Here is a 41,258-nt window from a genome sequence, read left to right as displayed (position 1 = left end):
GGCCGAGTACCATAGGTCGCCCCCGAAGTGCACGATGCATCCGGGGCCCGGGCCGGGAAACCGCCGCAGGCGGGCCGCAAACGCCAGACACTCTCGCGGGTTGAAGATGCGTTCGAACACATCCGCCTGTCTGGCAAACGTGGCTTCTTGACCGCTCGCCCACTGACACGGCGGCAAAATGAGGGACACGGTCAGGGGCAGCCCCCTGGACGCCGCCCATCCCTTCGCGGCCCGGGCCATCGGGATCGCCAGGTACGAGACTTCGCCCGGGCTGTTCGCGACGAGGACGAGCTCGCGAGAATGCATGGAGCGATTATACACCGCCTGCGCGGTCATCGCACGATCCAGAATGCCTGCGACCACGCCGTGCGGCCGGCGGCCCCCACGCACTCCACGCGTACAAACCCTTCGGTTCCATCGGGGCCGTACGCGGCCTGGGGTCCCGGCCGCTCGTACCGGGTAGTCCCGTGCGCATCGAGGAATCGGATGCGCCGGGCGTCCGTCGCGCAGACGATCGTGCCGTCGTGGACGCCGAATTCGGCGTGGGGGCCCGTGGACGCCACGAGGGCGCGTGTACGGAGCGCGCCGAGGAATGCCTCCTGGGTCACGGCGGCGGTCTTGGCCATCACCCACCCCGTGTTAAAGTCCCTCTCCCGATGAAAGTCGTCCACCGCCACGCCCCCGACGGGAGCCGCCGGACCGCGCGCGGCCTGCACCGTGGCCCACCGCTCCACGTCCGTGCGGGAAGCACTGTGGTGGTTGCTGATCTCGATGAGGTGATACCCGCGGAGCGCGATCATCTCCGCGAGGATCCACCGGCCCGTCCAGAGATTCCCGGTCCACCCCGGATGGTGCAGGGAGACGACGCCGCCGGCGGCGATGGTCGCATCGATCGCAGCCTGGGCGCCGCGCACGTCAAGCCGCCCCGGCGCCCCGATCCGGCCCAGATGGGGCCCCAGCGGCCGGAATGGACGGCCGATGGCCGTCTCTGCGCCGGGGAGGGCCAGAAACGCGCCGTCGTTCAGATCGTCGCACGTGGTCACCCGTTCGTGGTCGGTGAACACGACAAAGGTGTACCCGGCGGTCCGGTAGCGCTCGAGCAGCCCGCGCGGAGCGAACGTCCCGTCGGAATTGGTCGTGTGGCAGTGGAGCTGCGCCTTGCGGTACTGACCAGGGGCCGCGTACGGATCGGCGATCCTGAGCGGCGTCACCCGCAGATCATTCGGGGACGGCGGGAGCTCCCCTGTCGCTCATTACCTGTCGCCGGAGACAGTAGAGTGGGGCGCCGTCTGGGCGGAGGACGGCTTCACCGCGGGCCCAGGGGCGGGCGCCGGGGCCTCGGGACCGGCCACTTGATAGCCCATCTGATGCAGCTGAGCCCGGAGCGCTTTGATCCGGTCGGGAGTGTCCGGGTGGTCTTCAAACGCATGCGCCAGGGCGGGCTGGGTTTTGTCCAGGCGCTGCAGGCGTTCAAAGAAGCTGATCGCCGCGGAGGAGTTGAAGCCGGCCTTCTGCGCATAAATTACGCCGTAGCGGTCGGCCTCGAACTCCTTGTCCCTTGAATACTTCGCGTCCACGAGACCGCGGGCGATCTGCGAAAGCTGGTAGGCGGTCCAGCTCCCGCCGAAGACGAATTGCGTCAGCAACACCGCGCCGAACTGAACCTCCAGGTCTCGCTGCGCGAGGTCCACGGCGTGGCGGTGCGCGACGTGCGTCGTTTCGTGCCCCAAGATGAACGCGAGCTCGTCTTCGGACTTCACAAACGTCAACAGCCCTTGATCGACAAACACGAATCCGCCGAGCACGGCGAAGGCATTCACGCTCTTGTCGCGGACGATGTGGTACGTCCAGGGAAGATTGGGCCGCTCCGAGACGTGGGCGAGGCGCAACCCGATTCCCGCCACATAACTGGTAAGGCCTGGGTCGTCGACGAACCCCGGCTTCTTGGCGACCTCGGCTTCGACTTGACGTCCAAGCTGGATCTCCTGCTGCTCGCTCATGCTGAAGAGCTGGGCGTGGGCGGTGGGCACCGGCATAGGCGGGACCATCGGGGTCAACGTCAGCGCAGTGACCGCGGAGGCGAGCATCAACCATTGGAATCGCATCTTCGTCATCACCTCGAACACACCGCCACGCCTCCTTACTACGGTCGGCGCCCGGCCAGGAGTTCCACGACATATATTACCCAGTTCGGCGCCGGCGCGCCCAGACCGTGGCCTAGCCTATGGTACAATCGGGGCTGTGAAAGTGCGGGTGCGGCTCTTTGCATCGTACCGCGAAGCGGTGGGCGCCTCCCAAATCGAGCTCGCCCTCGAGGGCGGAAGCCGGGGACAGGCGGTGTGGACGGCGCTCGTGAATCGCTATCCCGCCCTGGCGCGCCTGCCCGAACCGTCGGGGTACGCGGTCAACGACGAGTACGTGGACGGCGGTCGCCCCCTCCACGATGACGACGAGGTGGCGTTAATCCCGCCGGTGAGCGGCGGAGGCGGCGACGAACGACCGGCGCGCCCGCCCCTGATCGAGCTCACCGACGGGCCCATCGCGTTCGACCGCCTCGTGCGAGAGGTCGCCGATCCTCGCGCGGGCGCGGTCGTGCTATTTTTGGGCGTGGTCCGCGACAATGCGCGCGGCCGGCGGGTCGACCACCTCGAGTACGAGGCATATGAAGTCCTGGCGCGGCGGGAGATGGAGAAGATCGCGTCGACGATCATGTCCCGGTGGCCGGCGACCCGGGTGGCCATGATCCATCGGACGGGGCGGCTCAACGTCGGAGACACCAGCATCGCGATCAGCGTCTCGGCGCCCCACCGGGCCGAGGCATTTGACGCCGCACGGTTCGCCATCGATACGCTGAAGCTCACCGTCCCGATTTGGAAGAAGGAGATCTGGGTAGGTGGGGAGGCTTGGATTGGCGCCGAAGGATGACGGCGACGTGACGCTCGGGGCCGACGGGTCCGCCGGCGCGGGCGAGGCGCCGGCCCCCCGCGCCGTCCCCTTGTTTAGCGATCAGCTCCGACACCTCCCCCTCGTCGTTGGCGCGGCGACCGGCCTGTATTCGATGGCGCTCCTGTGGGGAGCCCACCAAGGGTGGAACGCCGCCGCCGCGGCCCTGTCAGGCCTCGTCGGCGGACTGGCGCTCGCGTACAAGATCTCCCCGATCGTCTCGTACGCGGGGTACCTGTTCGGTCTCTTGAGCGTGAGCCTTGCGGTTGGCGCCGTGGACCTGGGGGCCCTCGCGTACGGTCCGTGGATCGTGCTGGGTGGAGCCCTCTTCCCCACCTGGCCGGCGTGCGCCGGGCTCGCGGCCGCCGACGTGGTGAGCCTCTGGGTCGGACTCACGACCGGACGCCCGCCCGCGCCGGTGGCCCTGATCGCGTCGGCCGCTGCGCTCGTCCTCATTCAAGCGGCAACGGTCTTCGTCTCACGAGAGGGGCGGGCGCGAAGCCATCTTGCGCTCACGGACCCGTTGACCGGCCTCGCCAACCGGCGGCTGCTCGACTGGCGGCTTGCGGAGGAATTGTCGCAGGCGGAGCGCGCAGACGGCACCTTCGCCCTCGTCTACCTCGCCCTTCAGGGCTTCCGCGAGGTCACCGTGCGAGCGGGACGGCGTGTCAGCGACCGGATCCTCGTCCAGATCGCGCAGATCCTCAGGGACACGACGCGCGCCCACGACGTCGTCGCCCGGTTGGAAGGAGACGAGTTCGCGATTCTGGCCCCGGGTCTCGGCGAAGCCGGCGCGGCCGCCGTCGTCGAGCGGATTCGCGCCGCGGTCGCGCGCGCCACGAACTTCCCCTACCCGGTCCGGCTCGCGGCCGGGTGGGCGCTCGCGCCCAGCGACGGGGCGGACGCGACCGCGCTCGTCGAGACGGCGGCGGCGGGCGCATTCGAGCAAAAGCTGCACGCCCGCTCGGCCGGCCCCGCCCTCCCCGTGGAGCTGATGACGGCGCTCTGGAGCCTCCCCGAGGGCGCGCAGCAGTTGGTTCGGCTGCTGCACTCCGAAGGGATCGAGCTGGAAGAACACCTCAGCCGGGTGGGCCGGTGGAGCCTCGAGCTCGGCCAGATGGTCGCGCTCGACCCTGCCCGGCTGGCGGCCCTCGCCCAGGCGGCGCTGGTACACGACGTCGGGAAACTCGTGATCCCGCGGTCCCTGCTGCGTAAACCCGGTCCGCTCACCCCGGACGAGCACGCGATCCTCGTCCGGCACGTCACCGACGGCGTGGCGTTCCTGCGCGCCCTCGCGGTCGACGATGCTGTCGTCGCGATCGTGGCCGCCCACCACGAACGCTGGGACGGGACGGGGTATCCGGAGGGTCTGGCGGGAGGCCAGATCCCGCTGGAGGCCCGGATCCTAGCCATCGCCGATGGCTGCGATGCGATGACCGAGCGCCGCCCGTACCGAAAGCCGTGGACCGTCGATGAGGCGATCGCGGACGTGCAGCTCGAGGGGGGGCGGCAGTTCGACCCGGACCTGGTCAACCTGATCATCCCGGTCCTGTCGGCCCCGGAGTAACGAAGGCATCGCGTTCCGAGGAGGTCCACGATGACACGCGTCGTGGCGGCCATCGTCGCGGGCGTCTTTGCGCTGCTCACGCTGCCGCTCACGCCGGCCGGCGCCCAGCGCGCGGGGGAGAGCTGGCGGCCGCTGATCCCCGGCCTCAAGGCGCAGCTGGCCGCGAAACCGGACCCGGAGGCCGCGCTCCGGCTGGCGATGGTCTATGCGCATGAAGGGCTGCTGATCGATTGGTGGCACACACTGAAGCAGATTGACCGGATGATCGGCGGCGACACCCGCCGGGAAGCCTTCTCCCGCCAGATCATGGGTGGGGCCGCGGCGAACGTCAAGCGGGATCCGGGCAACCTCTTGGCTCGCTACGAGTTGGGGTTCGCATCGTGGTTCGTCGAACGCGATCACCACACGGCGTTGCAAGAGTTTCTGGAGATCACGCGGCAGGATCCGCGCAACGCCATGAACCACGGATATCTCGGGTATGTCTACGCGGACCGCGAGGACGCCAAGAACACGATCGCGCAATGGGAGAGCAGCGTGCGGCTCGATCCCGGCAACAGTGCGATCCGGTACTTGCTGGGGACCGCCTACAGCCGGACCGGCCGCACACGCGACGCGGCGGTGCAGTTTGCCCTCGCCTACAAGGATCGCACCGTGTACAACTACGTCACGCGCGGCGAACTGCCGTAGCGGCGTCTGCGGAGGACGAGCAGGACCGCGATCCCCCCGGCGAGCGCCATCCCCATCCACGGTACCCCGAAGACCGCGGCCACGACGACCTCCACCTCGAGCGAATGACGCACGCCGTGCATGAGGCCGATGGTCCGGTCCGTGCCGATGCGCGCCCACGCCGTAGCCGCCGAGGCCAAGAGCCGGGGGGCCGCGCCCCCGCCTGCCCACCAAGCCGCCATCGCACCGGCGACGACGGGAGACGCAAGGGTCACCCACGCCACGCCGCCGCCCATGGCGGCAAGCGCATCGAGCCCTTCAAAGACGACGACGGCGGCCGCAACCGCCGCCAACCAGCGGGTGACCAGCCCCATCCTATGGGGACGAGGAATCGTCTCGATCGCTGAAGGTCATGCGGGTCGCGCCCTCGGCGACGAATCGCTTCACCCGGTAATACACCGTCAACCGGTCGGCGAGCAGCCGTCCCTGCTGGCGGGAGACGGTGACGTGGCCGGTAAACACCGCTGTGGCCCGGGCGAGGTCGATCGTCGCGTCCGCCCCTGTCACCGAGGCATCGTAGATCTCCGCGTCGACGGGGCCGGTCACCAGCGCCTGCCCGCTCTTCCTAGACACATCGATCCGGGTTCCCCGGATCCGCCCGTCCCGGTTCTGGATCGTCGCCGGGGTCGCGCCCTCCCCGCGAACGACCGCGTGCTGCGGGTCGTCCTCATAGGTGATCAGCGCGCCGGTGACGATCAGGTCCGGCTGGGAGAACGCGGTCGCGTGCCCGGCGGCGGTCAGACGGTTGTGCTGCCGGTCGGCGACAATGCGGTCGGCCAGGAGCGCGTACGAGCGGGTCTCAACCGAGGCGCCGCCGGTGAGCACGATCTCGGTCACCCGTGACTCGTTGACCACCGTGATCATCGCCACCTGCGCCGAAGCCCGTCCCCTCTCGTCGGTGACGGCGACGTGCCCGGTAAACGTCGCGGTGCCCTTCGGCCGGTAGATCCGCAGGGCGTCGCTCGCGACGCGGAGGGTCCCGTAGACGACGGCCACGTGCCCGGTGGCCACAAGCGTGGTCCCGCTGTTGTCGATCCGCACGTCGTCGGCGTTCACGCTCGCGGGGGCCGAGGACGGCGGCGCGGCGACCGCACCGATCCCCAACCACCACATCCCGGCGAGCACGCCCAGGGTGGCGGCGAGCGCCCGCATCACATCAGCCGCCGGATGCGGAGGCGGGATCCACCCGCTTTATTAGAAGAACTCCCGCCGGAGCGCGTCCGCCTGCGCACGAGTGAGCGGCTGGAGGGTCCGCTTGGCGATAGGCCCGGCTTTGAGCTCCGAGACCTGTTCCTCGTAGGTTGGCTGGCCCTCGACCTGGTAGAGGATCCCGATCGGGATCTTCTCCCCCCACTCCTGCGCCTTGTGCCAGGCGGCGTCCCGGTCTGCGGGGTTATGCCCCGCCTCCTCGAGCTTGTACACGCGCTCTCGATAATAGTCATAGGTGTTGATCTTGTTGTAGATCACGCACGGCTGGAGCACGTCGACGAGCGCGTACCCCTTGTGCTGGATCGCCGCCATGATCAGCTTGGCCAGGTGCTTGGGATCGCCTGAGAACCCGCGCGCCACGAACAACGCGCCGCCGTTGATCGCGGTCGTGAGCGGGTTGAACGCGATCTCGATGCTCCCCTCGGGCGTGGTGCTGGTGATGAACCCCCGCTCGCTCGTGGGCGCGTACTGCCCTTTGGTCAGGCCGTAGACCATGTTGTTCTCGGCGATATGGACGATGTCGGGGTTCCGCCGCATGATGTTGAGGAAGTGATTCCCCCCGATGCCGTACCCGTCCCCGTCGCCGGTGATGCAGATCACGTTCAGGTCGTGGTTCGCGAGCTTGGTGCCCATGGCGACCGGGAGGGCCCGACCGTGGATCGTCGTGAACGCGTTCGCGTTCATGTAGTCCGGCAGCTTGCTCCCGCAGCCGATGCCCGAGAAGAACATCACCTCGTGCGGGTGGATCTCGAGCTGCGCCAGCGCGCTCTTAACGGCGTTCAGGATCCCGTAGTCCCCGCACCCCGGGCACCACGTGACCTTGATCGGGTTGTTGAAGGTCTTGACATCAAGCATGAACTTTGGCCTCCTCCAGCTTCTCGATGATGTACTCGGGGCTGAGCGGCCGGCCGTCCCACCTCAGGATCATGCGATCGGCCCGGCGGCCGGTCATCGCCCGCACCAGGTGGGCGAACTGGCCGCTTTGGTTGCCTTCCACGGCCACGAGCTGGCGCGCCGCCTCGATCAGCGGGGTCGCCTTCGCCTCCGGGAACGGCCAGATGTCGACGAAGTGCAGGAGGTTGGTTCGCGTTCCGCTGGCGTTCAGCAGATCGACGGCCTCCCGCATCGCCCCGTAGGTGCTCCCCCACCCCATCAGGGTGATCCCGGCCCCTTCGGGCCCGTAGAGCGTCGGTTCGTGGAGATCCTCGACGATGTTCTGGAACTTCCGCCACCGTTTCCCGGCCATCTTCAGCCGGTTCGCCGGATCCTCGTCCTCAAAATGGCCGTACTCGTCGTGCTCGTCGCTGCACGCCTGATGCACCGCTTTCGGATGGCCGGGGAGCGCGCGGGGCGAGATGCCGCTCGGCGTATCGCGGTATCTCAAGTAGGGTTCGCCGAGGCGGTCCAGTTGCTCAGCGGTGAGCAGCTCCCCTCGATCGATCTGCACGCGCTCGATCGGAAACTCGGTGGGCATCAGCGTCCGCATCATCGTGGTGAGGTAGAACTCGGTCATCACGATCACCGGACACTGCCACTTCTCCGCCAGGTTGAATGCCCGCACGGCGGTGTGGAAGCACTCCTCCTGGGTGCCCGGGGCCAGGACGATCCGCGGAAACTCGCCCTGACTCGCGAACAGGGCAAACAGCAGATCTCCCTGCTCGGTCTTCGTCGGCATCCCGGTCGACGGGCCGGGCCGCTGCGCCTCCACGATCACCACCGGAACCTCGGCCATGCCGGCCAGCCCGAGCGCCTCCACCATGAGCGAGAACCCGCCCCCGCTCGTGGCCGTCAGCGCGCGCGCGCCCGCATTGCCGGCGCCGATCGCGAACAAGATGGCGGCGATCTCGTCCTCGGTCTGCTTGACGACGATGTCGAACTTCTTGGCGTGGCTCGCGATGTACTCGAGGATTGAGCTCGCCGGAGTCATCGGATACCCCGACATGAACCGGCAGCCCGCAGCGACCGCCCCCATCCCGATGGCCTGGTTCCCGTTGAGCAGCATCCGGTCGGGGCGCTCCCCCAGCGGCGAGACCTTCCAGTCGAACGACCCGGCGTACTTGTCCCGGCCCACCTTGTACCCTTCCTCGGCGACTTTGAGGTTGCCCTGGACGACCGCATCACCCTTGCGCATGAAGTTCCGCCTGATCACGTCCGCCACGAACTCGAAGGGGTATTCGATAATCCCGGCGAGCGCCCCCAGACCGCAGGTATTGGCCATGATCTTGTTGCCGCCGAGGTCTTGAGCGATCTTCGTGAGCGGCATGCTGAACAGTTGCACGTTGCGGCGGGTCACGGCGTCGTGGTCGAACTTCAGGGTATCGTCGAACATCAGCGCGCCGCCCTCCACGATGTGCGGCCCGTAGTTGGTCACCGCCTCGGGGCTGAACGCGAGCAGGACATGGACACCCTCGGTGTGGGCCCACAATGGGTGATCGGCGACCCGGATCTGGAAGAAGTTGAGCCCGCCGCGGATCCGGGACATATACTCGGTGTAGGTATGGAGCCAGAGCCCCCCGTGGCTGAGCGCCTGCGCGAAACCCGCGCCGCCGGACTCCACGCCCTGCCCCGCTTCGCCTCCGAGCCTGATCGTCATGTCGTTGATCCGTTTTGCCACGCCCTTCTCACCCCCGCTTGAGGCCGGGCGTTCCGCGCGGATCTTCTGCGCCCTCGTGAGGCGCCATCCTCGCGGTTCACCCGATTCTATCGTGTCACTCTCTACGGCCTACTAACTTCCCCGCTTCTCCCGGGGAGCCCTGCGGCGATTCGGACACTGCGCCGCCGCCGCCCAACGGAAACGTCTGGGGCCGCACGAAGTTCTCGATCTCGCCGTTCACTGGGGCCGGGGTCATCGTACTCACGGCGTCCAAAATGCGGGGTTACGCGTGCCCTCTGAGGAGCGCATCCGCGATCTGCACGAACACCTGCGCCGACGGCGCGTCGGGGTCGGTGAGCACCACCGGCTGCCCACGGTCGCCTCCCTCGCGGATCGCCGGGTCGAGGGGGATCAATCCCAGCAGCGGAGCGCCGATCATCTCCGCGAGCCGCGCGCCCCCGCCCTGCCCAAAGATGTACGACGGCTCGGCGCCGGGAGCGCTCAGGTAGTAGGACATGTTCTCGACCACCCCGACGACCGGCATGTTGACCTTTTCCGCCATGCGGGCCGCCCGGTACGCGACGTTCGCCGCCGCCGGCTGCGGGGTGGTCACGATCAGCATCTCGGCCCTCGGCAACGTCTGCGCGATGGTCAACGAGACATCGCCGGTGCCCGGCGGAAGATCGATCAGCAGGTCCTGCGTGTCACTCCAGTACACCTCGCTCAGGAACGTGGTCACGGCCTTGTGGAGCATCGGCCCACGCCAGATCACCGCCTCGTTCTCGTCGACCATGAAGCCCATCGACATGACGCGAATGCCCTCGCGTTCCAGCGGGATGATCATCTGGTCGATGACCGTCGGCCGCCCCTTGACCCCCAGCATGTGCGGGATGCTGTAGCCGTAGACGTCGGCGTCGGCGATGCCCACAATCCGCTTTCGCCGCGCAAGCGCCGCCGCCAGATTCGTGGTCACCGTAGACTTGCCGACCCCACCCTTTCCGCTGGCGATGACGAGGATGCGCGTCGTGGAGGTCGGCGACAGCAAGGGAGACTGCTTCTGCGGCCCGGGCCGCAGCTGGCCGATCAGCGCCTGGCGCTGCTCCTGGGTCATCACCCCGAGATGCACATCCACCTGCGCCACGCCGGGTAGCGTCTGAACCTTGGTCTTGATGGACTCGATGATCGTCTCCCGCAGCGGGCACCCGCTGATCGTGAGCAGCGCGTCGACCCGGACCGTCCCGTCGTGGACTACGATGTCTTTGACCATATTGAGCTCCACGATGCTGCGGTGGAGCTCCGGGTCCATGACGTCGCGAAGGACGTCCATCACCGCTTCCTTGCTGACGGCCGACTTTCGGGCAAACACGGGCTCCTCCTCACACCGGGCGGGTGCAGAAAGCCTTGCACTGGGAACTGGGCCGTGGGCGTCCTGGCCGCGGGCGGTTGAGAGTAATTATCACTTTCATAAGTAGCGTAACACCGGCCCTCCGGGGGTGTCAAGGGAAGTGCCGCCTAGGGACCGGCGGCCGCCACCCGGTTGTGCCGCGACCATCCCGCGAGCAGCCCCAAGGATATCCAAAAACCCAGCGACCCGTTGAGACAGAGTTCGAATTGCTGTGCCAGGTTCGTCTTCATCGATGCGAGTTTTGACTGAAGATCCGCGTTTGCCGCATCGAGGGCGCGTACGGCCCCGGTCAATTCGCCCTTGCCCTGGGAGAGCCGTAGGAGCACCGCGGTATCGGGGGGCCGACGGGGTGGCGTTGGAACGGTCGTCGCGTCTGTCACGTCATTTGAGACTTCAGTTTTGACGCCTGCACTCCTCCCATCGAAGGTCCCCACTGAAGATGCTTGTGCGTGGATCGCGGCCTTCGCGGGGCTAACAAGCGGGAGAGGGTCCCTGCCCCGGCGATCCGGGCGCCCGTCCGCGACCGCGGCGCCGGCGCCGCCGGCGGCGCTTGCCGGACCGTGTGGGCTCGGTCGATGGTCTCGCATCAGACCCCGGAGGTGACGCAGGCGCCTCCGGCGGCGGCGCCGCCGGGGCAACCGCCGCCGGGGTCGGCTCCGCATCATCCTCCTCGGGTTCCAGTCCCGCGGGTGCGGCGGCAACCCGGTCGACCCGGCGGGCCGGCGCCTTGCGCTCTGCCGCCAACTTGATCCGGTCGAGCATCCGCTCCACAAACTGGGTGAGAAACTGCCGGGCCGCTTCGTCTGAAATCATGGGGATCCCCGGATCGACCTCGAGGCGGTAGCGCACCTCGGTCCCGTCCTCGACGCTGGCGAGCGCGAAGGACCCGCTGAGCCCCCGAAGCGTCCCGCGAACCTGTTTGAACTCCATGGCGTGGGGGGGGTGGAGGGCGATTCGGAGAACCGACTCAACCGGCAGGCCGATCAGGTAACCGGTCAGCGTGATGACGTGCGCGCTTCGATGCTTCTCGACCGGTTCCGCCAGCATCCAGAGCGGCGCACCATATCGGGGAAGATATTCCGCGCGGCCGATGTGTGCGAAAACCCGGTCGGGGGACGCGCGGACGACCCGCCGTGCCTCGACCGCGATGGCCGTGGGCGTCGCGGCTATCGGGCCAGCTCCTCCCGAACGCGCCGGGCGCCTTCCACCATGGAGGTGAGTTTCGCGACGGTCTCATCGATCGTCCTGGTCTTGAGGCCGCAGTCCGGCGTCACGTAGACTTGAGGCAGCGGGATCACCTTGAGCGTCCGGCGGATTCCGTCCACGACCTCTTCAGGCGTCTCCGTGCGATGACTGTGCGCGTCGAGGACGCCGAGCCCGATGTCCTTGGTGAACTTCGGAGACTTGAACGTGTCCAGCAGCGCGTACTCCTCGTTCTTGAGCGCGAGGTCCAGCTGGTCCACTGCGAGGCGCAGCATCGCCGGGTAGATGCGGGGGACATCCCCATAGCAGACGTGTGAGATCGTATACGCCTTCAGCCCCTTCGTGACGATCTCCATGGCTTCGACGGCCAGGTCGAAGTCCGCATCCGGCCTGGTGTGAATGGCGGGTTCGTCGATCTGGATGTACCGAGCCCCCGCGCGTTCGAGGTCGACGGCCTCATCGTGGATCGCGCGGGCGAGTTCGAGCACCAGTTCGCGGCGGGTGGGGTAATGCTCGTTGAACGACCACTCGGCGATCGTGTACGGCCCGGTCAGCATCCCCTTCACCGGCCGGGAGGTCAGGCTCTGCGAGTACGACCACCACTCCACGGTGATGGGCCCGCGCCGCCCGACCGGCGCCACGACCGCGGGCTTCGGGTAGTATCGATTCCCATACGACCGCACGATCCCGGGGATGGCGAACCCGTCCATCTGGTCCGCAAAGTAGGCCACCATGTCCCCGCGGTACATCTCGCCGTCCACGAGGATGTCGACCCCGATCTCCTCCTGGCGCCGGATCCACTCCTCCGTGGCCCGCCGCTCGAGGTCCCGAAACTCTCCCGCATCGATCTGCTTGCGCGCGTGCTTCCGCCGGGCTTCTACTAGATAGGGCGGTTTGGGGAAACTGCCTACCGTCGTGGTGAGTAGGATCTGCTCCGTCATGCGGCTCCCTCCCGGAACCGGCGGGCGCCCGCCGCCAGGACCTCTAGCTTCCGTTGGGCCACTTTTCGCGGCAGGAACTCGAGCCCCGCGCTCGGCCCCACGTGCAGGTGGTCCGCTGGGACGATCTCGGCGGCCCGGCGGCATGCGTCGGCGACCGCCTCGGGCGTCTCCATCTTGGTGTTCCGCGCATCCACGATGCCGAGGCCCAGCTGCTTGGTGAACTTCGCCTTCCGCAGCACGTCCCAGTTTTGGGCGCCAGCGACGAAGTCGAGACCGAGGATATCGACCGGGAGGTCGAGGATCGCCGGGTACAAACCGTCCACGGGCCCGAAATAAGTATACAGCGCCCGCTCCGCGGTCACCCCGTCCCACAACACGTCCATGGCGCGCCGGAAGAGAGGAAATCGGTCGCGATGAGTCAGCAGGCCGGGCTCGTCCACCTGAATCACCGGCGCGCCGGCGGCGGCCAGTGCCCGGAGTTCCTGGTTGAGAGAAGAAGCCAGGGCCATGACGAACTGGTCCTGGTTCCCGTAGAACTCATCCCGGCTCAGGACGGCCAGGGTGAACGGGCCGCTCACGACCGGCTTGACCGGCCGCTGGCTGCGGGCCGCGGCAAACGTGTAATCGGCGACGCTGATGGGCGCGCGCCACGCGGTCTCCCCGATCGCGATGGGCTGCCGGAAATACACGTTCGTGTCAAAGTACCGCTGCAGGCCGTTGATCGAGAACCCCGCGAGGCCGCGTGTGAAATAGGTCTGCCCGTCCTCCCACCGAATCTGCCCGTCCGTCACGATGTCGATCCCCGCGCGATCCATCTCCGCGAGCACTTCCGCCGTGACCTCTTCCTCCACGCGGCGCATGTCCTCCGCGGTGATCTCGCCCCGCTGGAGCTTCTCGACGCTTGTGCGCCACCGCCCCGGAGCCGGGGGATCAGGAATCTTCGGATAGCTTCCTACAACCGTCGTCTTCACGCGCTGCGCCTCCAACCCGCCTTAGACTAGGACCTCGCGCGCGATCAGCATCCGCTGCACCTCGGAGGTCCCCTCTCCGATTTCGCAGAGCTTCACGTCGCGGTAGATCCGCTCGACCACATAGTCCTTGATCAATCCATAGCCTCCGTGGATCTGCACGGCCTTGGAGGCCGCCCGAGAGGCCGCCTCCGACGCGTACAGTTTCGCCATCGAGCTGTGCTGCCGGTGGGGCAGCCCGGCCGCCGCTCGTGAGGCGGCTTCCATCACGAGCAGTTCGGCGGCGTCGAGCTCGGTGACCATGTCCGCCAGCATCCATTGAATCGCCTGGAACCCGGCGATCGTCCGGCCGAACGCCCGCCGCTCGCTGGCATAGGCGATCGATGCCTCCAGCGCGGCCCGACCGAGCCCGAGCGCCATCGCGCCGATCCCGATCCGGCCCCCCTCCAGCACGCGCAGCGCGTCCCGATAGCCGTCGCCCGGCGCGCCGAGCATCGCATCCGGGGCCGCCTCGCAATCCTCCAGAACGACCTCGGCGGTGTCGCTCGACCGGACCCCGAGTTTGTCCTCGTGCTTCCCGACGCGCAGCCCCGGGGTCCCGCGCTCTACGAGAAACGCCGAGATCCCCCGAGATCCGGCCTCCGGATCGGTCCGGGCCATGATCACATACACCCCGGCCAGGCTGCCCTGCGTCACGAACACCTTGGTGCCGTTCAGCACCCATCGGGTGCCGCGCCGCACCGCGCGTGTGGCGAGCGCTGCGGCATCGCTGCCCGAGCCCGGTTCGGTCAATGCCCACGCCCCCAGGGCCTGGCCGGACGCGAGGCGGGGCAGGTAGGTTCGCTTCTGCGCGTCGGTCCCCGCGAGCACGATGTGACCCGAGCAGAGCGAGTTGTGGGAGGCGACGGTGAGCGCGACGCCGCCGTCCCCCCACGCGATCGCCTCGATCGCCAGGGCCAGGCTGACCGTGTCGAGGCCCGAACCGCCGTACTCTTGGGGAATGGTCATCCCGAGGAAGCCGAGTTCCGCCAGTTTGGGGATCAGCGCGGTCGGAAATGTTCCCTCCGCGTCCCACGCGCGCGCATGGGGGCGTAACTCCCGGGCTGCGAACGCGCGTGCCGTATCCCAGATCAGGCGCTGTTCCTCGCTGTACTCGAAGCGCACGCCCGGTCGCCTCCCCGTCACATCCTCCGAAAGCAAAAGCCTCTCACGCGCTACATGTGAGAGGCTCAGGGTTCCTCTCGTGCGCCCGCGGTCGCGATAGCTAAAAGGGCGCCGACTCGACTGCCTTGATCTCGGGGACCTGCTCCTTGAGCATCCGCTCGACGCCGGCTTGGAGCGTCATCATCGAGTACATGCAGCCGACGCATGACCCGGCCAGCCGGATCTGCACGACCCCGTCGACGACGTCGATCAACTCGAGGTCGCCGCCGTCTTGCTGGACATAGGGCCGGATCTGGTCGAGGACCTTCTCGACCCGCGCGTGCAGGTCGGAGGTCTCCGCGGTCGCCTGGCTAGTCTGTTGATCCATGCTCGTGATCCTCCTCGCCGCAGGGGTCCGCCTGCCCGTGGTCGTCCGCGGTCTTGAACGAGTGGCCGCACCCGCAGGTGGACACGGCATTCGGGTTGCGAATCGCAAACCCTGTGGCTGTCACCGATGCGACGTAATCGATCTCCGCGCCCCGAAGAAGACGCGAACTGGTCTTGTCGACGAGGAGGCGCACTCCGCCTCGCTCAATGATCTCGTCGTCCGCATCGGGCGAATCGAACGCCATGCCGTACGAAAACCCATCGCATCCGCCCTGCTGGATAAACACGCGGAAGCAGAGATTGGGTTCGTTCTGCTCCGCGAGCATCTCCTTGAGCTTCGCAATCGCGCTGTCGGACACGGTCACGGTGGGTCGGCCCACCTCGATGGACACAGAGAATCACCTCGTCTCAATGGGGCAACGCTTTGCGCGGCCCAACCCTATTTTATCCGTCGCCGGCGGGCTTTGTCAAACGAAAATGCCCGTGGAACGCATCGGCATGTGATGGCCGGGAAGGGCATGCGCTTTTCGTTCATTTTCGTCCGATCCCGAAGGATCCCGCCTGCGGACGCACGCGATCGCGGACGCATGGGGGATCGACGGGTCTTTATCAAATCTGCACGCCCGCCTCATACGCTCGAGGGTGAGCACCTGATCAAACGAAGGAGGTGACGTGGATGAAAGCCGTCGCGCTGGGTGTCGTGATGATCGCCACTGCTGTCCTGGGGCCGGGGTGGGCGCAGGCCCAGCAAATGGTCCCGCATGACGTAGATGATGATGCACGGAAAGGCGCTCGAGGGCGTGGTGACTCGCGTGCGCTTCGTCTCCTGCGGGAGCACGCCGCAGACCTGCCAGGGGATTATCGAGATCACCCCGGCCGAGTCGGGGGCTATGATGCAGCATCCCGAGGCGGGCACGGCGATGCAGCATCCCGCGGCCGGCGATCATATGATGATGGCGCATCCGGTGACCGTGATCGTGATCCCGGGCGGAGGGCTCATCTGGCAGAACGGTGCCATCCCGCTCACGCGGCTGCACCCCGGAGACCTCGTGAAGCTGGAGTACACCGAACTGAGTAACATGAACGTCGTGACGACCCTGACGATGACCGGCATGGGAGCGCATATGTAGCCGGTCCACCCGCGAAACGTCATGAGGGGGAGTGGCCCACGGCCACTCCCCCTCGACACTCGGTACGGTATCCGAACCGGCCCGGCTATTCGGTAGGAAGCTGGGCGTTCATCCAGGCCAGGATCCCACCGCTGAGGTTGAGCGCCTTCGCATATCCCTGCTCACGAAGAAATGTCACCGCTTTGGCGCTCCGCCCTCCGGATTTGCAGTAGACCACAACCGGTGTCTCCCGGTCGATCTCTCCGTGCCGCACCGGCACGTCGCCCAACGGGATCAGCCGGCAGCCCGGGATGTGCGCCTCATCGTACTCCCAGGGCTCGCGGACGTCCACCAATTGCACCCCGCCGCGATCGAGCAAGGTCTTCGCCTCCTCGGGCGAGACCTGCGGGACCGGCGCCTGCGCCGGGGTCGCCGGGCGGTCGTGCGCCGGCATGCCGCAGAACTGCTCGTAGTCGATCAGCGCGCGAATCGTTGGCTGGTCGCCGCACACGGGGCACTGCGGGTTCCGGTTCCAGCGCACGACGCGCGTCTCCCCCTCGAGGGCGTCGAAGATCAGCAACCGGTTCGCCAGGGTCTCTCCGACGCCCAGCAGCACCTTCAACGTCTCGAGGGCCTGCCGGCTCCCCATGAAGCCGCACAGCGCCCCGAGAATGCCGCCTTCGGCGCAAGACGGCACCGCTCCCGGTGGGGGCGGGGTCGGGAACAGGCACCGGTAGCAGCCGCGGCCCGGCAGAAACGTCGTGGCCTGGCCTTCCCACTTGAGAATGCTGGCATCCACGAGCGGCTTGCCGAGCAGGACGCAGGCGTCGTTCACCAGGTAGCGCGTCGGAAAGTTGTCGCTGCCGTTGATCACGACGTCGTAGGGGGCAAGCACGTCCAGCGCGTTCGCGCTCGTGAGCACCGTTTGATACGGCACCACAGTCACGTCCGGGTTCAGTTCCCCCAGCGTCTTCCGCGCCGATTCGGTCTTGGGCCGGCCCAGGGCCGATGTAGCGTGCAGGATCTGCCGGTGCAGGTTCGTCAAGTCCACCTGATCGCCGTCCACGATCCCGATCGTCCCCACGCCCGCGGCCGCGAGGTACAGCGCCGTTGGGGACCCCAACCCGCCGGCCCCGATGATCAAGACCTTGCTCTCGAGGAGCCGAGCCTGCCCCTCGACGCCCATCTCCTCCAGAATGATCTGGCGCGAGTAGCGCTCCATCTGCGTCTCGGTGAGCCGCGGAGCCTGCGCCCGCGCCTCAGCTACTCTTGTCGTCGCCATCGATCTTCCTCCATCTTGGGATCCGGCCCGCGTGGTCCCAAGTCGTGTACGTCCCAACGATAGGGCCAGCCCCATACCCTGTCAAGAAAGGAGAACGCGCGGACGCCCCCCGGACTTCCCACGGCGTGGGGGGTCGGGCGGGGAGGCGCCCCGGCATCCCGAAAACGTGCCCGGCAGGGTGTATAATGTCCCGTGGCCCAATCTGACCGGGCCGCCCCGACGTAGGGCATAGTAGAAGTGGAAACGCGTACCGATGGGAACGCGTACCGAGCGGAGGATCTGAGAAATGCCAGCGGATGTGTTCGACGTCACCATCCTCGGCGGCGGGCCGGTGGGGCTCTACGCCGCGTACTACTCCGGGTTTCGCGCGCTCCGGACCAAGATCATTGAGAGCCTCGGCGCCCTGGGCGGCCAGGTCACCGCGCTCTACCCGGAAAAGTGGATCTACGATGTGGCGGGGTTCCCCAAGATCCTGGGCCGCGAGCTGGTCGACAACCTCGCGGAGCAGGCGATGCAGTACACGCCGACCGTGTGCCTCGGCGAGACGGTGGGGACGCTCACGGCGCAGCCCGATGGCACGATTCATCTCGCCTCGGAGGGAGCGATGCACGCGACGCGGACGGTCCTGATCACCGCGGGCATCGGGGCCTTTCACCCCAAGACGTTCAAGAATCCGCTGATCGATGGATTCGAAGGCAGGGGACTGTACTACTTCGTCCGCAGCTTTCAGGATTTCAAGGACAAGCGCGTCTTGATCGTCGGCGGTGGGGACTCCGCCGTCGACTGGGCGCTCGGGCTCATCGGAATCGCCCGGTCGATCACCTTGATCCACCGCCGCGACCAGTTCCGGGCGTTTGAGGACTCGGTGCAAAAGCTTCACACGTCGCCCGTGCAGGTGAAGACCTTCTACGAGCTGCGCCGTCTCGAGGGCGGAACGCAGGTCGAGCGGGCGGTCATCTACCAGAACAAGACCAACACTGAAGAGTCGCTCGAGGTGGATGCGGTGATCGCCTCGCTGGGGTTTTTGAGCACCCTCGGGCCGATCCAGGGATGGGGCCTCGAGCTGGAACACGACAGCATCCGGGTCAACACGCGGATGGAGACGAACGTGCGAGGCGTGTACGCCTCGGGGGATGTCGTCACCTACCCGGGCAAAGTCAAGCTGATCGCGACCGGGTTTGGCGAGGCCGCGACCGCGATCAACAACGCCACCGCGTACCTGAACCCGAAGGCGAGCGTCTTCCCGGGCCACAGCAGCTCACAGGACGTGCACACCAAGCAGAAGGCGCCGGTCGGAACCTAGCGTCTCGTCACGGCGCCGCAGGAATCGCGCCCGCCCCGACCGCCTGCTCATCGGCGTGGTAACTGCTGCGCACGAGCGGCCCGGACTCGACGTGGCGGAATCCCATCGAGACCCCCTCGTGTTTGAGCGCGGCGAACTCCTCGGGACGGTAATAACGGGCGATCGGATGGTAATCCTTTCCCGGGCTCAGGTACTGTCCGATCGTGAGGATCTCGCACTCGACATCCCGAAGGGCCCGCATCGTCGCCAGCACCTCGTCCCAGGTCTCCCCTAAGCCCACCATCATCCCGCTCTTCGTCACCCAACGCCCGGCCTGCGCCTTCGCCTGGGCGAGCAGATCGAGCGACCTGCGGAAGTTCCCGCCGGCGCGCACGGCCCGAAACAGCCGCGGGACGGTCTCGATGTTGTGGTTCAGAATGTCGGGGCCGGCGTCGAGCACGGTGCGCAGCGCGTCCGCATCCCCCTTGAAGTCCGGGATCAGCACCTCGACGGAGCACCGGGGGTGGCGTTCCCGGATCAGCCGGATCGTCCGGGCAAACATCGCGGCCCCTCCGTCCCGCAGATCGTCCCGGTCCACCGAGGTGATGACGACGTGGCGCAGGCCCATCGCGGATGTGGCCGCCGCCACGCGTTCCGGCTCCTGCACGTCCAACTCGGTGGGGAGGCCGTGAGCGATCGCGCAGTACGCGCAGTGCCGCGTGCAGACATTCCCGAGGATGAGGAACGTCGCCGTCCGCCGCTCCCAGCAGTCGCCGATGTTGGGACAGCGGGCCTCCTCGCAGACCGTGTGCAGCGCCTGGGTCCGCATGATGCCGACCAGCTCCCGAAAGTTGGGGCCCGTGGGGAGCCTTACCTTCAACCACTCCGGCCGTCGATCCAGACTCATTGTCGTCGCCGCCCTGTCTCCCGCCGAGGCTAAAACTCGGGAGACTCCCCCGCCGGGGCAAACCCCTCGAGCTGCTGCTTGATATGGTTGAGGAACCGCATCGCCACCGCCCCGTCGAAGACGCGGTGGTCGAACGCGATCCCGAGATGCATCACGTCGCGGATCGCGATCCCCTCGCCGACGACGACCGGCCGCCGGACGATCGCGTCCGCGGCCAGGATCGCCGCCTGTGGATAGTTGATGATCGGCATGGAGGTGATCGACCCGAACACGCCCGGGTTCGTCAGCGTGAATGTCCCGCCCGAGACGTCGTCGAGCGTGAGCTTTCCGTCGCGCGCGCGCTCGGCGAGTTGCGCGATCTCGGCGGCCAGGCCCACGACGCCCTTCTGGTCCGCATGCTTGATCACGGGCACGATCAACCCGTCGGGGATCGCGACGCCCACGCCGAAATGGATCGCGTGCTTGTAGAGGATGCCTTCCGGCGTGTACGTGGCGTTCACCATCGGATACGCCCTGAGCGCTCGGGCGGCCGCCCGCACGAGAAACGCGGTGAGGGAGACGTTGACACCCTCCCGGGCCTGCCAGGTCGCCTTATGCGCCTCCCGGTGCCGCACCAGCGCGGTGAGGTCCACCTCGATCGTCCCATAAGCGTGGGGGATCTCCCGTTTGCTTTGCGCCATGCGCTCGGCGATGGCCCGGCGCACGGGCGAGAACCGGTGAAGCTCATCCTGAGCCGCGCCCTGCCTGTCCCCCCCAGGGGAGGACGCGCGAGTCGCGGACGGGGACGGGGCGGCCGGCGCCTGTGATCGGGGCGATGCGCGTTGGGTCTCGATGTGCCGCAGCACGTCATCCTTGGTGATCCGGCCGCCCTCTCCGCTGCCCGGGATCGACGCCAGCTCCTCGGGGCTCAGCCGATGCTCCTCGGCCAAGCGCCGGACAAGCGGGGTCAGCCGCGGGGCCTGCGATCGGGTGTCCGGCGGCACGGGGGCGCGGGAGCGCCCGCCGTCGCCCATTGCCGGCGGCGCGGCGGGGCTCGATGGCTGTGCGATCCCGGGTGCGGCTGCGCGGGCCGCGGCGCCCCCCTGCTCTTCGATCACCGCGATCGCGGTGCCGACGACCACCGTCGTGCCTTCCTCGACGAGGATCTGCCGAAGCACCCCCGCGAACGGCGACGGCATCTCGACGTTCACCTTGTCGGTGTTCACCTCGACCAGCGGCTCGTACTTCGCGACCGCGTCGCCGGGGCGCTTGAGCCATTTGCCGATCGTCCCCTCGTGCACGCTCTCGCCGAGCTGGGGCATCTTGACCTCGGTGGGCATCCGCGAACTCCTCTGGGCCTCGAGCCGGTTAGTAGGCGGCGACCGCGCGCGCGGCGTGGACGATCTTCTCGGCCGAGATCATGAACCAGTCCTCAAACGGCTGGGAAAACGGCACCGCGGGCACGTCGGGACCGCAGAGGCGGGTGGGGGGAGCATCGAGGTATCGGAACCCCTCTTCGGCGATGGTCGCGGCGATCTCCGCGCCAAACCCGGCGAACCGGTTGTCCTCGTGCACGATGAGCGCGCGGTTTGTCCGCGCCACGCTCTCCAAGATGGTCTTCGTGTCGAGCGGGCGAAGCGTCCGCACGTCCACGACCTCGGCCTCGATCCCCTCCTGCTGGAGCTGGCCGGCCGCCCTGAGCGCCTCATGCGTCATCAGTCCGTAGGCAAAGATGCTGAGGTCGCGCCCGGGCCGTCGGACCACAGCCGGCCCGATCGGCACGGTGAACTCGGACTCGGGCACCTCCCCTCGGACCGAGCGATACATCTTCTTGTGCTCGAGGAACAAGACCGGATCCGGATCCCGGATCGCCGCCACCAGAAGGCCTTTGGCGTCCGCGGGCGTGTAGGGCACGACCACCTTGAGCCCCGGAATGTGCGCGTAGAACGCTTCGATGGACTGCGAATGATAAAGCGCGCCGTGCACGCCGCCGCCGTACGGCGTCCGGATGACGATCGGGCACGAGAAGTCGTTTCTCGACCGAAACCGCAACCGGGCAGCTTCGCTGAGGATCTGATCGAACGCGGGGTGAATGAAATCGGCGAACTGGATCTCGGCGACAGGACGGAGCCCGTTGACCGACATCCCGATCGCGACTCCGACGATGCAGGATTCTGCCAGCGGCGTATCGATCACCCGCGCCTCGCCGAAGGCCTCGTACAAGCCTTCGGTGACTCCGAACACGCCCCCCTTCCTTCCCACGTCCTCGCCGAGGATCACGATCGAGGCATCTCGGGCCATTTCCTCAGAGAGCCCGTCGTGGATCGCGTCGAGGAAACGCTTGTCGGCCACGGTTATGTCCCCGCGTCCGGCTCGAAGTAGACGTACCGGGTGGCGGTGGCGGGGTCCGGAAGCGGGGCCGCCTCGGCCAGCTCGGTGCCCTGGTCCACCTCGAGCTGGATCCGGACGCGGATCTCCTGCTCCCTGGCGGGGGTGAGGACCCCACGCTCGCGCAGCTCCGCCGTGAATACGCGGACGGGATCGTGCTCAGGGAGATGCGCGAGCTCTTCGGTCGACCGGTACTTCTCCTGACGGTCGTCGCTGCTGTGCGCGGTGAGCCGGGGGACGATCACTTCGAGCAGCGTTGGCCCCTCGCCCCGGCGAGCCCGCGCGACGGCCTGTCGGGCGGCGTCGTACACCTGCAGCACATGGCCCCCGTCTACCGTCACCCCGGGGATCCCGTACCCCGCGGCGCGGGCCGAGACGTTGGGCACCGCCATCTGTTTGCTCAGGGGGACGGAGATTGCATACCCGTTATTCTCGACCAGAAAGATGACGCCGAGCCGGTGGATCGAGGCGAAGTTGAGGGCCTCGTGAAAGTCGCCCTCGCTCGTCGAGCCCTCCCCGAACTCGGTCAGGCAGACCTCACCCGTGCCCCTCGCCTTTGCCGCATACGCGATCCCGGCCGCGTGCAGCAGTTGGGTGGCGACCGGGCTGCTGGTGGAAAGGATCTTGTGGCGGGAGTGCCCGTAGTGCCCGGGCATCTGACGGCCGCCGCTCGATGGGTCCGAGTCTCGCCCCAGCTGGATGAGAAAGATCTCGGAAGGCGGCATGCCTTTCAACAAGACGGCAGCCACAGACCGGTAGAACGGAACCAGCCAGTCCCGCTCGCGGTCGAGCGCGTACACCGCGCCGACTTGGGCGCCCTCGTGTCCTTGGCCGGAGATCACGAACGCGGCTTTCCCCGATCGCTGGAGGGCCCACATCCGTTCGTCCACGGCGCGGGCGAGGCAGACATAGTAGTACATCTCCAGCATCTGGTCGGGGGTGGGCTCCTGTCCCAGACGGGCAGAGGGGCGCGTCGTGGTCTCTTTTGCGCTCATGGAGCCTCCCTCATCGATGTGGCGCGGGGCCCGCGCCCGCCCGGGGAAGACTCTTCACCGCTTCGGAAGGGCGCTCCTCCCCTCGCGCGCGCGGGAGAGCGGGCGGCGAGGCCGGCGCCTACGCATGGACCGCGCGGCCGAGCGCGGCCAGCGCCGCTTCCTTGACGGCCTCCGAGAGCGTCGGATGGGCGTGCACCGACTGCCCGATCTCCAGCACCGTCGCTTCGAGGGACTTCCCGAGCACGGTCTCCGGCAACAGTTCGGTCACTTCCGGCCCTACCATATGGATACCCAAAATCTCTCCGAGCGCGCGGTCCGTGACAATCTTGACGAGACCCTCACGCCGCCCCAGGATCGCCGCCCGCGCATTCGCGCCGAAGGGGAAGCGGCCCACGCCGACGTCGTGCCCCCGCTCGCGCGCTTCGCGTTCCGTCAGCCCGCAGCTGGCCGCCTGGGGGATGGAATACGTGGCGCGGGGCATGAGCGTGGGATCGAGCGCGTGCGGCTCCCGGCCGGCGATCGCCTCCACCGCGACCGCGGCCTCGGCGTAGGCGACGTGCGCGAGGAGGAATCCCCCGATGAGGTCCCCGGCGGCTGAGATCGTGGGCACCGCAGTTCGCATCTGTGCGTCCACCGCCATCGCGCCCCGCTCGACCGCGAGCCCCACGACGTCCAACCCGAGGTGGTCGGTCACCGGCGCGCGGCCGACCGCGACCAGTGCGTATTCGGCCTCGATCGCGTCCTCGGTCTCACCGGCGCGGAGCGCGATCCGTACGCCCTGGTCTATGGCGGTGACTCCGGTGACGGCGGTCCCGGTCCGGATCGTGACACCGCGACGTCCGAGCTCCTTGGCCACGACTCCCGAAATGTCTTCGTCCTCCATCGGGAGGATCGTCGGCATCATCTCGATGAGGGTTACCGTTGTGCCGAACGCGGCGAAGAGGCTGGCGAATTCGGTGCCGACCGCCCCGGCGCCCAGGATCGCGAGCGAGCGCGGGACCGCGGATAAACGCAGCGCCCCGACGTTGTCGAGGACCCTCTGGTTGTCGATCGTGACGCCCGGCAGGCTTCGGGGCTGCGACCCCGTCGCGAGGAGGATGTGACGGCCCTCGAGGCTGACTTCCGAGCCGTCGTTGGCGGCGACGCGCACACGCGTCGGGCCGAGCAGGGTGCCGGTCCCCGGAAACACCGCAATCCCGTTCTTGCGCATCAGGAACTCGACGCCGCGAAAGTTCGTCGTGACCACTCGATCCTTGCGCCGCATCAGCTGCTCGTAGTCGAGCTGGACATCGGAGACGCGAATCCCCATCTCGGCCCCCGCCCGCATTTCCTCCAGGAGCTCCGCGGTGTACAGGAGCACCTTTGTGGGGATACACCCCACGTGCAGGCAGGTCCCGCCGAGTTTTTCGCGTTCCACCAGCGCCGTCCGAAGACCCAGCTGGGCCGCGTGGATCGCGCCGACATACCCCGCCGGCCCGCCGCCCACGATGATCAGGTCATAGGGGGGCCCGGGGGAACGGCTCATACGCGGTCCACCGGGAGTTGCGCGATGGGCTTGCGTCCGGCGAATCCTTCATCCGTTCCGTGCCAGAACTGGATCGCGGGTTCCCCCACCTTCCAGCAGAGAAACACGGTGCCGGCCCGCGCGCGAAACGGAAAGTCGATCAACCCCTGATCGAGATCGCGCAAGACGCATCCGATCGATTCGATCTCCTTGGCGGTGGTGACGAGGCGGCCGCCAAGCGCATCCAGCGCCCGCTGCTCGTCCCCGATGGTGGTCAAGACCGGTTCCCCGTGCTCGAGCCGCTGCCACAACTGGTCAATCCGCGCGCGCCGCACCACCGCGCTGTCACGGAATCGCCGGACCGTACCGATGAGCTCCGTGAGCCGGGGCAGGAGAGCCGTGGCCTCGCCGACGGTAAAATGGCGCACCGTGGTCACCGTCCCTGTGGGGCGCGCCGTCGCGGCCGCCGCCGCCGGATCAGGCGGCCGGGATCGGTGAACAGCACGCCGTTGAGGTGGTCGATCTCGTGCTGGAACACGCGCGCGAGCAGATCGCGGCCCCGCACCACGACGCGGCGCCCCCGCACGTTCCGTCCCCCCAGCTCGATTCGTTGCGCCCGACTGACCTCGCCGTAGACGCCCGGGATGCTGAGACAGCCTTCGATCCCCCGCTGCGCCCCCCCACGGCGGAGAAGACGCGGGTTGACGACCGCCATCGGGCCCGTCCCGATGTCGGCGACGACTACGCGCAGGGAAACGCCGATCTGAGGAGCAGCCAGCCCGATCCCGCCCGCCCGGCGCATGCTGAGGATCATGTCGGCGACGAGCTGCCGGATGCGTCGATCGACCACCGGCACCGCCCGGCAGCGCTTTCTAAGGATGGCGGCATCAGGATGACGGAGCGTGATGATGGGACGGGCGCGGCCGCGGATTCCGTTGATCGCGCTCCTTGTCAGCCCCGCCGCCGGTCGTGGGGTCACCGTGTCAAGGAGACATCACGCGACGCCGGTTCGGCAGATGGGCCCATGGACCGTGCCAACCCCCTCGGGGGCACACTCTTCCGCGACCCCCGGCGTACTGTTGGGGGCGGGCCGGGAAAACTCCTTGCCCGCTCTTAGGCCGCGCCGCGGCCGGCCACCGTGGCGCCGGTCGACGAGGGCGCGTATCCGGTTGTACGGCCGCCGCCCTCGGATTTTTGACCCATTCCGAGGTAGAGCCGGACGGGGGAACCACAGGAGGGGCACACCGATGCGGGTTCCACGTGGCCGGGACGATTCGGGTCCCACTCCGCCGAATACCCCGACCCGCAGCGGCGGCACTGATAGGACATGACGTACACGGGCAACCTCATACCTCACCTCTCCAGAGCCAACGGCACGCGTCGACCCTCTACACGAGAAAACGCTGCGCACCGTCAAAGCCTTCCCATCGGCGCGGATCGCCCCGGCTCAACGCGACACCGCTCGGCTCGCAAAAGTCGATCGATTGGAACATGATACAATTCATACCGCGGGAGCTCGAGAGAAAGCGAGGGACGCGATGCGCGGGGGGCAGGCGGTTCTCGGTATTGTGCTCGTTCTAGCCGGCGGCGTGTGGTTTCTCCAAGGGATCCGCATTTTGCCCGGCAGTTTCATGACCGGGTCAAGGTTCTGGATGGTCGTGGGAGCCCTCCTCATGATCGTGGGAATCGTGCTGCTCCTGAGGCCGGGGCGTCGACCGGCCCGCGGGGCGTGAGCGCGACGTACCGCAGCCGGTGACCGGAATGTTCCTCTCGATTCTCTCCGCCAACTACGGACTCGGTCACAAGCGCGTGGCTGAAGCGATCGCCGCGGAATGGATGGCGCAAACCGGCGGGCGAGTGGAGATCGTGGACTACTTCGCGCGGTTCACCAACCCCGTGTCGGATGCCGTGACGAGGTTCTGGTACTACCAGATCGTCCGGTTCGCGCCGAAGATCCAAGGCCGCTTCTACAAGATGATGGGCGAGATTCGCCCGGACTCGCGTTTCCGGCGCGCGGTCAACCGCCAGGGGATGGAGCGGCTGGACCGGTATCTCGCCGGCGAGCGTCCCGATGTGGTGTGTTGCGTGCACTGGACCTTCGCCGGCACCATGTCTGATCTGAAGATCGCGGGGCGTACGGCGGTGCCGTGCCTCGTGGTGATCACCGATTACGTCAGCCACGGCGAATGGCTCCATCCGGGTGTGGACCGATACTGCGTGCCCCACAGCCTGATGCGGGATGGCCTGCTCGCGCGTGGCATTCCTCCAGAGCGGATCGCCGTCTCGGGGCTCCCGATCGAGCGCAAGTTTCAGCGCCCGCTCGACCGCGACGTCCTGATGACTCGGCTCGGCCTCACACCCGGGGTGCCGGTGATCCTCGTCATGGCCGGCGCGTACGCGACGCTGGGAGGGGTCGGTGACGTCGCGGAGATCCTGGCGCGCTTCTCACGGCCGGTCCAGGCGCTCGCCGTGTGCAGCAACGCTCCACGCCTGCGAGACCGGGTCCGCGCCCTGGCGGCGCGGTCGCCGCACTTGTTCCGGGTGTTCGAGTATGTGAGCAACGTCGAAGAGCTCATGACGGTCAGCGACCTCCTGGTCACGAAGGCTGGCGGGGTCACGGTGACCGAGGCGCTGGCCCGGCGCCTCCCGATGCTCCTGTACCGGTCGATCCCGGGTCAGGAAGAGAGCAATGCTGAGTTTCTCGTCGAGCGCGGCGCGGCGCTGGCGGCCAAGACGCCGGCGGAGGTGCGCGTGGCGTTGGAGGAACTGCTCGCGCACCCGGAACGCCTCGCCGCGATGCGCCAGGCCGCCGCGGGGCTCAGCCGGCCCGACGCCGCCGGGGTGGTGGCCACCCACCTCGCGCAGCTCGCGGCGATGTCCGCCCCTGTTCGCGCGGCGGTGCGATAGGCGATGCGTGACCCGCTCCAGCTCGGCCTCGGGGTTGTGACGGTCGCGCTGGCCGGCGCCGCGGCCTACACGATCGGCGCGTACGCCGCAACCGAGGGACTGGGCCTTGGCGTCGTGAAACGCGGCCCGTCTCGCGCCATGGTGGCGCTCACCTTTGACGACGGCCCCGATCCCGAGCACACGCCGCGGATCCTGGACGTGCTCGCCGCCGCAGGGGTGCGTGCGACGTTCTTCATGGTGGGACGGCAGGTCGACGCCGCCGGCGCCGTGGCGCGCGCGGTCGCAGCCGCCGGCCACGACGTGGGCAACCACACTTACGGGCATCGGCACCTGTGGACGCTTTCTCCCGCGGCCTCCGCCGCCGAGGTCGACCGCGGTGCCGACGCGATCGCCGGGGCCATCGGCGTCACGCCTCGGTACTTCCGGCCCCCGTGGGGCACGTTTAACTGGGCCGCGTACGCGCGGGCCGCGCAGCTCGGCGAGCGACGGATCCTGTGGTCCGTGCGCCCCGAAGGATTGATCGCGGCCGCCCCGGCGCCCCGGATGACCGCGTTGGTCGTGGGGAAGGCCCACCCCGGCGCGATCGTCAACCTCCACGACCGCGGAGGCCACCCGTCGACGCCGAAGGAAACGTGCGCCGCGCTCCCCGGCATGATCGCGGGACTTCGGGGGCGCGGCTTCGAGATCGTCCCGCTCCGGGCCCTGCTCAGCAGTCTCGCATAACCGCAGCCGGCGCGGCGAATCGGGCCAGGGCGCGGCGCGTGATCCACACCTGCCGCAACTCCGTCCGCCGTCCTTTGTTGAGACGCCGCCGTCCCTCCGGATGGTAGTTGGCGAGCAGAATCCGCTCCCACGTACCCAACCACCACCGCGTGAATGGCGGAAGCGACCGATGCTCGAACCCGGCCTTGGCGGCCATCGCCGCGCTGCGCCAAAACAGGCTCGCGCCGTAGATGGCATTGATCGTGCGGTATTCGGGGCGGGTCTCGAGATCGCGGGCCAGCGCCGGAAGCAGGCGGAAGATCTCGTGTCGAAACCGGAACCCGCCATGGCCTTCCGCGTTGAGGGCGGCGGCGCGTTGGTTATCCAAGTGCAGCTCGCCGACGAGATCGCCGGGGGCGACCACGGTACCATCCATGAGCACGAAGCGCGGCCCGCGGTAGCGGGTCACCTTCATGCGGAGGATGTACCCCCCCTCGCCGATCGGAAGGATCTTCTCGTGGCGCTCAACCCACTGGTCCAGCCAATCGAGAAGGCGCCACCTCACGCGTGCGGCTCCCCTGGGGCGCTCCTCACCATGTGCATGGCGTTCCTCCCCCTCCCCATTGCGCTCGCCGCTGCCACGCGCACCCGCTCGGCGGTGATCCGCGCAGGCAGGGATCGCCCTCTCCATGGTGAAACGTAGTGCACCGTCTCGAAGTGGTCAAGGTTCCCGAGGTCCGCACCGCATCCCTTCCAATAGAAGGTGGCGCGGTGTATACTGAGGTGCGGTCGGAGTCTGCACGAGAAACGCCAACGTTGAGACGGGAGCGGAATGGATCGCACACAAACACGACCGGTCAGCGTAGGAACGGTCCCAGTCGGGGGCGGAGCGCCCATCTCGGTCCAGTCGATGACCACGACGGACACGCGAGATGTCGCGGCGACGGTTGCCCAAATTCACGCGTTGGAGGCGGCCGGGTGCGAGATCGTCCGCGTCGCGGTCCCGGACAAGGCTGCCGCCGCCGTCCTCGGCCAGATCAAGTCCCAGATCCGGGTGCCGCTCGTCGCGGACATCCACTTCGACTACCGTCTGGCGCTCGGGGCGCTGGAGGCCGGGGTCGATAAACTGCGCCTCAACCCGGGCAACATCGGGGGCGCAGACCGAGTCCGCACCGTCGCGCGTGAGGCCAAGGACCGGGGCGTGCCCATACGCGTCGGGGCGAACGTGGGCTCCGTCTCGAAAGAGATGCTGCGCAAGTACGGGGAACCGTGCGCCGACGCGCTCGTCGAGAGCGCGCTCGAGGAGATCAAGGTCCTTGAGGACCTGGACTTTCGCGACATCGTGATCTCGGTAAAAGCGAGCGACGTGGAGATGGCGATCGAGGCGTATGAGAAGATCGCCGACGCGGCGCCCTACCCGCTCCACGTTGGGATCACCGAGTCCGGCACGACCTGGGCCGGCACCGTCAAGTCCGCGGTCGGGTTGGGGGCGATCCTCTCGCGGGGCCTCGGCAACACGATCCGGGTGTCGCTCGCCGCCGATCCGGTCGAGGAGATCAAGGCGGGGTTCGAGATCCTGAAAGCGCTCGGCCTGCGCATGAAAGGCCCGATCCTGGTGGCGTGCCCATCGTGCGGCCGGGCCGAGGTCGACATCGTCGCGCTGGCGGAGGAAGTCGAGCGCCGCCTCCAGCAGTACCCGGTCCCGGTCAAGGTGGCCGTGATGGGGTGCGCCGTCAACGGCCCGGGAGAGGCGCGGATGGCCGACCTCGGCGTCGCCGCCGGCCGGGGGATGGGGCTCATCTTCAAGAAAGGCAAGATCGTCGCCAGCCTCCCCGAGGAACGCCTGCTGGAAGGGTTGATGAAGGAAGTCGAGACCGTCGTGCGCGAGAAACAGGATGCCGGGACGTCAGGGTGACCGTGCGGTCGTCGTCCGTCCCCGGTCCTGATCTCTCGGCGTGACCCCACCCCCGTAGGTAGCAGCTCCGATGCAGCGCCTCGCGGAGCTGTGCGTTCGCCGGCCCGTCCTCTCCCGCGTCATCACGCTCGTCATGGTCGTCCTGGGAATCTTCTCCTTCCTGCGCCTGAACGTGTCCCGATACCCCGACGTCGAGCTCCCCATCATCACGGTCGTCACGCAGTTACCCGGCGCGTCCCCGGAAGAAGTTGAAACCGACGTGACGCGCAGGATCGAGGACGGGCTCAGCGGCATCGACGGCATCGACAAGATCACGTCCACATCGGCCGGCGGCTTCTCGATCGTCGTCGCCCAGTTCGTGCTCGAAAAGAACGCCACCGTGGCGATGCAGGAGGTACAGGATAAGCTCGGAGCGATCTCCGGCCTCCCGGCGGGGACCGCGCCCCCGCAGGTGCTCCGCTTCGATCCCAGTCAGATCCCCGTCGCCGTCCTGGCCCTGTCCGCCAACCGCCCCGTGCGGGACATCTCCGAGTACGCCGCCAGGGTCATCGCGCCGCGCCTGGAGGGGATCCTCGGGGTCGCCCAGGTCAAGCTCGTCGGAGACACGCTGCGTCAGATCAATGTGCAGGTGGACCCCACCCGCCTCGCCGCGGCCGGCGCGACCTCCGCCGACGTGATGAACGCGCTCGCGACGCCCGCCGGGAACATCGATGCCGGCGCGCAGCGGTTCTTGCCGCGGACATTCGGTCGACTCTCCGATCTGGCCAACATCGGGATCCCCGCGCGCGGAGGGCGGCCCGTGTCCCTCGGGAACATCGCCCGAATTGAGGACGGCGCGGCCGAGCCCTCGACGACCGCGAACGTCAACGGGACCCCGGCGGTCCTCCTCTATCTCCAGAAGCAAACCGGCGCGAACACGATCAACGTCGTCGCGAACGTGCAGGATCGCCTCCGCAGCCTCCAGCCGACCCTCCCGTCCGGATACACCTTGCGCGTCGCCTGGGACCAGTCCGAGTACGTCCTGACGTCCACGCGCGCCGTCGAGGAGCATCTGGTCGTGGGGTCGCTGCTCGCGGCGCTGGTCGTCCTGTTCTTCCTGTGGGACTGGCGGGCCACGATCATCGCGGCGCTCGCGATTCCCATCTCGTTGATCAGCACGTTCACCCTCCTCGCCGCATTGCATCTCACCCTCAACACCTTCACGCTCCTCGCGCTCGCGCTGGTGATCGGCATCGTCATCGACGACGCGATCGTGGTGCTGGAGAACATCTACCGGTTCATCCACGAGCAGCGGATGCCGGCCTTCCAGGCGGCGATCGAGGGCACCCGCGAGGTCGGGCCCGCCGTGATGGCGACCACCCTGAGCCTGATCGTGGTGTTCCTGCCGCTCGCGTTCATGAGCGGCATCGTCGGGCGCTTCATGAGCAGCTTCGGCTGGACGATGGCCTTCGCGATCGCGGTGTCGCTCCTCGTGAGCTTCACGTTGACCCCGTCGCTCGCGTCGCGGTGGCTCGGGCGGCCCGGCGACCCATCGCCCGGCTCGGCGCGAGTCGACACACCGAAGCGGCTCAAAAGGGTGATGGACCACGGGTACCGGTGGCTGCTCGAGCACTCGCTGCGGCGCCGGTGGGTGCTGGTCGTCCTGTCGATCCTGGCCCTCGCCAGCATCGTGCCGCTTGGCGGGCTGGTCAATCAGGACTTCCTGCCGACCGACGACGAGTCGCAGTTCGCGGTCGCGATCCAGGCCCCCGCGAGCTGGACGCTCGAGACCACCTCCACGCTCGCGACGCAGATCGCCACCGAGATCCGGCGCCACCCCGGAGTGGCGTTCACGATCGTGACCACGGGAGACGACCCTCAGCACAGTCCCAACAGGTCGACGATCTTCGTCCGCATGGTGCCCATCCAGGCAAGGACGATCAGCCAGCAGCGGGAGATGGCGCGCGTCCGGACGGAGATCCTGCCGAAGCACCGGTCCCCCGGCATGACGGCCTTGGTGAACGCCGTCTCCGACCTGACCGGAGGGGCCGCGCCGCTGCAGTACGTCGTGAGCGGCCCCGATCTCACCGTGCTCAATCGAGCCGCCGAGGCCGGCGCGGCATATTTGCGTACGCTCCCTGGGGTGGTGGACGTCCGGGCGTCTCTGTCGCTGGGGAAGTCTGTGGACCTCAAAGTGAGCCCTGCGCGCGCAGCCGCCTTGGGGGTCAGCGTGAGCGAGGCGGCCAACGCACTCGCCCTGATCGAGCAGGGCGGCGACGCGCGGCAGGTCAAGTACGCCGAAGGCGGGCAGTTCTACAACGTTCACATTCGGGAGGACGTGCCCGGCCGCGCGGACCCGGCCGCGCTCCTGCGGGTTCCACTCCTCTCGTCCACGGGGGGACGCGTCCCGCTGGGACAGGTCATCGACATCCGGCAGACCACGGGCGCAAGCGAGATCGAGCGCTTCAATCGCGAGCGACAGGTGACGATCTCGGCGAATCTTCTGCCTGAGGCGTCCCTCGGAAGCGTGGTCGAGCGGCTCGACGCCAAGATGCGATCGCTCGCGCTCCCTCCCGCCTATCACCTCAGCTTGACCGGCATCTCAGAGCAGGTGTCCAAGACGAAGAACGCCTTCATGCAGACGTTCACCATGGCGTTCGTGTTCATGTTCCTGGTCCTCGCGGCCCAGTTCGAATCGTGGGTCCACCCGATCACGATCCTGCTCTCGTTGCCGCTGACGGTGCCGTTCGCGTTGATCTCGATGTTGTTCCTGCGCGGATCGCTCAACCCACTCAGCTATCTCGGGATCCTCGTGCTGTTCGGCGTGGTCAAGAAGAATGCCATCCTCCAGGTGGACCGCACCAACCAGCTCCGAGCCGGGGGGATGGACAGGCACGCCGCGATCGTCACCGCGAGCCTAGACCGCCTGCGGCCCATCCTCATGACCACGATCGCGTTCGTCGCCGGGGCGATCCCGTTGGCCCTCAGCCGAGGCGCCGGGGCCACCACCAACCACGCGATCAGCACCGTGATCATCGGGGGGCAGGTCCTCTCGCTCCTGCTCACGCTGGCGGCGATCCCGGTGATCTACACCGTGTTCGACGACCTCGGCCGGATCGGGATCAAGCACTGGTTCTCCGGCAACATCGGGAATCCCAGGAGGGCGCGGACCGTTTCGGAAGACGCGGCACCATCACGGCGCAAGCAGCATGGTCCGACGTGATTTGCCCACCGCGTGACAAAAGAGGTGCTTGCGCCTCTATGACGAATCGCAAAAGTTGATCTTTGGGGGGAACGCCCTTATCATTAAATGGCTTTGCCGGCGCACCGGCAGACTCGCCGTCGAGTCGACCGTGACGGAGCACATTGCGTAGTCGTACAGCCTGACGTCGTACAGCCTGACATGGATGATCGAAAGAATCGCCCGTCGTTTCGATTTCTGGATGTAAAGACGGACCTCGGGGGTGACTTACGCTATGAGGCGAGCAGATCTCGGTAAACGGACTGATGGGGACGGTCAGTTTGCAACCTGCTCTCCCAGTGGCGTCGCATCACGGAAGGCGGATCATGTCCGGATCAACCTGGAAGAAGACGTCGCGGCCAAGGGCATCGCCAGCGGCTTCGACGACTACGAGTTTCTGCATTGCGCGCTCCCAGAGCTCAACTTGGATCGGGTGGACTCGTCGACAGAGTTGTTCGGCCGCCGGCTCTCGGCGCCGTTGCTGATCTCCTGCATGGTCGGTGGCACAGACGAGGCCGCATCTATCAACCGCGTCCTCGCGCAGGTCGCCCAGCGCTTGGGCGTGGCGATGGGGCTCGGATCCGGGCGGATTTTGCTCGAGGATCCCGACGTGCTTCGAACCTTCGACGTCCGCCGTGTCGCGCCGGATGTGCTGCTCTTCGCCAACCTCGGCGCGGTCCAGCTCAACAAGGGCTACGGGGTGGATCACTGCCGCAGGCTCGTCGACGCGCTCGGTGCGGACGCCCTGGTCTTGCACCTCAACGCCCTGCAGGAAGCCGTGCAACCGGAAGGCGACACATGTTTCGCGGGCCTGCTCGGCAAGATCGGCGAACTCTGCCGGCGCCTCGAAGTGCCGGTCGTCGCCAAAGAAGTCGGCTGGGGCATCGCGCCGGACGCGGTGCGGCTCCTCCTCGACGCGGGCGTCGCCGCGGTGGACGTCGCGGGCGCGGGAGGCACGTCGTGGAGCGAGGTGGAGCGGCGCCGGATCACCGAGCCCTGGCGCGCCCGCGTCGCCGCCGCGTTCGCCGGATGGGGGATCCCCACCGCCGAATGCCTGCGGCAGGCCAGGCAGGCCGCCCCCGAGGCCTCCCTCTTCGCGAGCGGGGGGATCCGCAACGGCATCGATATCGCCAAGGCAGTGGCGCTCGGCGCGGACCTGGTCGGCATCGCCGGCCCCTTCCTGCGCACCGCGGCGGAGGGTGAGGAGGCGGCGCTCGATCTTGGCCGCGAGCTGATCGAGACCTTGCGCATTGCCATGTTCAGCCTCGGCGCGCGCACGCTCGCCGATCTGCGATTCACGCCCCGGCTCCGCCGGCGGGATGCGGACCGGGATGAGCCCCATATCGCGGAGCTCAGCTACCGCACCGAAGGGGCGGGGCAATTTCTCGACATCACGGATGACGTGTCCGCCGTCGTGCGGTCGTCCGGCGTACGGCGGGGCCTCGCGCACGTCTATGCGATGCACACCACCGCGGCGATTCGCATGAACGAAAACGAACGGCTCCTCCTGCAAGACTTCCGGCGCTTCCTCGATCGGCTCGCCCCAGCCGGGGACGGCGCGTACGAGCACGACGACCTCCCCCGGCGTCCCGACGTGCCGCCGGACGAGCCGATGAACGGCCACGCCCACTGCCGGCACCTGCTGCTGTCCACCAGCGAGATGGTGCCGATCTTAGATGGACGACTCGAATTGGGGCGGTGGCAACGGATCTTCCTGATCGAGCTGTGCACGGCCAGGGAACGCCGCGTGATGGTGCAGGTCCTGGGTCGATGACGAGGCCGCTCGACGTCGCGGCCGCCGACGCATACTGCTGGCGCCTCGCCTGCCGGCATTACGAGAACTTCACGGTGGCGTCCCGGCTTCTCCGGCGCGGCCTGCGGCGCGACCTGGCGCGGGTGTACGCGTACTGCCGCAGCACCGACGACCTCGGGGACGAACACGGCGTTGAGGCCCGCGTGCATCTCGAGCGCTGGCGGGAGGAGGTGGTGGAGCTGTTCGCCGGCGGGCGGCCGACCCACCCGGTCTTGGTAGCCCTGCGGGACACCGTCCAGCACTACCAACTTCCCGCACAGCCGTTCCTCGATCTCATCCAGGCCAACCTGCAAGACCAGGTCGTCTCGAGCTACGCCGCGTGGCCGGAGCTGCGCGCCTACTGCGACAAGTCGGCTGCCCCGGTGGGCAGGATCGTCCTCCGCCTCTTTCGGATCAGGACCCCGGCGGCCGAGCCGTTGTCCGACGACGTATGCATCGGGCTGCAGCTCGCGAACTTCGCCCAAGACGTGAGCGTCGATGCCGCAAAGGGACGGACATATCTGCTCCAGACCGATCTTCAGGCGGGCGGCATCACGGGAGCGACGCGCGGCCTCTGTGAGCGGGCGCGGACGCTGCTGGCGTCGGGGCGTGAGCTGGAGGGGCTGGCGCCGTGGCCGCTGCGGTTTCAGCTGGCGCTCTATCGCCTTGGAGGCTTGGCGATCGTCGACGCGATCGAGCGCCTGGGGTACCGCACGGACCTCCGACGCCCCCAGGTCTCGCCGTGGGCCAAGCTCCTCGTACTCCAGCATGCGGTCCGGCAGTCCATCCTGGAGGTCGGCAGTGCGCGCAGACTCGGTACCGCTTGAACAAGCCGGCCCGATCGGCCGGCTGGACCTGCGAGCGTCGGAGGCCTTCTGCCATCATATGGTGCGCCGCGCGGCCACCAATTTCTACTGGGGGTTCATCACCCTCGCCAGGGAACAGCGCGTGGCAATCTATGCCCTCTACGGCTTTTCCCGCCAGGTCGACGACGAGGCCGATGGGGTGGGCCCCGAGCGTCTGCCTGAGCGTCTCGAGGTGCATCGCGAGCGCGTGCGCCGGTGTGTGCGCGGCGAGTATTCCGACCCGGTGATGCAGGTCCTGGCCCATGCGGTGGACCGCTTCTCCATTCCCGAAGCCGAGCTGCTCGCCCTTATCGACGGTGTGGAGATGGACTATCATCGAACGCGGTACCCCTCGTGGGACGCGCTGCAGGAGTACTGCCGGCTGGTTGCGTCCGTGGTGGGCAGGATGTGCGTGCGGATCTTCGGGTATACGGATGCGACGGTCTTCGATCGGGCCGACGAGCTGGGGCTGGCCATGCAGCTGACCAACTGCCTCCGCGACGTCCGCGAGGACGCCGAGATGGGACGCATCTACCTCCCCCAGGAAGACCTCCAGAGGTTCGGCGTGACGGAGCAGGAGGTGCTGGACGGCCGTCCCGGCGTCGGGTGGAAGCCGCTCGTAGCGTTTGAGGCGCAGCGGGCGCGCGCGTTGTTCGCATCGGGGCTCGGGGTCGCGACCTTCATCCCGCGCCGTCCTGCGGTGTGCGTCCGGACGATGGCGGGGATCTACCAGCGGATCCTCAACCGCATCGACCGGGATCCCGAGCTTCCCCTCCGCCAGCGCGCATCGCTGTCCAAGGCGGAAAAACTCCGCGTCGCGCTGGAATCATGGCTCAGCACCGCGTAGGGATCGTCGGCGCAGGGATCGCCGGCCTCGCAGCCGGAGTCGAGCTCAAGCAGACGGGGTGCGAGGTCGAGCTCTTCGAGCGAAGCCGCATTCTTGGCGGGAGGGCCACGTCGTTCCGGATCAACGGGCACGAGGTCGATAACGGCCAGCACGTCTTCCTCGCCTGCTACTCCGAGTTTATCGAGTTCGCCCGCAGGGTTGGCATGGAGCGGCATCTCCACCTCCAGGACAGGTTCGAGGTCCTCGTCCTGTCGCGGGACGGTGAAGCAAGCCGGCTCCGGTCGGCAGGCCTGCCGGCGCCCTGGCACCTCGTGTCCTCCTTCCTCGGATACCGTCACCTCGGGTGGGCGGCCAAGCTCGACGTGGCGCGGGCGTTGGTCCATGCGCGGGAGGCCGGACACTCCGGCGGGACGTTTGCCGAGTGGCTGGCGCACCTCGGCCAGGGTGAGGAGGCGCTGCGGGGGTTCTGGCGCCCGTTCTTCGTTCCTGCGCTCAACGCTCCCTTGGATCGCATGAGCGCCGAAGATGCGGGGTTCGTCCTTCGCACGGCGTTTCTTCAGGACCCTGGGGCGGCCCGCCTTGGATACTTTACGGTCCCACTCGCCCACCTCGCCGCTGCCGCGGCCGAGCGGCTCGATCGGGTGCACCTCTCCACGCCGGTGGTCGGCCTCGACTTCCCGCCCAACGGCCGGGCGGTCGTACGGCTGGGGGGCGGCGACTGCGTCACGGTCGACGCCGTGGTGGTGGCCGTTGCGCCGCCGCAGTTGGCGAGCCTGCTGGGGACGCCGGCGCGGTACGGGATCCCTCCGCTGGAGGGCTACGAAGCCCGCCCCATCGTCGACGTCCACCTGTGGCACGATCGGGGCCATCTCGGGTTCGATCTCGCCGCGCTGCTGGACTCCCCCGTCCAATGGGTCTTTGAAAAAGCCCCTGGGTACCTGTGCTGCAGTCTGAGCGCGGCCGACGACCACGTCCAGCAACCGACGGCCGACCTCGTCGCGTTCTGCTGGCAGGAGATCCGAAGCGCGATTCCCGCGCTCGCGGAGGCGCGCGTGCTGCACGGCGGCGCGACCCGGAGCCCGGAGGGGACATTCATCGCTAAGCCGGGCGTGGCGCGCCCAGGTCCAGGGACGGCGATCCCGTGTTTGGCGCTTGCCGGCTCCTGGACGTCCACGGGGTGGCCGGACACGCTCGAATCGGCGGTCCGCAGCGGGCGGGCCGCGGCGCAGCATGTGCTCGACGGGCTCAGGGAGACGGCGTGGACGGCGCATTGACCGCCGCGGTCGGCTGGCTGCTCGACCACCAGCATCCCGACGGATGGTGGGTGGGAGAGCTGGAGACCAACGTCACCATGACGGCGGAGCACGTGCTCCTCTGCCGGTTCCTCGGCATCGATCTCGAGCCGATCCGCGAGGGCGCCATCCGCCACATCCTGCGCGCGCAGCGCGAGGACGGATCGTGGGCGCTGTACTACGAAGCCCCGGCGGACCTGAGCACGACGATCGAGGCGTATGCGGCCCTCAAAGTCCTCGGGGTGGACCCGGCCGCCGCCCCCATGCGCAAGGCCCTGACGATGATCCGCGCGCTCGGAGGCGTGGCCCGCGCGCGCGTGTTCACCAAGATCTGGCTCGCGCTCTTCGGTCAGTATCCCTGGCGGGGAATCCCGACCGTCCCTCCGGAGATGGTCTACCTGCCGCCGTCCGTCCCCTTCAACTTGTATGACTTCGCGTGCTGGGCCCGGGGGACGATCGGCCCCCTCACCATCGTGCTGTCACGACGGCCCGTGCGCCCGCTCGGGGTCGATCTTCCCGAGATCGTGCTGGAGGGAACCGAGCCCACCCTCGCCCGCGTGCCGGGTGCCGGCCCGTTCTGGTGGTTGGACAAGCTCCTCAAGCTCTACGAGAGTTCGCCTGTGAAGCCCGGGCGCAACGCCGCGCGCCGCCGCCTCGTCACCTGGGTTGAGGAGCATCAGGAAGCGGACGGCAGCTGGGGTGGGATCCAGCCGCCGTGGGTGTACTCGCTGATCGCGCTCAACCTCGAGGGCTTGGGCACGGATCATCCCGTGATGCGCAAAGGCCTCGAGGGGATGCGCCGGTTCTCGCTCGAGGACGAGTCCGGGTGGCGGTTCCAAGCGTGCATGTCGCCGGTCTGGGATGCGGCGTGGGCGCTCCGCGCCCTTGCCGCCGCCGGGATCCGCGCGGAGCACCCATCGGTCCGGCGGGCGGTGCGGTGGATTCTGAACGAGCAAATTACTGGGCCCGGCGACTGGTGTGTGCGGTGCCCGGACGTCCCGTGCGGTGGCTGGGCGTTCGAGTTCGACAACGATCTCTACCCCGACATCGACGACACGGCCGTCGTCGTGGTCGGCCTGCTCGAGTGCGGGGCCGGCGAGGAGGCCCGCGATGCTGTGGAACGCGCCCGCCGGTGGGTTCTGGCGATGCGCTCTCGGAACGGCGCCTGGGGCGCGTTCGACCGCGACAACACACGCGAGATCATCAAGAAGCTGCCGTTCTGCGATTTTGGGGCGGTCCTCGACCCGCCCTCCGAAGACGTGACGGCGCACGTGCTCGAGATGGAGGCGCTCCTCGGCGCCGACGAGCGCGATCCGCACGTCGCCGGAGGCCTGGAGTATTTGCGCCGCACCCAGACCCCCGCCGGATCGTGGTTCGGCCGCTGGGGGGTCAACTACATCTACGGGACGTGGTGCGTGGTCTCCGCGCTCGCGGCGCTGGGGACCGGCCGGTCCATGATCGACCGGGCGGCGCAATGGCTGCTCGCCGTGCAAAACCCGGACGGCGGATGGGGGGAGACCTGTTATTCGTACAACGACGCGTCGTTTGCGGGAGTCGGCCGCAGCTCGCCGTCCCCGACCGCTTGGGCGGTGGTGTCGCTCCAACTGGCGGGGCTCGGCGGGCATCCGGCCTGCCGGCGCGGCGTCGCGTTTCTCCGCCACAGCCAAACGAAGGGCACCTGGGATGAGGCCGAGTACACGGGCACGGGGTTCCCGCGCGACTTCTATATTAACTACCATCTCTACCGGCATCTCTTCCCCACGCTGGCGCTGGCCGGCGACATGAGGTATGCTGGAAGCGCAGAGGCGGTGCCGTCCCACAGCAATACTACGCTTGTGAGAGGCTGGTGATGAACGCATGAGCGTCCCACTGCGGGAGAAGATCGCCGTCGCGGCCCACGTACTTGGGAACCGCCTCCGCGGCGTGGAGAAGTTTCCGATCGTCCTCCAGATCGAGCCGTTGTTCCGCTGCAACCTCGAGTGCGCGGGATGCGGCAAGATCCAGCAGCCGGAGGAGATCCTGAACAAGCGCCTCACCGTCGATCAATGCGTGGCCGCGGCGGAGGAGTGCGGCGCCCCGGTCGTGTCCATCGCCGGAGGGGAACCGCTCATCCACCCCGAGATCCACCTGATCGTGGAGGCGCTGATCAAGCGGCGCAAGTTCGTCTACCTGAACACCAACACGTTGCTGATGAAGAAGAAGATCGATCTGTTCCCGCGGTCGCCCTACTTCGTGTGGTCGATCCACCTCGACGGCAAGCGCGAGCGGCACGATCAGTCGGTGTGCCGGCCCGGCGTCTTCGACATCGCCGTCGAGGCGATCCGCGAGGCCCAGCGGCGCGGTTTTCGTGTCACCACCAATACCACCTTCTTCACCCAGGACGACGCCGAATCGATCCGCGGGATCCTCGACTTCATCAACGATGAGCTCAAAGTCGACTGCATGCAGATCGCGCCGGGGTACGCCTACGAATGGGCGCCCGACCAGGACCACTTCCTCGGCCCGGAACGGACGCGGGCCATTTTCCGGGAGGCGTTCGCCGGGGGATCCCGGAAGCGGTGGCGCCTCAATCACACGCCTCTCTACCTCGATTTCCTGGAAGGGAAGGTCGACTTCTCCTGCACCGCATGGGGCGTCCCGGCCTACTCCGTGCTCGGATGGCAGCGGCCGTGCTACCTCATGGCCGACTTTGCCGCGGGCGGGTACGCGAAGAGCTACCGAGAGTTGATCGACGACACCGACTGGTCCAAGTACGGCCGCGGGAAGCACCCGAAGTGCGCGAACTGCATGGCGCACTGCGGGTACGAGCCGACCGCCGTGATCGCGACGATGAGCTCGCCCCGGGAGGCGCTGCGCGCGGTCATTGGCCAGTAGTCCCCGGGTTTTCCTCACCGGGGCGACGGGGTTTATCGGCCGGCACGTCTCCCGGGCGCTCAGGTCCGCCGGCTACGAAGTGCGGGCGCTGGTCCGCGATCCCGCCGTCCGGGTCGAGGACGCGGAGACCATCGTCGGCGACCTGCGGCGCGCCGGCGAGCTCGTACCGGCGTTGCGTGGCTGCCGGTTCATCGTCCACTGCGGTGCGCTCTACTCCTTCTCGCCCCATGACCGCCCGGCGCTCCGGCCGGTCAACGTCATGGGCACGGCCGGCCTGCTGGAGGCCGCTCGGATCGCCGGCGTCGAGCGCGCCGTGGTGACGTCCAGCGCGGC

The 41,258-nt window shown here is 68.0% G+C and carries 41 protein-coding genes; 17 read left to right on the top strand and 24 right to left on the bottom strand.

All coding sequences use genetic code 11. The features are described 5' to 3' along the window. From VFP86_02580 to VFP86_02570, 3 genes are all read right to left on the bottom strand, one after another. Positions 1 to 336 (bottom strand): hypothetical protein (locus tag VFP86_02580; GenBank protein HET8998512.1); only part of this gene is annotated, 336 nt, incomplete at its 3' end. Then, a complete protein-coding gene (locus VFP86_02575; GenBank protein ID HET8998511.1) occupies positions 333 to 1,211 on the bottom strand; it encodes a hypothetical protein in 879 nt (292 codons plus the stop codon). The genes VFP86_02580 and VFP86_02575, both read right to left, overlap by 4 nt. Positions 1,212 to 1,253: 42 nt before the next feature. Continuing rightward, positions 1,254 to 2,126: a M48 family metalloprotease gene (locus tag VFP86_02570; GenBank protein ID HET8998510.1), complete on the bottom strand. Its 873-nt coding sequence runs from the start codon at positions 2,124 to 2,126 to the stop codon at positions 1,254 to 1,256. Between the two features lie 121 nt (positions 2,127 to 2,247). On the opposite strand from VFP86_02570, the gene VFP86_02565 reads away from it, so the two are divergent. Genes VFP86_02565 through VFP86_02555 form a run of 3 tightly spaced genes read left to right on the top strand, consistent with a single transcriptional unit; the run spans position 2,248 to position 5,197 of the window. Continuing rightward, the gene (locus VFP86_02565) at positions 2,248 to 2,925 is read left to right on the top strand and encodes a molybdenum cofactor biosynthesis protein MoaE (protein HET8998509.1); all 678 of its coding nucleotides are present in this window, start codon (positions 2,248 to 2,250) and stop codon (positions 2,923 to 2,925) included. Continuing rightward, positions 2,909 to 4,510 (top strand): HD domain-containing phosphohydrolase, encoded by a 1,602-nt coding sequence (locus VFP86_02560; protein ID HET8998508.1) that lies wholly within the window; start codon positions 2,909 to 2,911, stop codon positions 4,508 to 4,510. The genes VFP86_02565 and VFP86_02560 overlap by 17 nt, the downstream gene beginning before the upstream one ends. A gap of 30 nt (positions 4,511 to 4,540) precedes the next feature. Further along, positions 4,541 to 5,197: a hypothetical protein gene (locus tag VFP86_02555; protein ID HET8998507.1), complete on the top strand. Its 657-nt coding sequence runs from the start codon at positions 4,541 to 4,543 to the stop codon at positions 5,195 to 5,197. Here VFP86_02555 and VFP86_02550 read toward each other — a convergent pair. From VFP86_02550 to VFP86_02495, 12 genes are all read right to left on the bottom strand, one after another. Next, the gene (locus VFP86_02550) at positions 5,170 to 5,550 is read right to left on the bottom strand and encodes a hypothetical protein (protein HET8998506.1); all 381 of its coding nucleotides are present in this window, start codon (positions 5,548 to 5,550) and stop codon (positions 5,170 to 5,172) included. The genes VFP86_02555 and VFP86_02550 overlap by 28 nt on opposite strands. A 1-nt stretch (position 5,551) precedes the next feature. Next, the gene (locus VFP86_02545) at positions 5,552 to 6,388 is read right to left on the bottom strand and encodes an LptA/OstA family protein (GenBank protein HET8998505.1); all 837 of its coding nucleotides are present in this window, start codon (positions 6,386 to 6,388) and stop codon (positions 5,552 to 5,554) included. A 42-nt stretch (positions 6,389 to 6,430) separates the two neighbouring features. Then, positions 6,431 to 7,300, bottom strand: a complete 870-nt coding sequence (locus tag VFP86_02540) for a 2-oxoacid:ferredoxin oxidoreductase subunit beta (GenBank protein HET8998504.1) — start codon at positions 7,298 to 7,300, stop codon at positions 6,431 to 6,433. Next, positions 7,293 to 9,059, bottom strand: a complete 1,767-nt coding sequence (locus VFP86_02535; protein HET8998503.1) for a 2-oxoacid:acceptor oxidoreductase subunit alpha — start codon at positions 9,057 to 9,059, stop codon at positions 7,293 to 7,295. Before VFP86_02535 ends, VFP86_02540 begins: the two co-directional genes overlap by 8 nt. A gap of 262 nt (positions 9,060 to 9,321) precedes the next feature. Beyond that, positions 9,322 to 10,404, bottom strand: coding sequence for an Mrp/NBP35 family ATP-binding protein (locus tag VFP86_02530; GenBank protein HET8998502.1), 1,083 nt, complete (start codon positions 10,402 to 10,404; stop codon positions 9,322 to 9,324). 146 nt (positions 10,405 to 10,550) lie between these two features. Continuing rightward, on the bottom strand, positions 10,551 to 10,769 hold the full coding sequence (locus VFP86_02525; GenBank protein ID HET8998501.1) for a hypothetical protein: 219 nt from the start codon (positions 10,767 to 10,769) through the stop codon (positions 10,551 to 10,553). Between the two features lie 145 nt (positions 10,770 to 10,914). Continuing rightward, the gene (locus VFP86_02520; GenBank protein ID HET8998500.1) at positions 10,915 to 11,592 is read right to left on the bottom strand and encodes an SRPBCC family protein; all 678 of its coding nucleotides are present in this window, start codon (positions 11,590 to 11,592) and stop codon (positions 10,915 to 10,917) included. Positions 11,593 to 11,609: 17 nt separating this feature from the next. Next, positions 11,610 to 12,587: a methionine synthase gene (locus VFP86_02515; protein ID HET8998499.1), complete on the bottom strand. Its 978-nt coding sequence runs from the start codon at positions 12,585 to 12,587 to the stop codon at positions 11,610 to 11,612. Next, positions 12,584 to 13,558, bottom strand: coding sequence for a methylcobamide--CoM methyltransferase (locus VFP86_02510; protein ID HET8998498.1), 975 nt, complete (start codon positions 13,556 to 13,558; stop codon positions 12,584 to 12,586). The genes VFP86_02515 and VFP86_02510 overlap by 4 nt, the downstream gene beginning before the upstream one ends. 21 nt (positions 13,559 to 13,579) lie before the next feature. Next, on the bottom strand, positions 13,580 to 14,740 hold the full coding sequence (locus VFP86_02505; protein ID HET8998497.1) for an acyl-CoA dehydrogenase family protein: 1,161 nt from the start codon (positions 14,738 to 14,740) through the stop codon (positions 13,580 to 13,582). Positions 14,741 to 14,819: 79 nt separating this feature from the next. Further along, a complete protein-coding gene (locus tag VFP86_02500) occupies positions 14,820 to 15,044 on the bottom strand; it encodes a NifU family protein (protein HET8998496.1) in 225 nt (74 codons plus the stop codon). Positions 15,045 to 15,069: 25 nt separating this feature from the next. Next, entirely contained in the window at positions 15,070 to 15,477 is a 408-nt protein-coding gene (locus tag VFP86_02495) for an iron-sulfur cluster assembly accessory protein (protein ID HET8998495.1), read from the bottom strand. Between the two features lie 378 nt (positions 15,478 to 15,855). On the opposite strand from VFP86_02495, the gene VFP86_02490 reads away from it, so the two are divergent. After that, complete coding sequence (locus VFP86_02490; protein ID HET8998494.1) at positions 15,856 to 16,215, top strand: hypothetical protein; 360 nt, start codon at positions 15,856 to 15,858, stop codon at positions 16,213 to 16,215. An 85-nt stretch (positions 16,216 to 16,300) separates the two neighbouring features. Here VFP86_02490 and moeB read toward each other — a convergent pair whose 3' ends face one another. Further along, on the bottom strand, positions 16,301 to 17,476 hold the full coding sequence (moeB, locus tag VFP86_02485) for a molybdopterin-synthase adenylyltransferase MoeB (protein HET8998493.1): 1,176 nt from the start codon (positions 17,474 to 17,476) through the stop codon (positions 16,301 to 16,303). Positions 17,477 to 17,762: 286 nt separating this feature from the next. Here moeB and VFP86_02480 point away from each other — a divergent pair, with 286 nt between their 5' ends. Beyond that, on the top strand, positions 17,763 to 18,779 hold the full coding sequence (locus VFP86_02480; GenBank protein HET8998492.1) for an NAD(P)/FAD-dependent oxidoreductase: 1,017 nt from the start codon (positions 17,763 to 17,765) through the stop codon (positions 18,777 to 18,779). Between the two features lie 7 nt (positions 18,780 to 18,786). Here the strand turns inward: VFP86_02480 and lipA are convergent, their stop codons facing one another. From lipA to def, 7 genes are all read right to left on the bottom strand, one after another. Continuing rightward, complete coding sequence (lipA, locus tag VFP86_02475) at positions 18,787 to 19,665, bottom strand: lipoyl synthase (GenBank protein ID HET8998491.1); 879 nt, start codon at positions 19,663 to 19,665, stop codon at positions 18,787 to 18,789. A 29-nt stretch (positions 19,666 to 19,694) separates the two neighbouring features. Beyond that, complete coding sequence (locus VFP86_02470; GenBank protein ID HET8998490.1) at positions 19,695 to 20,984, bottom strand: dihydrolipoamide acetyltransferase family protein; 1,290 nt, start codon at positions 20,982 to 20,984, stop codon at positions 19,695 to 19,697. A gap of 28 nt (positions 20,985 to 21,012) precedes the next feature. Continuing rightward, positions 21,013 to 21,996 (bottom strand): alpha-ketoacid dehydrogenase subunit beta, encoded by a 984-nt coding sequence (locus VFP86_02465; protein HET8998489.1) that lies wholly within the window; start codon positions 21,994 to 21,996, stop codon positions 21,013 to 21,015. A gap of 2 nt (positions 21,997 to 21,998) precedes the next feature. Next, positions 21,999 to 23,027, bottom strand: a complete 1,029-nt coding sequence (locus VFP86_02460; protein HET8998488.1) for a thiamine pyrophosphate-dependent dehydrogenase E1 component subunit alpha — start codon at positions 23,025 to 23,027, stop codon at positions 21,999 to 22,001. Positions 23,028 to 23,145: 118 nt separating this feature from the next. Further along, on the bottom strand, positions 23,146 to 24,552 hold the full coding sequence (lpdA, locus tag VFP86_02455; GenBank protein ID HET8998487.1) for a dihydrolipoyl dehydrogenase: 1,407 nt from the start codon (positions 24,550 to 24,552) through the stop codon (positions 23,146 to 23,148). Further along, a complete protein-coding gene (locus tag VFP86_02450) occupies positions 24,549 to 24,968 on the bottom strand; it encodes a DUF2203 domain-containing protein (GenBank protein ID HET8998486.1) in 420 nt (139 codons plus the stop codon). The genes lpdA and VFP86_02450 overlap by 4 nt, the downstream gene beginning before the upstream one ends. Beyond that, the gene (gene def, locus VFP86_02445; GenBank protein HET8998485.1) at positions 24,965 to 25,510 is read right to left on the bottom strand and encodes a peptide deformylase; all 546 of its coding nucleotides are present in this window, start codon (positions 25,508 to 25,510) and stop codon (positions 24,965 to 24,967) included. Before def ends, VFP86_02450 begins: the two co-directional genes overlap by 4 nt. 559 nt (positions 25,511 to 26,069) lie before the next feature. Here def and VFP86_02440 point away from each other — a divergent pair. The 3 genes from VFP86_02440 to VFP86_02430 are packed head-to-tail and all read left to right on the top strand — an operon-like array spanning position 26,070 to position 28,161. Further along, positions 26,070 to 26,264: a hypothetical protein gene (locus tag VFP86_02440; GenBank protein HET8998484.1), complete on the top strand. Its 195-nt coding sequence runs from the start codon at positions 26,070 to 26,072 to the stop codon at positions 26,262 to 26,264. 28 nt (positions 26,265 to 26,292) lie between these two features. Further along, positions 26,293 to 27,438 (top strand): glycosyltransferase, encoded by a 1,146-nt coding sequence (locus tag VFP86_02435; protein ID HET8998483.1) that lies wholly within the window; start codon positions 26,293 to 26,295, stop codon positions 27,436 to 27,438. 3 nt (positions 27,439 to 27,441) lie between these two features. Beyond that, positions 27,442 to 28,161 carry a polysaccharide deacetylase family protein gene (locus tag VFP86_02430; protein ID HET8998482.1) on the top strand — a complete coding sequence of 240 codons (720 nt, stop codon included), beginning with the start codon at positions 27,442 to 27,444 and terminating at the stop codon, positions 28,159 to 28,161. Here the strand turns inward: VFP86_02430 and VFP86_02425 are convergent. After that, complete coding sequence (locus tag VFP86_02425; protein ID HET8998481.1) at positions 28,145 to 28,705, bottom strand: hypothetical protein; 561 nt, start codon at positions 28,703 to 28,705, stop codon at positions 28,145 to 28,147. The two genes, VFP86_02430 and VFP86_02425, sit on opposite strands and share 17 nt — an antisense overlap. Before the next feature lie 267 nt (positions 28,706 to 28,972). On the opposite strand from VFP86_02425, the gene ispG reads away from it, so the two are divergent. The 9 genes from ispG to VFP86_02380 all read left to right on the top strand — a co-directional run. Further along, positions 28,973 to 30,055, top strand: coding sequence for a flavodoxin-dependent (E)-4-hydroxy-3-methylbut-2-enyl-diphosphate synthase (ispG, locus tag VFP86_02420; GenBank protein ID HET8998480.1), 1,083 nt, complete (start codon positions 28,973 to 28,975; stop codon positions 30,053 to 30,055). Between the two features lie 70 nt (positions 30,056 to 30,125). After that, positions 30,126 to 33,257 (top strand): efflux RND transporter permease subunit, encoded by a 3,132-nt coding sequence (locus VFP86_02415; protein HET8998479.1) that lies wholly within the window; start codon positions 30,126 to 30,128, stop codon positions 33,255 to 33,257. A gap of 253 nt (positions 33,258 to 33,510) precedes the next feature. Beyond that, positions 33,511 to 35,049 carry a type 2 isopentenyl-diphosphate Delta-isomerase gene (fni, locus tag VFP86_02410; GenBank protein HET8998478.1) on the top strand — a complete coding sequence of 513 codons (1,539 nt, stop codon included), beginning with the start codon at positions 33,511 to 33,513 and terminating at the stop codon, positions 35,047 to 35,049. Further along, positions 35,046 to 35,894, top strand: a complete 849-nt coding sequence (locus tag VFP86_02405) for a squalene/phytoene synthase family protein (GenBank protein HET8998477.1) — start codon at positions 35,046 to 35,048, stop codon at positions 35,892 to 35,894. Before fni ends, VFP86_02405 begins: the two co-directional genes overlap by 4 nt. Then, positions 35,869 to 36,759, top strand: coding sequence for a presqualene diphosphate synthase HpnD (gene hpnD, locus VFP86_02400; GenBank protein ID HET8998476.1), 891 nt, complete (start codon positions 35,869 to 35,871; stop codon positions 36,757 to 36,759). Before VFP86_02405 ends, hpnD begins: the two co-directional genes overlap by 26 nt. After that, positions 36,741 to 38,033, top strand: coding sequence for a hydroxysqualene dehydroxylase HpnE (hpnE, locus tag VFP86_02395; GenBank protein ID HET8998475.1), 1,293 nt, complete (start codon positions 36,741 to 36,743; stop codon positions 38,031 to 38,033). The genes hpnD and hpnE overlap by 19 nt, the downstream gene beginning before the upstream one ends. Next, positions 38,018 to 39,901 (top strand): squalene--hopene cyclase, encoded by a 1,884-nt coding sequence (shc, locus tag VFP86_02390; GenBank protein ID HET8998474.1) that lies wholly within the window; start codon positions 38,018 to 38,020, stop codon positions 39,899 to 39,901. Before hpnE ends, shc begins: the two co-directional genes overlap by 16 nt. A 7-nt stretch (positions 39,902 to 39,908) precedes the next feature. Then, positions 39,909 to 40,925, top strand: coding sequence for an adenosyl-hopene transferase HpnH (gene hpnH, locus VFP86_02385; GenBank protein HET8998473.1), 1,017 nt, complete (start codon positions 39,909 to 39,911; stop codon positions 40,923 to 40,925). Next, a partial coding sequence (locus tag VFP86_02380) for an NAD-dependent epimerase/dehydratase family protein (protein HET8998472.1) occupies positions 40,915 to 41,258 on the top strand: 344 nt, incomplete at its 3' end. The genes hpnH and VFP86_02380, both read left to right, overlap by 11 nt.

This window comes from bacterium (genome assembly GCA_035703895.1).
In the GTDB taxonomy this organism is placed as follows: Bacteria; Sysuimicrobiota; Sysuimicrobiia; order Sysuimicrobiales; family Segetimicrobiaceae; genus Segetimicrobium.
Note: the sequence above shows the minus strand (reverse complement) of the source record. Positions and strands in the feature narration are given on the sequence as shown.

Bases quoted from the DNA above. Each gene is read 5' to 3' on its own strand.
- VFP86_02440 (HET8998484.1), top strand. From the start codon at position 26,070: ATGCGCGGGGGGCAGGCGGTTCTCGGTATTGTGCTCGTTCTAGCCGGC.
- VFP86_02405 (HET8998477.1), top strand. From the start codon at position 35,046: ATGACGAGGCCGCTCGACGTCGCGGCCGCCGACGCATACTGCTGGCGC.
- VFP86_02545 (HET8998505.1), bottom strand. From the start codon at position 6,388: ATGCGGGCGCTCGCCGCCACCCTGGGCGTGCTCGCCGGGATGTGGTGG.
- fni (HET8998478.1), top strand. From the start codon at position 33,511: ATGAGGCGAGCAGATCTCGGTAAACGGACTGATGGGGACGGTCAGTTT.
- VFP86_02555 (HET8998507.1), top strand. From the start codon at position 4,541: ATGACACGCGTCGTGGCGGCCATCGTCGCGGGCGTCTTTGCGCTGCTC.
- VFP86_02460 (HET8998488.1), bottom strand. From the start codon at position 23,027: ATGAGCGCAAAAGAGACCACGACGCGCCCCTCTGCCCGTCTGGGACAG.
- lpdA (HET8998487.1), bottom strand. From the start codon at position 24,552: ATGAGCCGTTCCCCCGGGCCCCCCTATGACCTGATCATCGTGGGCGGC.
- moeB (HET8998493.1), bottom strand. From the start codon at position 17,476: ATGGCGACGACAAGAGTAGCTGAGGCGCGGGCGCAGGCTCCGCGGCTC.
- VFP86_02470 (HET8998490.1), bottom strand. From the start codon at position 20,984: ATGCCCACCGAGGTCAAGATGCCCCAGCTCGGCGAGAGCGTGCACGAG.
- lipA (HET8998491.1), bottom strand. From the start codon at position 19,665: ATGAGTCTGGATCGACGGCCGGAGTGGTTGAAGGTAAGGCTCCCCACG.
- VFP86_02430 (HET8998482.1), top strand. From the start codon at position 27,442: ATGCGTGACCCGCTCCAGCTCGGCCTCGGGGTTGTGACGGTCGCGCTG.
- VFP86_02435 (HET8998483.1), top strand. From the start codon at position 26,293: ATGTTCCTCTCGATTCTCTCCGCCAACTACGGACTCGGTCACAAGCGC.
- VFP86_02540 (HET8998504.1), bottom strand. From the start codon at position 7,300: ATGCTTGATGTCAAGACCTTCAACAACCCGATCAAGGTCACGTGGTGC.
- ispG (HET8998480.1), top strand. From the start codon at position 28,973: ATGGATCGCACACAAACACGACCGGTCAGCGTAGGAACGGTCCCAGTC.
- VFP86_02415 (HET8998479.1), top strand. From the start codon at position 30,126: ATGCAGCGCCTCGCGGAGCTGTGCGTTCGCCGGCCCGTCCTCTCCCGC.
- hpnH (HET8998473.1), top strand. From the start codon at position 39,909: ATGAGCGTCCCACTGCGGGAGAAGATCGCCGTCGCGGCCCACGTACTT.
- VFP86_02515 (HET8998499.1), bottom strand. From the start codon at position 12,587: ATGACGGAGCAGATCCTACTCACCACGACGGTAGGCAGTTTCCCCAAA.
- VFP86_02480 (HET8998492.1), top strand. From the start codon at position 17,763: ATGCCAGCGGATGTGTTCGACGTCACCATCCTCGGCGGCGGGCCGGTG.
- VFP86_02490 (HET8998494.1), top strand. From the start codon at position 15,856: ATGATGATGCACGGAAAGGCGCTCGAGGGCGTGGTGACTCGCGTGCGC.
- VFP86_02550 (HET8998506.1), bottom strand. From the start codon at position 5,550: ATGGGGCTGGTCACCCGCTGGTTGGCGGCGGTTGCGGCCGCCGTCGTC.
- hpnE (HET8998475.1), top strand. From the start codon at position 36,741: ATGGCTCAGCACCGCGTAGGGATCGTCGGCGCAGGGATCGCCGGCCTC.